The sequence below is a fragment of the Stutzerimonas stutzeri genome (assembly GCF_000952685.1).
Classification (GTDB): Bacteria; Pseudomonadota; Gammaproteobacteria; order Pseudomonadales; family Pseudomonadaceae; genus Stutzerimonas; species Stutzerimonas stutzeri_E.
Map to the genome: position 1 here is coordinate 111,501 of NZ_JYHV01000020.1, position 56,955 is coordinate 168,455.

Annotated in this window: 54 protein-coding genes and 2 tRNA genes; 35 read left to right on the plus strand and 21 right to left on the minus strand. The window is 60.5% G+C overall.

The genetic code is table 11. From position 1 onward, the window contains the following. Positions 1-9: 9 nt before the first annotated feature. Complete coding sequence (locus UF78_RS12325; RefSeq protein WP_045162506.1) at positions 10-456, minus strand: Hsp20 family protein; 447 nt, start codon at positions 454-456, stop codon at positions 10-12. Positions 457-571: 115 nt separating this feature from the next. On the opposite strand from UF78_RS12325, the gene UF78_RS12330 reads away from it, so the two are divergent. Beyond that, entirely contained in the window at positions 572-1,318 is a 747-nt protein-coding gene (locus UF78_RS12330; RefSeq protein WP_045162507.1) for an SDR family oxidoreductase, read from the plus strand. A gap of 21 nt (positions 1,319-1,339) precedes the next feature. On the opposite strand, the gene UF78_RS12335 is transcribed toward UF78_RS12330, so the two are convergent. The 3 genes from UF78_RS12335 to UF78_RS12345 all read right to left on the minus strand — a co-directional run bounded on the left by UF78_RS12335 (position 1,340) and on the right by UF78_RS12345 (position 3,042). Next, entirely contained in the window at positions 1,340-2,314 is a 975-nt protein-coding gene (locus UF78_RS12335) for a tRNA dihydrouridine synthase (protein ID WP_045162508.1), read from the minus strand. 84 nt (positions 2,315-2,398) lie between these two features. Further along, on the minus strand, positions 2,399-2,734 hold the full coding sequence (locus UF78_RS12340) for a hypothetical protein (protein ID WP_052679324.1): 336 nt from the start codon (positions 2,732-2,734) through the stop codon (positions 2,399-2,401). Then, on the minus strand, positions 2,731-3,042 hold the full coding sequence (locus UF78_RS12345) for a hypothetical protein (protein WP_045162509.1): 312 nt from the start codon (positions 3,040-3,042) through the stop codon (positions 2,731-2,733). Before UF78_RS12345 ends, UF78_RS12340 begins: the two co-directional genes overlap by 4 nt. A gap of 166 nt (positions 3,043-3,208) precedes the next feature. Here UF78_RS12345 and UF78_RS12350 point away from each other — a divergent pair, with 166 nt between their 5' ends. The 28 genes from UF78_RS12350 to UF78_RS12485 all read left to right on the plus strand — a co-directional run bounded on the left by UF78_RS12350 (position 3,209) and on the right by UF78_RS12485 (position 32,780). Further along, positions 3,209-3,394: a hypothetical protein gene (locus UF78_RS12350; protein WP_052679325.1), complete on the plus strand. Its 186-nt coding sequence runs from the start codon at positions 3,209-3,211 to the stop codon at positions 3,392-3,394. A gap of 69 nt (positions 3,395-3,463) precedes the next feature. Continuing rightward, positions 3,464-3,540 (plus strand) — tRNA-Met (locus UF78_RS12355). Positions 3,541-3,718: 178 nt separating this feature from the next. Then, positions 3,719-3,795 (plus strand) — tRNA-Met (locus tag UF78_RS12360). A gap of 842 nt (positions 3,796-4,637) precedes the next feature. Further along, positions 4,638-5,354 carry a hypothetical protein gene (locus tag UF78_RS12365; protein ID WP_045162575.1) on the plus strand — a complete coding sequence of 239 codons (717 nt, stop codon included), beginning with the start codon at positions 4,638-4,640 and terminating at the stop codon, positions 5,352-5,354. A gap of 68 nt (positions 5,355-5,422) precedes the next feature. Next, on the plus strand, positions 5,423-6,604 hold the full coding sequence (locus UF78_RS12370; RefSeq protein ID WP_045162510.1) for a DegT/DnrJ/EryC1/StrS family aminotransferase: 1,182 nt from the start codon (positions 5,423-5,425) through the stop codon (positions 6,602-6,604). 23 nt (positions 6,605-6,627) lie between these two features. Beyond that, positions 6,628-8,154, plus strand: a complete 1,527-nt coding sequence (locus UF78_RS12375) for a lipopolysaccharide biosynthesis protein (RefSeq protein ID WP_045162511.1) — start codon at positions 6,628-6,630, stop codon at positions 8,152-8,154. 6 nt (positions 8,155-8,160) lie between these two features. After that, positions 8,161-9,084 carry a glycosyltransferase family 2 protein gene (locus UF78_RS12380; RefSeq protein WP_045162576.1) on the plus strand — a complete coding sequence of 308 codons (924 nt, stop codon included), beginning with the start codon at positions 8,161-8,163 and terminating at the stop codon, positions 9,082-9,084. A gap of 56 nt (positions 9,085-9,140) precedes the next feature. Further along, a complete protein-coding gene (locus UF78_RS12385) occupies positions 9,141-11,351 on the plus strand; it encodes a polysaccharide biosynthesis tyrosine autokinase (RefSeq protein ID WP_045162512.1) in 2,211 nt (736 codons plus the stop codon). A gap of 19 nt (positions 11,352-11,370) precedes the next feature. After that, the gene (locus tag UF78_RS12390) at positions 11,371-12,111 is read left to right on the plus strand and encodes a WbqC family protein (RefSeq protein ID WP_155397640.1); all 741 of its coding nucleotides are present in this window, start codon (positions 11,371-11,373) and stop codon (positions 12,109-12,111) included. Positions 12,112-12,165: 54 nt separating this feature from the next. Then, entirely contained in the window at positions 12,166-12,690 is a 525-nt protein-coding gene (gene rfaH / locus UF78_RS12395) for a transcription/translation regulatory transformer protein RfaH (protein WP_045162514.1), read from the plus strand. Between the two features lie 16 nt (positions 12,691-12,706). Next, positions 12,707-13,963, plus strand: coding sequence for a glycosyltransferase family 4 protein (locus tag UF78_RS12400; protein WP_045162515.1), 1,257 nt, complete (start codon positions 12,707-12,709; stop codon positions 13,961-13,963). After that, positions 13,908-15,224, plus strand: a complete 1,317-nt coding sequence (locus UF78_RS12405; protein WP_045162516.1) for a hypothetical protein — start codon at positions 13,908-13,910, stop codon at positions 15,222-15,224. The genes UF78_RS12400 and UF78_RS12405 overlap by 56 nt, the downstream gene beginning before the upstream one ends. Next, entirely contained in the window at positions 15,221-16,543 is a 1,323-nt protein-coding gene (locus UF78_RS12410; protein WP_045162517.1) for a hypothetical protein, read from the plus strand. The genes UF78_RS12405 and UF78_RS12410 overlap by 4 nt, the downstream gene beginning before the upstream one ends. A 45-nt stretch (positions 16,544-16,588) precedes the next feature. After that, a complete protein-coding gene (locus tag UF78_RS12415) occupies positions 16,589-17,707 on the plus strand; it encodes a glycosyltransferase family 4 protein (protein ID WP_045162518.1) in 1,119 nt (372 codons plus the stop codon). Positions 17,708-17,807: 100 nt separating this feature from the next. Beyond that, positions 17,808-19,025, plus strand: coding sequence for a glycosyltransferase family 4 protein (locus tag UF78_RS12420; protein WP_045162519.1), 1,218 nt, complete (start codon positions 17,808-17,810; stop codon positions 19,023-19,025). Between the two features lie 33 nt (positions 19,026-19,058). Continuing rightward, positions 19,059-19,388, plus strand: a complete 330-nt coding sequence (locus tag UF78_RS12425; RefSeq protein WP_045162520.1) for a hypothetical protein — start codon at positions 19,059-19,061, stop codon at positions 19,386-19,388. 23 nt (positions 19,389-19,411) lie between these two features. After that, positions 19,412-19,624, plus strand: a complete 213-nt coding sequence (locus UF78_RS12430; protein WP_045162521.1) for a hypothetical protein — start codon at positions 19,412-19,414, stop codon at positions 19,622-19,624. Between the two features lie 108 nt (positions 19,625-19,732). Continuing rightward, on the plus strand, positions 19,733-20,731 hold the full coding sequence (locus tag UF78_RS12435; protein WP_045162522.1) for a glycosyltransferase: 999 nt from the start codon (positions 19,733-19,735) through the stop codon (positions 20,729-20,731). A 46-nt stretch (positions 20,732-20,777) separates the two neighbouring features. After that, positions 20,778-21,848, plus strand: coding sequence for an acyltransferase family protein (locus tag UF78_RS12440; RefSeq protein ID WP_045162523.1), 1,071 nt, complete (start codon positions 20,778-20,780; stop codon positions 21,846-21,848). A gap of 123 nt (positions 21,849-21,971) precedes the next feature. After that, positions 21,972-23,576: a sensor domain-containing diguanylate cyclase gene (locus tag UF78_RS12445; protein ID WP_045162524.1), complete on the plus strand. Its 1,605-nt coding sequence runs from the start codon at positions 21,972-21,974 to the stop codon at positions 23,574-23,576. A 131-nt stretch (positions 23,577-23,707) separates the two neighbouring features. Next, entirely contained in the window at positions 23,708-25,030 is a 1,323-nt protein-coding gene (gene rimO, locus UF78_RS12450) for a 30S ribosomal protein S12 methylthiotransferase RimO (RefSeq protein WP_045162525.1), read from the plus strand. A gap of 426 nt (positions 25,031-25,456) precedes the next feature. Then, positions 25,457-26,260, plus strand: coding sequence for an outer membrane protein OmpK (locus UF78_RS12455; RefSeq protein ID WP_045162526.1), 804 nt, complete (start codon positions 25,457-25,459; stop codon positions 26,258-26,260). 469 nt (positions 26,261-26,729) lie between these two features. Continuing rightward, positions 26,730-27,395 carry a TetR/AcrR family transcriptional regulator gene (locus tag UF78_RS12460; protein ID WP_045162527.1) on the plus strand — a complete coding sequence of 222 codons (666 nt, stop codon included), beginning with the start codon at positions 26,730-26,732 and terminating at the stop codon, positions 27,393-27,395. Between the two features lie 263 nt (positions 27,396-27,658). After that, positions 27,659-28,396, plus strand: a complete 738-nt coding sequence (locus UF78_RS12465; RefSeq protein WP_045162528.1) for an SDR family oxidoreductase — start codon at positions 27,659-27,661, stop codon at positions 28,394-28,396. Between the two features lie 10 nt (positions 28,397-28,406). Next, positions 28,407-28,862 carry a carboxymuconolactone decarboxylase family protein gene (locus tag UF78_RS12470; protein ID WP_045162529.1) on the plus strand — a complete coding sequence of 152 codons (456 nt, stop codon included), beginning with the start codon at positions 28,407-28,409 and terminating at the stop codon, positions 28,860-28,862. A 253-nt stretch (positions 28,863-29,115) separates the two neighbouring features. Continuing rightward, entirely contained in the window at positions 29,116-30,660 is a 1,545-nt protein-coding gene (locus tag UF78_RS12475) for an ABC transporter ATP-binding protein (RefSeq protein WP_045162577.1), read from the plus strand. Positions 30,661-30,670: 10 nt separating this feature from the next. Continuing rightward, positions 30,671-31,774: an ABC transporter permease gene (locus tag UF78_RS12480; protein WP_045162530.1), complete on the plus strand. Its 1,104-nt coding sequence runs from the start codon at positions 30,671-30,673 to the stop codon at positions 31,772-31,774. A 79-nt stretch (positions 31,775-31,853) separates the two neighbouring features. Beyond that, entirely contained in the window at positions 31,854-32,780 is a 927-nt protein-coding gene (locus UF78_RS12485) for an ABC transporter permease (protein ID WP_045162531.1), read from the plus strand. A 151-nt stretch (positions 32,781-32,931) separates the two neighbouring features. On the opposite strand, the gene UF78_RS12490 is transcribed toward UF78_RS12485, so the two are convergent. Together UF78_RS12490 and UF78_RS12495 are read right to left on the minus strand one after the other, a co-directional pair. After that, on the minus strand, positions 32,932-33,450 hold the full coding sequence (locus UF78_RS12490; RefSeq protein ID WP_045162532.1) for a nucleoside 2-deoxyribosyltransferase: 519 nt from the start codon (positions 33,448-33,450) through the stop codon (positions 32,932-32,934). Positions 33,451-33,474: 24 nt separating this feature from the next. Beyond that, on the minus strand, positions 33,475-34,563 hold the full coding sequence (locus UF78_RS12495; protein ID WP_045162533.1) for a calcium:proton antiporter: 1,089 nt from the start codon (positions 34,561-34,563) through the stop codon (positions 33,475-33,477). 217 nt (positions 34,564-34,780) lie between these two features. On the opposite strand from UF78_RS12495, the gene UF78_RS12500 reads away from it, so the two are divergent. Together UF78_RS12500 and UF78_RS12505 are read left to right on the plus strand one after the other, a co-directional pair. Beyond that, positions 34,781-35,863 carry a BMP family ABC transporter substrate-binding protein gene (locus UF78_RS12500; RefSeq protein ID WP_045162534.1) on the plus strand — a complete coding sequence of 361 codons (1,083 nt, stop codon included), beginning with the start codon at positions 34,781-34,783 and terminating at the stop codon, positions 35,861-35,863. 100 nt (positions 35,864-35,963) lie between these two features. After that, positions 35,964-36,929 (plus strand): 2-oxoglutarate and iron-dependent oxygenase domain-containing protein, encoded by a 966-nt coding sequence (locus UF78_RS12505; protein ID WP_045162535.1) that lies wholly within the window; start codon positions 35,964-35,966, stop codon positions 36,927-36,929. 124 nt (positions 36,930-37,053) lie between these two features. On the opposite strand, the gene betA is transcribed toward UF78_RS12505, so the two are convergent. The 3 genes from betA to betT form a co-directional block, all read right to left on the minus strand. Then, positions 37,054-38,730 (minus strand): choline dehydrogenase, encoded by a 1,677-nt coding sequence (gene betA, locus UF78_RS12510; RefSeq protein WP_045162536.1) that lies wholly within the window; start codon positions 38,728-38,730, stop codon positions 37,054-37,056. Between the two features lie 37 nt (positions 38,731-38,767). Then, positions 38,768-40,240: a betaine-aldehyde dehydrogenase gene (gene betB, locus UF78_RS12515; RefSeq protein ID WP_045162537.1), complete on the minus strand. Its 1,473-nt coding sequence runs from the start codon at positions 40,238-40,240 to the stop codon at positions 38,768-38,770. Positions 40,241-40,324: 84 nt separating this feature from the next. Beyond that, a complete protein-coding gene (gene betT / locus UF78_RS12520) occupies positions 40,325-42,394 on the minus strand; it encodes a choline BCCT transporter BetT (protein ID WP_045162538.1) in 2,070 nt (689 codons plus the stop codon). Positions 42,395-42,762: 368 nt separating this feature from the next. On the opposite strand from betT, the gene tsaA reads away from it, so the two are divergent. Next, positions 42,763-43,455: a tRNA (N6-threonylcarbamoyladenosine(37)-N6)-methyltransferase TrmO gene (tsaA, locus tag UF78_RS12525; RefSeq protein WP_045162539.1), complete on the plus strand. Its 693-nt coding sequence runs from the start codon at positions 42,763-42,765 to the stop codon at positions 43,453-43,455. A 17-nt stretch (positions 43,456-43,472) separates the two neighbouring features. Here tsaA and UF78_RS12530 read toward each other — a convergent pair whose 3' ends face one another. The 8 genes from UF78_RS12530 to UF78_RS12560 form a co-directional block, all read right to left on the minus strand. Continuing rightward, the gene (locus UF78_RS12530; protein ID WP_045162540.1) at positions 43,473-46,010 is read right to left on the minus strand and encodes a penicillin acylase family protein; all 2,538 of its coding nucleotides are present in this window, start codon (positions 46,008-46,010) and stop codon (positions 43,473-43,475) included. Positions 46,011-46,082: 72 nt separating this feature from the next. After that, positions 46,083-46,547, minus strand: a complete 465-nt coding sequence (locus UF78_RS12535) for a DUF2489 domain-containing protein (RefSeq protein ID WP_045162541.1) — start codon at positions 46,545-46,547, stop codon at positions 46,083-46,085. 7 nt (positions 46,548-46,554) lie between these two features. Beyond that, positions 46,555-46,746 (minus strand): SEC-C metal-binding domain-containing protein, encoded by a 192-nt coding sequence (locus tag UF78_RS22630; RefSeq protein ID WP_080890614.1) that lies wholly within the window; start codon positions 46,744-46,746, stop codon positions 46,555-46,557. A 9-nt stretch (positions 46,747-46,755) separates the two neighbouring features. Next, positions 46,756-47,253, minus strand: coding sequence for an LEA type 2 family protein (locus UF78_RS12540; protein WP_045162542.1), 498 nt, complete (start codon positions 47,251-47,253; stop codon positions 46,756-46,758). A gap of 193 nt (positions 47,254-47,446) precedes the next feature. Beyond that, the gene (locus UF78_RS12545) at positions 47,447-48,184 is read right to left on the minus strand and encodes an S-methyl-5'-thioinosine phosphorylase (RefSeq protein ID WP_045162543.1); all 738 of its coding nucleotides are present in this window, start codon (positions 48,182-48,184) and stop codon (positions 47,447-47,449) included. 14 nt (positions 48,185-48,198) lie between these two features. Further along, positions 48,199-49,197, minus strand: coding sequence for a beta-N-acetylhexosaminidase (gene nagZ / locus UF78_RS12550; protein WP_045162544.1), 999 nt, complete (start codon positions 49,195-49,197; stop codon positions 48,199-48,201). Between the two features lie 16 nt (positions 49,198-49,213). After that, on the minus strand, positions 49,214-49,738 hold the full coding sequence (locus UF78_RS12555; RefSeq protein WP_045162545.1) for a L,D-transpeptidase: 525 nt from the start codon (positions 49,736-49,738) through the stop codon (positions 49,214-49,216). A gap of 39 nt (positions 49,739-49,777) precedes the next feature. Next, positions 49,778-50,485 carry a TetR/AcrR family transcriptional regulator gene (locus tag UF78_RS12560; protein ID WP_045162546.1) on the minus strand — a complete coding sequence of 236 codons (708 nt, stop codon included), beginning with the start codon at positions 50,483-50,485 and terminating at the stop codon, positions 49,778-49,780. A gap of 194 nt (positions 50,486-50,679) precedes the next feature. Here UF78_RS12560 and lexA point away from each other — a divergent pair, with 194 nt between their 5' ends. Beyond that, the gene (gene lexA, locus UF78_RS12565) at positions 50,680-51,288 is read left to right on the plus strand and encodes a transcriptional repressor LexA (RefSeq protein ID WP_045162547.1); all 609 of its coding nucleotides are present in this window, start codon (positions 50,680-50,682) and stop codon (positions 51,286-51,288) included. Between the two features lie 11 nt (positions 51,289-51,299). Further along, a complete protein-coding gene (gene sulA, locus UF78_RS12570) occupies positions 51,300-51,782 on the plus strand; it encodes an SOS-induced cell division inhibitor SulA (protein ID WP_045162548.1) in 483 nt (160 codons plus the stop codon). Between the two features lie 71 nt (positions 51,783-51,853). Here sulA and UF78_RS12575 read toward each other — a convergent pair whose 3' ends face one another. Then, on the minus strand, positions 51,854-52,093 hold the full coding sequence (locus UF78_RS12575; protein WP_045162549.1) for a hypothetical protein: 240 nt from the start codon (positions 52,091-52,093) through the stop codon (positions 51,854-51,856). 205 nt (positions 52,094-52,298) lie between these two features. Here UF78_RS12575 and UF78_RS12580 point away from each other — a divergent pair, with 205 nt between their 5' ends. Further along, positions 52,299-53,138, plus strand: coding sequence for a DMT family transporter (locus tag UF78_RS12580; protein ID WP_045162550.1), 840 nt, complete (start codon positions 52,299-52,301; stop codon positions 53,136-53,138). Between the two features lie 38 nt (positions 53,139-53,176). On the opposite strand, the gene UF78_RS12585 is transcribed toward UF78_RS12580, so the two are convergent. From UF78_RS12585 to UF78_RS12595, 3 genes are all read right to left on the minus strand, one after another. Then, positions 53,177-53,695, minus strand: coding sequence for a DUF6586 family protein (locus UF78_RS12585; protein ID WP_045162578.1), 519 nt, complete (start codon positions 53,693-53,695; stop codon positions 53,177-53,179). Positions 53,696-53,766: 71 nt separating this feature from the next. Next, positions 53,767-56,379 (minus strand): type I DNA topoisomerase, encoded by a 2,613-nt coding sequence (topA, locus tag UF78_RS12590; RefSeq protein WP_045162551.1) that lies wholly within the window; start codon positions 56,377-56,379, stop codon positions 53,767-53,769. Positions 56,380-56,682: 303 nt separating this feature from the next. Beyond that, positions 56,683-56,910 carry a DUF1653 domain-containing protein gene (locus UF78_RS12595; protein WP_045162552.1) on the minus strand — a complete coding sequence of 76 codons (228 nt, stop codon included), beginning with the start codon at positions 56,908-56,910 and terminating at the stop codon, positions 56,683-56,685. Between the last annotated feature and the right edge of the window lie 45 nt (positions 56,911-56,955).

A 56,955-nucleotide genomic window follows, 5' to 3' on the forward strand; every position in this document is an offset into this window, starting at 1 on the left:
CTTTCGCGGTCAGGCCTCTTCCAGCGCCAGGCGTTCGCCGTTGATCGGGATGCGCTTGGGTTTGGCCTCTTCCGGTACGACGCGTTCGAGCTCGATGCTCAACAGCCCGTTGTTGAGCGCGGCGCCCTTGACCTCTATATGGTCGGCGAGGCGGAACGAGAGCTTGAACGCGCGCTGAGCAATGCCCTGGTGCAGGTAGGTAACATTGTCACCTCCGTTTTCGCGCTTGCCGCCACTGATGGTCAGCACGCCACGCTCAACCTGCAGGTCCAGATCGGATTCTTGGAATCCGGCGGCTGCTACGATGATGCGGTACTGATCATCGCCGTGCTTTTCCACGTTGTAAGGTGGAAACGAGCTGCTAGCGTCGTTACGCAATGCGGACTCGAACAGATCGTTGAAACGATCGAAGCCAATGGATTGGCGGAACAATGGAGCCATCGAAAAACTAGTCATTTTGCTATCTCCTGATATTCAGCGAGTGGTTACTACAGGACCCGAATTCGGCATCCTGTAATGCCCTAGATAGGAACCGCCCGTTGTTTTTCAAGACCGTTCGTCGGAGTTTTAAATGTCCAAAGTCATGTTGATCACGGGTGCCAGCCGAGGGATAGGTGCCGCTACTGCCAGGCTTGCAGCGAGCGAAGGTTACTCGCTGTGTCTGAATTTCCACCGCCGCCAGGACGCCGCACAGCAACTACTCGAAGAGCTTCAACGTAACGGCACGCGAGCCATCGCGATCGCCGCCGACGTGGCTGACGAGGCGCAGATCGCGAACCTGTTCGCCGCAATCGATGATGAGTTCGGCAGGCTCGACGTACTGGTCAACAACGCCGGCATGCTAGAGCGCCAGATGCGCCTGGATGAAATGGATGCGGCGCGACTGATGCGTGTGTTCTCGGTCAATGTGACCGGTAGTTTTCTCTGTGCGCGTGAGGCTGTGAAACGCATGTCCACCCGCTACGGTGGCAACGGCGGCGCCATCATCAATGTCTCGTCGATCGCAGCGAAGCTCGGCGCGCCAAACGAATACATTGATTATGCGGCAGCCAAGGGCGCAATCGACAGCATGACCCTTGGTCTGGCCAAGGAGGTGGCCGCCGAAGGCATTCGAGTCAACGCCGTGCGACCAGGCGTGATCAACACCGACATTCACGCCAGCGGTGGCGAGCCGGGACGCGTCGAGCGGGTCCGGTCCAGCGTGCCCATGGGCCGTGGTGGCGAGGCTGAAGAGGTGGCCGAAGCGATACTCTGGCTCGCCAGCGAAAAGGCCAGCTACGCCAGCGGTGCGCTGCTGGACATCAGCGGTGGGCGCTAGCCCCACCGCCGGAAGCCCAGTTCAGACGGCTACTTCGAAACCCGGCGCGGAGCTGTCGAGCCCCAACAGGGCGTCGAGTCGCTCGCAATCGTTCTCGCGCCGCAGCTGGGCGAACAGCGAAACCGCTTGTGGATAGCTGCGGGTGAGCATGGACAACCACTGTTTGAGCCGACCCGGTGCGTAGCGTGGAGAGATCTTGCGCCGTGCCTGCATCCAGAAGTCAGCGAGCAGCGGCTGAACGTCATCCCAGCTCATCGGCTCGACCGTCACACCCCGCTTCGCCGCGCTGATCTGACGCGCCAGATCCGGCCGACAGACCAGCCCGCGGCCCAACATGATGTCCTCGACGCCGCTGACTTCGCGACAGCGGCGCCAATCCTCCAACGACCAGATATCGCCGTTGGCAAACACTGGCACCGCGACCACATCCCGAACCCTGGCCACCCATTCCCAATGCGCCGGCGGCTTATAGCCGTCGACCTTGGTCCTCGCATGCACCACCAGTTGCTCTGCGCCGCCGTCGACCAGTGCCCGGGCGCAATCGAGCGCGCCATCCGGGCTATCGAAACCCAAACGCATCTTTGCAGTGACTGGAATATGTGCCGGAACCGCTTTGCGCACCTCAGACAGAATCGCATGTAGCAATTCGGGTTCCTTGAGCAGCACGGCACCGCCACGAGACTTGTTCACGGTCTTGGCCGGACAGCCGAAGTTGAGGTCGATGGCAGGCGCGCCGAGGGTACAGGCGAATGCGGCATTGTCGGCCAGGCAAAGCGGATCGGAGCCCAGCAATTGCACTCGCAGCGGTGTGCCGGTACGGGTTTTCGCATCGTTGTCGAGCTCAGGTGCAAGCTTGCGAAAACTGGATGGAGGTAGCAGACGATCGGACACTCGAATGAATTCGGTCACGCACCAGTCGACGCCGCCGATGCCGGTCAGCACATCGCGCAGGATTTCATCGACCAGGCCTTCCATCGGCGCCAAAGCAATTTGCATCAAAAACGGTCCGCTCTGAAAAGCACCGCATTGTACGGAGCCGGCGGGCACTTAGGAACGGTCCGGCTGACGCCGCCTGGCGTCCTATGGGTCCGTTTCGTCGTCGCGGTCTTCGATGGTATCGGTTCCTGTCGTTGCCCCCATACCACCAGTTGTGCCCGTGGCCCCGGTGCCCATCGTGCCTAATTCGGAGTCACTGTCCATCTCTCCGTCACGGTCGACCATACCGTCCCGCTGGTTCTGTGCAGGATCCCGGATCTCGGACGATGGCTGCTCCATCGCATCGGTCCCCGTGGTGGACGGATTGGACAGGTCGCCATCCGCGTCGGCCAGCGCGATGCCAGAGACGACCATCAAACCAGCACTCATCAACAGAACTTTATTCAGCATGCTCTTCTCCACTTTCGTCGGTTCGATCAATCGTCATCCTGATCGCCCAAGGTCCGGCGAGGGTGATGCTCCATATCGATATCGTTGTCGCCGTGACCTGATTCGCCGTGGGCCTTGCTTGGTGGGCCTTCACGTTCGTCGCGCCCGGCTTCGCGACGTTCGGGTAATCGCTCGATGCCCTCACCCAGCCCCATGGAACCGTTACCCAAGCTGCGATCAGCAGCGCCGGTGTTCTGTGCCAGCTCGATTGCAGCTGGGTCAACCTGCGCAGCGGCAACGCCTGTCATTGCAGCGAGCCCGGCCACGGATCCAAACGCGATTAGCAAGTAGGTCCGCATACCTCCCTCCTTCTACTGAGTCGCGACACTCTTTTTAGGCAATCCAAAAGACCAGCCGTGCGCTATCGGTCAGCGTCACCGACCAATGGCAAGCGGAACCGTTGAGCCGAACCTGGGGTCCGACCTATCGAGAGCCGTAGATCTCGGGTTAGAAAGGAATCCAACAATGATCGCACCCGCACTGGTAATCCTTTTGATGGTCGTCGGCTGGAGTGCCGCCGCACTGGCCATGCTCTGGGGGATGTTGCGAATCGCTCGCTACCATCACCGGCCCAGCCACGACGCGTCACAAGAGCGGCGAATTCGCGCCGTGACTGCGAAGTCCGGCATCAACGTTTCGCTAAATGCTTGAAGAAAATACGCTTTCGCCCAATTAAGCCGTGACAGCACCACTGAAAGCTGTAGAATGCCGCTCCACAGACGCGGGATGGAGCAGTCTGGTAGCTCGTCGGGCTCATAACCCGAAGGTCGTCGGTTCAAATCCGGCTCCCGCAACCAAAATACGAAAAAGGCCACTCTTGCGAGTGGCCTTTTTTCGTTTAGGCAGGTCCCGAGCAACGCAGCGCGATAAGCAGCCGTCATGCCAGCGAAACAGCTAAGCAACTGAATAAAAAAGCTTTCTTTTCAGCTTGAGGTTGACAGAGGCACCTTAGCCTGTAGAATGCCGCCTCACAGACGCGGGATGGAGCAGTCTGGTAGCTCGTCGGGCTCATAACCCGAAGGTCGTCGGTTCAAATCCGGCTCCCGCAACCAAATACGAAAAGGCCACTCTTGCGAGTGGCCTTTTTCGTTTCTGTCTGCCAGACGCGCTGCTTAGCTCTTACCCCCGCCTCTGCCCGCCTAGTCGTGCCACTCCGCTCGTTAAAAGCCGCTTAGGCAGCCTCTCGAATTGTGCCAACATTCCAACTAAACATTCATAGATCGTTCGGCTTAGTCCCAAAGATGTATGACTTTAAAAACTTTTATTTAGCGATTACCAGCGCGACTGTCATGTCATTTGTTATCAATGGATTACGACAGGCGGTCAGCTAATCCATAAAAAAATAAAGTTTCTGTCTTGACTGACGCCAGGTTCTGAATGATAACTAGATCACACAAACGAGACAGGACGTTTCCCGAGCCGCAAACCAGAAAAAAACCAGGTATTGCAGCCAAGAAGTGCGCAGGGATGGCATCCCCGTTACAGCTTATTCGCTGTTCTGCGCTAACAGTATTCGGTACCTTAAAGCTTCTCTCGAATCCCAGCCGAGTGCGGTAGCTTTGTCTAAAGCCCGCGCCGTATCTGGCGAGCACTGGGTTAGGGTACCGTTCAGGAAGTAATTTGAATGACGGCGTAACCCGGCAGTGGCGGTAGCTTTGCCCAATGAAAAAAAGAATTTACTGGGCAGCTTTCTATAGATCATTCGTTTAACCCGCCATTGCATTGATTATTAACCGTTCGCTATTTCCGCACACGTTTTCATTCCGTCCTGGGTATCTAACAAGCTCCTTCCTGGCAATCCCCCTAGACTCATCCGTATTTCAATTCGGAGTTCATTGTGAATATCCAGTTCCGCAGCCTCGACATCGAAGCGAAACAATTAATTGCCAAGGAAATGAACTTGAAAGGGAGCTCCTGCATTGCAAACTTCCTCACACCAGAACAACTATCGTCGTTACAGCAACATGTCAGGATCGATGCCGAAAAACATAATGGTAAATACTTCGCTCATCATGGTGGAGCTGCGATAGAAAGTTCTCTAATAGGCGAGCTAGGCGCTGCGCCGGAGTTTCGGGAGCTACTGGCGAGCCTCTACCAGACAGGCATTGGAAAAGCTGCCTACAGCGACGAGATTCTCAAAGTGCTGCGCTGTGTGCAGGGAAATTCAGGTCGTCGTGAATCCAATTGCTTTCATTACGATGCAAGTCTTGTGACGGTACTGTTGCCCATCGAGATTCCTCAGAACGGCGTCGATCGCGGTGATCTGATTATTTTTCCCAATCTTCGAGGCGTGCGCTCGAATGTGCTGTTCAACGTGTTTGAGAAAGCACTGTTGCAGAATGCAGTGACTCGAAAGCTGATAACCAAGGCAATCCGCCACCATCTACTGAAGCCGGAACGGCTGCAGCTGGTTCCCGGCAATCTGTATCTGTTCTGGGGCTACCGCACGCTGCATGCAAACGAGCCCTGCGACCCTGCCAGTCGCCGAGCAACCGCCATCTTGCACTATGGCGACCCTCATGCTGGCAGCTTTACGACCCGCCTGATTCTCAAGCTGAACCAACGCCGCGCCCGGCGCGCAACCGCCCTCGGTACACAACCAATCGCATGACCGAAGCAGGCCGACGCCGTTAGTTATCGCTTCCTGATCTCGATGTGACGACCGATAAGGACATCACGATGATCCATGTCACCAAATCGTATCTGGGTAACAAAGCCAAGTTTCTCGGCTATGTGGACAGCATTTATGCGTCCGGCTGGCTGACCAACCACGGGCCGCTGCTCACCGAGCTGGAAGATCGCCTGCGGGACTATCTGGGTGTCCGAAACATCATCCTCACGAACAACGGCACCCTGGCGCTGCAGATCGCCTATCGGGCATTGAACCTCTCAGGCAGCGCCATCACGACCCCATTCAGCTTCGTCGCCACCACCAGTTCGCTGCAGTGGGAAGGTATCCGACCGATATTCGCCGACATCGACAGGACCACCTGGAACATGGATCCACAGGCGATAGAAGCGAGGATCGACCGCGACACCTGCGCGATCGTCGCCACGCACGTGTTCGGCAACCCCTGTGATGTGGAAGGCATCGCGCAGATCGCCGAACGGCATCGCCTCAAGGTGATCTATGACGGCGCCCACGCGTTCAGTGTGCGCTACAAGGAGCGCTCGGTATTCAATTGGGGTGATATCAGCACGCTCAGTTTTCATGCAACCAAGCTTTTCCACACCATCGAAGGCGGGGCCATCGTCACCAATGACGATGCATTGGCCGCCAAGATTCGTTTGTTGTGCAATTTCGGCATTGTCGACACCGACATCATCGACGGCATCGGCATCAACGCCAAGCTCAACGAATTTGCCGCCGCCATGGGCCTGTGCATCCTCGACGACATGGCGATGATTCTCGAGCAACGGGAAGAGATCGCCAGGTTCTATGAAGAACGCCTGAGTGACCACTTCGATCTTCAGCAACAGCAACCACACTCCCTACGCAACCATAGCTATTTCCCGATTGCACTGGCCAACGAAGACCAGCTGCTACGTTGTCGCGTGGCGCTGAACGCCAAGGGCATCAACCCCAGGCGCTATTTCTATCCCTCTCTGGACACTCTCGGCTATCTGCAACCGCAACCGCCGCAGATCCAGTCGAGATCCTTAAGTCGCCGAGTGCTATGCCTGCCGATTTATCCCGGCTTGCCGCGGCATATCCAGAACACCGTGGTCCAGACGTTGCTACGCGACGCAACGGGGCGTGATCAGCGGCAAACCGAGCGTCTATGGCCACAAGTCAACGCAACTGGGTTGATGGAGCAGCGTTTCGGCTTGCCTGATTCCGAGCTCAAGAACATCTACTGATTCATTCTCGGCGGCCCGATTACATGTCCGATCGAAAGCTATCGATGATCCGCAACACCGGCTTGAGCTACGCCGGGCAGGCATATGCTCTGCTCATCGGCATTCTCATTCTGCCTTTCTATCTCGGACATCTGGGCGCGGAGGCCTACGGCCTGATCGGTTTCTTCGCGGTGCTACAAGCCTGGCTGCAGCTGCTGGACGCGGGTATGTCACCGTCGCTGGTGCGTCAGATCGCCCATTTTCGCGGAAGGCAGAACACTGCGGCACAGCGCTACGAACCGGGGCGGCTGCTGCGCTCGTTCGAAATCATTTTCCTGCCGCTGGCATCGCTGACGGTATTGGCCATCCATTTTTCGAGCGGCTGGATCGCTCATCAATGGCTGCAAGCGCAGGAGTTGAGCACGGCCACCATTGTCCATTGCATCAGCCTGATGGGGCTGATGATCGGGCTGAAGCTGTACGCCACCCTTTATAAAAGTGGCTTGCAGGGGCTCGAACTGCATGCATGGCTGAACGGCGCGAATATCCTGATCGCCACCTTGCGCTACTTTGGCGGCCTGTTTCTGGTGGCCAGCATCAGCCAGGACCCTCTGGACTTCTTTCTCTTCCAGACGGCGGTCGCGCTGATCGAGACGCTGTTGTTCGCGGCCAAGGCTTATACCTTGATGCCCAACCCCAGATTGCTGACCGGCTTCGACTGGGCTGTGGTCAAGCCGGTGCTGCCCTTCGCCGCCGGCATGTCGCTCACTTCGGTGCTATGGATCATTCTGACGCAGCTGGACAAGGTGCTGCTTTCCAACGTGCTGCTGCTCAAGGAGTACGGTTATTTCTCGCTGGTGGCGCTCATGTCGACCGGAATCATGACGCTCACCAACCCGTTGGTACAGACGTTGCTGCCGCGCATGACGATGCTCGTCGCCGAAGGTCGGATCGCCGACATGCAGGCGCTCTACCTGAATGCCACCCGGTTCGTCTGCAGCTTCCTGTTTCCGTTAGCGGGCGTCATCGCCTTCCACTCCGCTGAGCTGATCTTCGCCTGGACCGGCGATGAGGAGGCGGCGCAATGGAGCCGTCTGGTGCTGCCCTGGTACGTACTCGGCAGCGCGATCATGGCGGTCACCGCATTTCAGTTCTATCTGCAATACGCTCACGGACAGCTACGCCTCCACGTCTGGTTCAGCCTGATCAGCGCTACGCTCAGCATTCCGCTGGTGGTGTATGCCGCGCTCGAGCATGGCGTGTATGGCGCAGCGCTGGCCTGGTTCGGGCTGCGCATGCTGACCTTCCTGATCTGGCCGCCAATGGTGCACAAGCGCTTTGCCGCCGGCGTGCACCGCCAATGGTTACAGGATTTGCTACGCATCACCGCCATGACCGGCCTGGGTCTCGTGATCGGCGAACCCGTGTTCGCGGCGATAGCCAGCGAGAACCGCTTCGACATCTTCCTGGGATTGGCCGTCAGCGGTCTTATCTGCCTGACGCTAGTCGCTTTCACCTCCAAGCCCGTCGTGTTGCGGCTTTACGTACTGATGACAAAGTCGAGTGTCTGAATGGATATTCAACCAAAGCGTGAACAAGAGCTCATGGCCGCCTGGGGTAATAGGTTCGCCCCCCTGGTGAGCATCGTCTGCTTGGCCTACAACCATGCACCGTTCATACGGGAAACGCTGGACGGCTTCCTCCTGCAGGAGACGGATTTTCCCTTCGAAGTGATCGTCCATGACGACGCCTCGACCGACGCCACCGCCGCGATCATCCGTGAATACGCCGCGCGCTACCCGAGCCTGATCAAACCGATCTATCAGCTAGAAAACCAGTACCGCCAGGGGGTTACCGTCAGCACTCAGCTGTTCGCGCAGGCGCACGGCAGGTATATCGCCTATTGCGAAGGGGACGACTACTGGACCGATCCGCGCAAACTGCAGATCCAGGTCGACTTTCTCGAACGGCATCGCGACTACGTGATGACGTACCACGATGCCTTCATGTTCAACGCCCAGGGGGTGGTCCGCAGTCCCCACATGCAGGGCAAGTTCCGCCGGGATGCCACCGCTCGCCAGCTGATGCAGGCGCGACCGGTTTCCACCCTGACGGCATGCTTTCGCAATCTGCTGCAGGAACTGCCGCCGGAGCTGCGCGGTGTCGAGGTGCTGGACATCTGCTGGTGGTCCCTGCTCGGTGCCTATGGCAAGGGCAAGTTCATCGCTGAAATCAAGCCCGCCGGCTACCGCGTGCATGAGGGCGGGATCTTCTCCATGCGCAGCAGCAAGCAACGCATCCAGATGTCCATGCACGCCTATTACAGCCTCGCCCGCTATTACCAACGGATCGGCGATCAGTCGCTCTACGAATATTTCATGATCCAGGTCTTCTCCCAGGCACTGGCATCGATATCGCCGCTCAGCAAGCTTCAGGCGCTGGGCCAGATATTCCAGAACATCAGCATCAATCTGTTACGCAGACTGACGCCCGGTGCCTGACCGGCATGGCTGGCTTCTGTCGCACTGATAGCGCAACACTCAAGGAAGGATCCGCAATGACTGTCATGGCCCGCTCTTCGCTGGAATACGAGGGAGACAATCGCATCGACCTGGCGCGCATCCTGCGCGTGGCGTTCGATCACAAAGCACTGATTTTCACCATTACCGCCCTCTTCGCCCTGCTTGGCGTGGCCTATGCGATCGTCGCCACGCCCGTTTACCGGGCGAGCGCGATGATCCAGATCGAACCGAAGAAGGCCGGGATAACGGGCATTCCGGAAGCCATTCCCAGGCCCAACTCGGTTTCCCAGGCGGTGACTGAAATCGAGCTTATCAAGTCGCGCTCGGTCCTTGGACGCACGGTTAACGCTCTTAAGCTCTACATCACTGCCCGCCCCAAATATTTCCCGATCCTCGGCAGCTACATGGCGCGTCTGCACGATCCAGAAAAGGACGGCGAGCTCGCCACGCCACTGCTGGGCATGGACAGTTACGCCTGGGGCGGAGAGAAGCTGGTGGTGTTTCAGCTGGACGTACCCGAAGCCTATCTGGGGGAAAAGTTGACGCTGCGTGCCGGCAGTGCAGGTGCATTCAGCCTGTACGACGAGGACGACCAACTGCTGCTGAATGGCAAAATCAACCAAGCCGTGCGGCACGAGGGTTTCCGCGTCCAGATCGCCGAACTCAAGGCCCGCCCGGGGACAGAGTTCTTTGTGGTGCGTAGCCGCCCGCAGACCACGGCGCTGGACTACCAGAAGCGGTTGAAGGTGGGTGAAGCCGGCAAGGACTCGGGAATCATCTACCTCACTCTGGAAGACCCGGACGCGGACAAGGCCAACCATGTGCTCGATCAGATCAGTCGGCTCTATGTGCGCCAGAACATCGAACGCAGCTCCGCCGAAGCCGCGCAGCGCCTGGAGTTTCTGCGTTCGCAGGTACCGCTGGTCCGCAAGGAATTGGAAAAGGCCGAAGCCGCCCTCAATGCCTATCAGACCAGCGCCCAGTCGGTGGACATCAGCATCGAGACCAAGAGTGTGCTGGACCAGATCGTCGCGCTGGAGTCGCAGATCTCCGAGCACAATCTCAAGCGTACGGAGTACAACCAGCTCTTTACCCCGGAACACCCGACCTATCAGACGCTGATGACCAAGATCGCTCAGCTGCAAGCGCAGAAGAACGCGCTGATGAGCAAGATCGATACCTTGCCGATGACCCAGCAGGAACTGTTGCGCCTGAATCGCGACATGCAGGTCACGACTCGCACCTACACACTGCTGCTGGACAAGGCTCAGGAACAGGACATTCTGCGCGCGGGCACCATTGGCAATGTGCGCATCATCGACAGTGCCTACGCCGTGGTGGAGAAGCCGGCCAAGCCCATCAAGCCGCTGGTGGTGCTGATCGCCATCTTCGTCGGGCTGCTTGTGTCAGCGCTAGTGATTCTGATACGCCAGGTGTTCTATCGCGGCATCGAAAGCCCCGAGACGATCGAGCACCTGGGTATCCCGGTGTATGCCGCGCTGCCTTTCTCGGCGAAACAGGAGCACCTGTACCGCCTGAGGAAAATCCGCGATGGGCGAAGCAAGCTGCTAGGCGGAGCGGATCCGGCGGACCTGGCCATCGAGTCACTGCGCAGCCTGCGCACCAGCCTCAAGTTCGCCATGCTCGAGGCCCGCAATCGAACCCTGGTGATCACCAGCCCCACACCTTCGGTGGGCAAGTCTTTCGTTTCCAGCAACCTGGCGTCGGTTATCGCCCAGGCGGGCCAACGAGTGTTGCTGATCGATGCCGACATGCGTCGCGGCTATCTCGCGGGCGTGTTCGGTCAGGAGCCGCGCCACGGCCTGTCCGATGCGCTGGCCAGCGGACTGCGTCTCGCGGCGGTGACCAACAAGACCGACCAGGCCAACCTGCATTTCGTCGCCAGCGGCTTTTCCGCTCCAAACCCGTCCGAGCTGCTGATGCACGACAACTTCGCCAAGTTGCTCAAAGAGGCGGAGCGGGAATACGACTTCGTCATCATTGATACGCCCCCGGTATTGGCCGTTACCGATGCCGTGCTGGTCGCACAGCTGGCCGGCACCTGTCTGCTGGTCGCACGTTACGGGCTGAGCACAGCCAGCCAGGTCGAGACGTCCAAGCGACGTCTGGCACAGAACGGGGTATTGCTCAAAGGCGCCATTCTCAATGGTGTCAAGCGCAGGGCCTCGAGCACCGCCTATGAAACCGGCGCCTACGGTTATTACAGCTATTCTCAAAAAGCCTGACACATGCGAGGGAGACGCCGTGTTCGGAACCGCCGCGATGATGCAACCTTACCTGTTCCCCTACCTGGGCTATTTTCAGCTGATCGCCCGCAGCGATGTTTTCGTGTTGGGTGACGATCTCCAGTACGTCAAAGGTTCATGGATAAACCGTAACCGGATACTGGTGAACGGACAGCCGCAGCTGATCACCTTTCCCTTGCGCAAAGGCGGCGGGTTCGACCCGATCAACCAGCGTTGGCTGTGCGATGACTTCGCGCGCGAAGCCCAGAAACTGCTGAGGACACTGGAACTCGCCTATTCGCGCGCGCCGTACAAGGCTGAAGTGGTTCCGCTGATCCGCCAGATCCTGACGCATCCGGAACGCAATCTGGCCCGTTTTACCGAGCATTCGATCCGCTGCGTCTGTGCCTATCTGGACATCACGACGCCGATCCGTATCGGCTCCGAGCTGGGGCTGCCGGCTCGCATGGATAAGCAGGAGCGGGTCATCGGCATCGCGAAGAAGCTGGGTGCCGCGCTCTATATCAATCCAATCGGCGGTGTGGCGCTTTACTGTCCAGCCCTCTTCCGATCTCACGGCCTGTCGTTGCGATTTCTGCGCATGGACGACCTCAGCTATCCGCAGTTCAACCAGCCGTTCGTGCCTTCACTGTCAATCATCGACGTGTTGATGTTCAACAGCCAGAAAGATGCACAGGCCCTGCTCAAACGCTTTTCTCTGATCGAAGGGGTCGAGCAACAGACGGCACTGCAGGCATAAACGTCCTCGACAAAACGGACATCGGCAACCTCCCCTATGGAAGGCAGGTTTCACATGACAGCACTTGGCAGCAATCCGCACTGGTACCTGATTCAAACCAAACCCCGCCAGGAGGCCCGCGCCGAAGAGCATCTGGTGCGCCAGGCGTTCGAGTGTTACAGGCCGCAGAAGCCCAGCGGAAACGGCAAGACACCAGAAGCGCTGTTTCCGGGCTACCTGTTCATCCGCCTCGATCGTCAACTGGACAACTGGTATCCCATTCGCTCGACCCGTGGCGTCGCCCGGGTGGTGTCCTTCGGAGGCGAGCCGACGCCGGTCAGGGACGAACTTATCGAACAACTGCGTCAACGCCTCGCGGTGCCGGCCGAAAAGCCGCAGTTCCAACCCGGCGAGCGCGTGCAACTACATGGCGGCAGCTTTAGCGATCTCGAGGCGATCTTCGTCAGCGCCGATGGCCAGGAGCGTTCGGTGATCCTGCTGAAACTGTTGCAGCGTGAACAGAAAGTGCGCGTGCCAACGCGCTACCTCAGCGGTTGCGGCGTGTCTCACAGGGCCGCGCTTGGCTGCGGCGTCGATTGATTCGGGAACTGCAACCATGAAGATCTTGTTTCTGCACAGTCTCTATGAGCCCCATGTGGGCGGAGGCGCGGAGATCGTCGTACGCCAGCTGGCCGAAGGGCTGCAGGTTCGTGGCTATGATGTGGCGGTGCTGGTCACCGGACCGGAGCCCGGCGTTCAGAAGGAGACGTTAGACGGCGTACGGATCTATCGCGCCGGCCTGCACAACCTTTACTGGCATTTCACCCAAAACAGACCCAGCTCGTTGCGTCGCCTTGGCTGGCATTACCGGGATCGTTACAACCGCAGCATGCGCCAGCACGTTCGCGAAGTGATCGCATGCGAACAGCCGGACCTGGTGATGTGCCACAACCTGACGGGCTGGTCGATCTCGGCGTGGGACGAAATAAGTGCCGCCGGCGTGCCGATCGTTCAAGTGCTGCATGACCTCTATCTGCTGTGCCCCAAGGACACCATGTTCAATAAAGGCCGCAGCTGCGAGCGGCAGTGCACGCTCTGTTCGGCCTTTCGGCGGCATCACACCGTAGCGTCCGCTCAGGTCGACGCGGTGATCGGTGTCAGCCGTTTCGTTCTGGACCGACTTACCACCCAAGGCTATTTCGGCCGAGCCACCCGCCATGTGGTGCATAACAGCATCGTGCCGAGCGCCAGTGCGCCTCCTGAGCGCCACAGCCACAGCGGGCTGCTGCGTTTCGGCTATATCGGCACGCTGTCGGAAAACAAGGGCGTGGGTTGGCTGATCGAGCAGTTCCAGCAGCTTTCCATCGACGCCACCCTGGAAATCGCCGGGCGCGGCAAGTTGGACTACGAGGCACAGCTCAAGGCGAAGGCCGATCCGGCCAAGGTCCGTTTTGTCGGCTACCAGGATGCCAACGCCTTCATGCGCAACATCGATGTGCTGGTGGTGCCGTCCATATGGGCCGAGCCGTTCGGCCTGGTGGCGGTCGAGGCTTGCGCCCAGCACCTGCCCGTCATCGCGACGAGCATGGGCGGCCTAGGGGAAATCATCGAAGACAACCACAACGGCCTGCTCTGCACACCGGCCGATCCTGACTCGCTTGGCCGGGCGATGCTCAAACTCTACCTGGACAGCAGCCTGCGCCAGCGGTTGTCGCGGCAGGCGCGTACCAGCGTCGCGCCTTTTTTGAACATGGAGCGAATGCTCGATCAGTACCAGTCGATCCTGCATACCGCGCTACACGGCCGGAGAGCCCACGATGACCCCGAGTTCGCTGACCATCACGCGCCCCAGGTCGAGCCCGCTGGCGATTGACAAGCCAACCCTGCTGACCTTGATCGCGGCCTCGCTGCTGATCAGCGAAACCTTTGCCGGCGCGCTGCGCTATTACCTGGACATGGCTGGCATCTCCGCCCTGCTCTACGTGCCGAAGCTGGCGTGCCTGGCGGCGGTCGCGCTGGAACTGCCGCGTGCGCGAAACAAGCCCGGGGTGTGGCTGGTGTTGTTTGCCTTGGCAGTCTCGGGTTTGTTGGCGTTGCTGCACGGGGCCGCGCTGATGAACGTCGGCTTCAGCCTGTTCATCTACATTCCGCTGCTGTTCGGGTTGTTCTGCGGCGGCTACCTGGAAAGCAGAGCCACCCTGCTGGGATGGGTGGTCGGGCTGTGCCTGGTTGCCTCACTGTTCGGCATCGCGCTGGACATGTTCACCAATGTGCCATGGAAGGGCTATAGCTACATGATGGGTGACGTCGAGCTGACCGCGAACAAATCCTGGGCCTTTGGCAGTACCGACCGCCTAGCCGGCTTTGCCCGTATGTCGACCAACCTGGCGGTGATGATCGCGCTGTACAGCCTGTACCTGGCCGCGTTCCTGCATTCGCGGCTGCTGCGAATGCTGCTTTACCCGCTGGCCTTCGGCGCGATCTTCCTCACCACCAACAAGTCCACCGCGGCGGCTTACCTGTTGACCCTGATGATGCTGTTCCTCGCCGGCTACCGCATGCCCAGCGCTACGGCATTTTTCATCGCGGTGCTGACGGGGATGGCGTTGCCGATCGCCAGCCTGTTGCTGAACATTCCGCAGAGCGAAGCCTACAGCGCCAGTCTGCTTGCATCCTTCAACGACCGTCTGATCAACAGCTGGCCGAACTTCATCGACGTGATCACCAACGAAGGCTGGGGCTGGTGGGGCGCAGGGTTCGGTGCGGTCGGCAGCAGCGCAGCGGCCTTTCCGCTGGCCTGGCTGGAGCTGCTGAGCATCGCCGACAACACAGCGCTGTATCTCTGGGGAATGCTAGGGGTGTTCGGCGTCCTGCTATATCTGCTGCTGTTTCCGTTAATGCTGCGCCTGCACGACCGAGGCCCGCGCATCCGTCACGCCCTGCTGGGCATCGTTTTCTGTACCTGCCTGATCGGCTGGGCGACCGACGTCCTGGAGGTGACCACCTCCACCCTGTTCCTCGGAATGGCGATCGCCCATGCCCTGACGCCACGGGAAGTGCTGCACCGAGGGCCACACCACCCGATCGCTACCGCGCAACCGCATGCGCATAGACCCTGGGAAGCCCAGTCATGAGCACCCGCCTTCTTTTGTGCCGTTTGGTGTTTGTCTCAGCCGTGTCGGGCCTGGCACTGCAGGCTTCGGCAGTTGAGCCGGAAGAGCCCTTTATCGTCGGCGTCTGCTCGCATGACCTGCATCTTCGCGACAGCCGCAGCCAGGGCAACCAATTGTTACGGGACGCCGGTATCGAGTCGGTACGAACCGACGCGCATTGGGCGTTTCTTGAGCGTAACCGCGACCAGCTCAAGGTGGAGCCGCACTGGGATCGCTATCTCGCCGGTAACGAAGCGCAGGAGCTCGATAGCCTGTTCATTCTGGGGTACGGCAATCGTTTTCACGGCGGTGGAGAGAAGCCGCGCAGCGAACCGGTACGCGCCGCCTTCAATCGCTACGTCGCCTTCGTTGCCCAGCAGTTTCGGGGGCGGGTCAAGCACTACGAAGTCTGGAACGAGTGGGACGTCGAGGACCCGAGCGATCCTCAGTTCACTCAGGACTATGCCCGGCTGATCGCCGATGCGGCAGGCATCATTCGCCAGCACGATCCCGACGCCAAGGTGTTGGCCGGCGCGGTGACCACCAAGGGCATCGAGTCGGGTTTCGCCCTGCGCCTGATCGAAAATGGCGTAATGCAATCGATCGACGGCCTCTCGTTGCACCCGTACGTCCACTGTCGCGGCCGGGGAAAGAACACCCCGGAAGCCTGGATCGAGTGGCTTGCCGAGGTCGACCTGGAACTGTCCCGTGCGGCCGGTCAGCCGGTGCCCCTGTACCTGACGGAAATGAGCTGGCCGGCCTATCAGGGTTCCTGCGGCATCGATGAAGACCTGCAGGCTGCCTATCTGGCGCGCAGTTTCCTGCTCGTCAGGACGCTGCCGAACGTGCGGGGCATGTGGTGGTACGACTTCCGAAACGACGGGACCGACAAGCGCGAGCGAGAGCACAACTTCGGCTTGGTCCGTCAGGACTACAGCCTCAAGCCAGCCTACCGGGTGCTCGAGGCAGTCGGCCCGATCGTCCAGCACTACCAATTCCTTGGCCATCGCGAAAAAACCGGGAATAACACCGTTCTGATGCGTTTCGGCAACGCGGACGAGCAACTTCTGGCCGCCTGGAGCACCGACCAGGCCCGCGCTGTCAGCATCGAATCCACGGGCAAGGTCACCGGCCCTTTGGAACTGATCGATACCGCACACCCGGAAAACGGCCGAACCCTGGGCGACACGATGTGGACCTGTCCGGTCAACGCGAGCACCTGTACCGCCACTGTGGAGCTCAATGGGTTTCCAAAAATCATCAGCCTCGGCAAGTCCGCCGCGGCTCGTACCAGCCCCTAGCAGAAGATCTCGATTCGGAAACCGTTTTGAAAAGAGGAATTTCAGATGATTGTGATCAATGCTCGCTTTCTGACCCAGGAAATACGGGGAGTACAGCGCTTCGCAGAGCAGATCAGCCTGCAACTCAAAACCCTACGCGACGATCTGGTGTTCGTCGCCCCCCAGGATATCCGCCTGCACGGCAGTGCCGAGCAACTGCAGGTGCTTCGCATCGGCCGCCACCGCGGACATCTTTGGGAGCAGGTGGACCTCCCGCTGTGGCTGGTACGCAATGGCAGTCCGCCGCTGGTCTCATTTTGCAATACCGCCCCGCTGGTCTACGGCAACCAGATCGCGACCCACCATGACATCACCTATGTCAGGCATCCGGAAAGCTACTCGAGAGCATTCCGGGCCACCTATCGCAACCTGACCCCCCTCTTACTCAAACGAATCAAGGCCTTGATTACCGTGAGCGAATTTTCCCGGAAAGAAATAGCGCGTTTCTACGGCTATCCGGCGCGCCACATCTGGGTGGTGCCCAACGCAGTGGATGCACGCTTTCAGCCCTTCTGCGCAGAGCAATGTCCCCGGGCCTCGGCGCCTTACCTGCTGGCCGTGTCCTCTCATAGCGCGCACAAGAACTTCGCCAGGATGGTTGCCGCGTTCCTCCGAATGGAAGGGCTCGAGGACGTCGAGCTACGCATCATTGGCGACTCGAATCGAGTCTTCTCCGGCAGCCTCCACGACGTTGTCGGCAGCCGTCGAATCCGCATGCTCGGCCGGCTCACCGATGAAGAACTGGTGGAGGCCTACCAGGGCGCAACAGCCTTCGTGTTCCCGTCCGTTTACGAAGGTTTCGGCATCCCCCCGCTCGAGGCGCAGGCCTGCGGCTGCCCGGTCATCGCCGCACGTGCCGCCTCCATTCCGGAGGTACTGGGCGACAGCGCCCTGTACTTCGACCCGCTGAAGGTCAAGGACATCGCGGATTGCATGCAGCGGATCCTGCGCGACGAAGCCTTGCGCCAGGATTTGCGGCGGCGTGGCAAGGCGAACGTGGCACGGTACTGCTGGAATTCATCGGCCCGACAGGTTTCCAGGCTGATCGACCAGGCATTCACCAACGTACGCGACGGCAATAAGGCAGGCCTACAGCGACTCCCGTTCAGCCAGCCGAAGCATTGACCCCCTCGTCGACAGATGCCCATCGCCGCACTTCGATACCCCAGTCGCCGAACGCTCGACGATTGATCCCGCTGCCACCTCATCCCTGAAAGGCTATCGTATGAAAATCGCCATTGTTCATGACTGGCTGGTGACCTATGCCGGCGCCGAACGGGTGCTCGCCGGGCTGCTGGAGACCTGGCCGGAAGCAGACCTGTTCGCCGTGATCGACTTCCTCTCCGATGAAGATCGCAGCAGTCTCGGCGGCAAGCGCGCCACCACCACCTTCATTCAGCAGCTTCCCAAGGCCAAGACGCACTATCAGAAGTACCTGCCCCTGATGCCGCTGGCCATCGAACAGCTCGACATGTCGGCCTATGACCTGGTGATTTCCAGTAGTCACGCCGTGGCGAAGGGCGTACTCACCGGACCGAACCAGTTGCACATCAGCTACGTGCATTCGCCGATCCGCTACGCCTGGGACCTTCAGCATCAGTATCTGCACGAGGCCAGCCTGGACCATGGTTTCAAGGCCAAGCTGGCACGCATGCTTTTGCACTACATGCGTATGTGGGATCAGCGCACTGCGAGCGGCGTGGACGAGTTCATCGCCAACTCGCATTTCATCGGCCGGCGCATCAACAAGAGTTATCGGCGCGAATCAACCGTCATCTATCCACCCGTCGACACCCGTCAGTTCACGCTGTATGCGAACAAGGAAGACTTCTATCTGACGGCCTCACGGATGGTGCCCTACAAGCGCATTCCAATGATCGTCGAAGCGTTTTCCCGGATGCCTGACAAGAAGCTGATCGTCATCGGCGCAGGGCCCGAGATGGAAAAAGCGAAGGAGCTCGCAACGCCAAACGTGACGCTGATGGGTTATCAGAATTTCGCGGTGTTGCTGCACTACATGCAGCGCGCGCGCGCATTCGTTTTCGCCGCGGAGGAAGACTTCGGTATCGCGCCGATCGAAGCCCAGGCGTGCGGAACGCCCGTCATCGCCTACGGTCGAGGCGGAGTACTGGAAACCGTTCGGGGCATTGATCATCCGGAGCCGACCGGGGTGTTCTACCCCGAGCAGACGCCCGAGTCTCTGATCGCTGCGATCGCGGAATTCGAATCGGAAGCACATCACATCTTTCCTGATGCATGCCGAGCCAGCGCGGAGCGTTTTTCAACCGAACGATTCAGGCAGGAGATCAGGGCTTTCGTAGATACTAGGGTTCGAGAGGTTTCGTTGCTTCAAGGGCAGGACGCGCTATTGCACCGAACGACCGTAACTCCGGCAAGCGTTACGCCGGTTTACCCCGCCGCGGTTCCAATGAAGCAAGCCTGACCAAGACCTCATTACAATTGCGAGGTTTCAAGGATGAACACTGCAACCCAATGCATCCGCACCACGTGCGTACTGAGCATCGCCCTGCTGATCTGCGGGACGACCGTCGCCACTCAAATTTCCGAACGTGCCAAAGCAAAGCTGTATCCGCAGGGATACGACAGTCTTGCGCGGGACACGTATAGCTGCGCCAGCGGTGACCCCGCAGCAATCGCCTTCGATCATGGTGTTCGCCAGGGCGTTCCCTCCTGCGATGACAGCAGTCGCCGCGTAACGGTATCCCCGTCCCCCGTACGCCTGGCGAAACCGCTGTCCGATAACCATTACATCCGCTCTGGCGACAGCATCCGCTACTCGTTCTAACCCTGCGACCTTTTGGAGGCGCTATGGACAGTGAAGACCAAAACAGGCAATCGCTGATTTATGCCGACGGATATTCCTATACCGAAATATTCCAGGCACCCGAACTACCGGGAATGCCTGGCGGCAGTCGGTTGATCAGTGTGTTTCATGCTTTTTTTACCGCAGACCGAGACAACGACATTCTCGACGCCGATCCGACTGCGCTGATGAGGATGAAAATGACCAGCGACCTCTGAAATTCGAACCGCACGCGTCCCGCTGCTGTCCCTAAGCGCCTCGTCAGACGGCCCTTCCGCGCCCTCTGACGCGGCGATCGTTCCCCCCGATTCATGCAGAGCCCCCCAATGACTCCGAAAACCTCCGTGGTGACCGTGACCTATGGAGATCGGCTGGCTTATTTGCAGCAGCTGATCGAGCGCGCGCTGGCGTTCGTCGAGATTAACGAAGTGATCATCGTGAGCAACGCCGCGCTCGCACCGCTGGAACAATTGTCAGAACGCTGGCCGGGAAAGGTCCGATTGATTCAGCTGCAACACAATACCGGCTCGGCGAATGGCTATGCCGTGGCGCTCGAAGCCGCGCTGGCCGGCGGCGCCGATTACATCTGGATGATGGATGACGATAACGCCCCGACGGCCGCCGCAGTGTCGATCCTGCATCGGGAGGTCGCGCGTCTGGGCAGCCTGCTCGGCCCGGATCGGGTGGCAGTACTGGGCTACCGGGCAACACAGCAGGCCGACATCGCCCAAGGCGTACCGCCGCGCTATATCTTGCAGCCGCGCTCCAGCTATTTCGGCTTTCACATCGCCCAGTTACCTTTCAAGATCTGGCGTAGGCTTCCTTGGGCCAAACGGCCCGGCAAGCGGCTGGCGAGTATCAGTCTGCCCTTCGCTCCCTACGGCGGCATGCTCGCGCATTGCAGTCTGTACCAGCGCATCGGCCTGCCGTTGAAAGATTTGGTGCTATACGTCGACGACACTGAGTACACCCGGCGCATCACCGCAAGCGGGGGGCGATTGTTCCTGTTCACCGATGCGGTAATCGACGAGCTTGAGCAGTCTTGGAACATCAAGGCGCACACACGTAATATCTACGAAGCCTTTCTGCTCGGTGACTCGGACTTCCGCGCCTATTACACCGCACGCAATCAAGCCTGGTTCGACAAGAACGTCTGGGCCGCCTCCCCCCGGTTGCATCGCCTCAATCGGGCGATCTTTCTCACCCTGCTGCGCCTGATCGCCCGGCTGCGCAATACCCGTGAGCGCCTGGCGCTTATCGAACAAGCCATCCATGACGGCGAAAACGGCGTTCTGGGAATGAGCAAAACTTTCCCGTTGCGTTGAGCCCTGCCTGTAGCAGTGCTGGCGCCCGGATCACCAGGACTTGTCCATGGATATCGCTTCGACTCAGCGCGAGCAGAACAACTTCGACTTCTTGCGTTTTTTTGCCGCTTCGGCAGTGGTCCTTGGCCACTGCTATTGGCTGTCGGGGGCCGGCGAAGTCGAACCGGTACGGCTGTTTACCGGATCCATGGATACCGCTGACATTGCCGTGAACCTGTTCTTCGTCATGAGCGGATTTTTGATCGCCGCATCATGGATCAACAGTCGCAGTCCGCTGGACTTCGCCGCGAAACGCGCCCTGCGGATTTTCCCGGCGTTGGGCGTATCGGTACTTTTGACCGTGCTCATTGTCGGGCCGCTGGCGACCGAGCTGTCACTCGAGGAGTACTTTCTTAACCGCCAGACCTTGGGCTACCTCGGCAACATCGCGCTGATTACGCATTTCCATCTGCCCGAGGTGTTTACCGGCAATCCCTTTCCCGAAACCGTCAACGGCTCCGTCTGGACGTTGCCCTACGAAGTGCTGATGTACGTTTCCTTGCTGCTGATGGGATTGCTCCGTGTATTCGGCCGTATCGCAGTGCTGGTGGTACCTATCGCGTTGATACTGATCCATTTCCAGCTGGCACCGAGCCTGGGCCTGGAAAGCGACATTCTGCGCAAGTCGACCCGACTGGGCATGTTCTTCTTCCTGGGCTCGGCGTTGTACCTGTTTCGCCGCAGCGTGCCGTGGAACTGGAAGATCGCGCTGACGCTGCTGGCCGTATCGCTGCTCAGCGCGCAGACTGAATTGTGGCTATTCGTCCACGTCCTGACCTTGCCTTACCTGACTATCTATCTGGCGCACCTGCCCATCCCGCGATTGTCCCGGTTCGGCAAATATGGCGATTTTTCCTACGGTATCTACATTTTCAGCTTTCCGATCCAACAGCTGCTGATGCACGGGTTCAGTCCGCAGTTGCCACTGGGTGCGTTCATGGCGATCAGCCTGTCAGCGAGTATCGCTATCGCGGCGTTATCCTGGCATTTGATCGAGTCTCCAGCGCTGCGATTGAAACGCTATCTGCCCGGAGCGCGAGCGAGTATCAGCCGTACAGACCTCAGCCCAGCCCCCTGACCAATGCGTCTGCCTCGCTTGATAGGCCCCATCTCTCACAGATTTCGTTGCAAGTCTGGAGCCCTGTAGTCAAACGCCCTACCATGCATCACGATTCCTTCCTGCCTACCACAATCAGACCCCATGCCTTTTGCCCCACTGTTTCGCGTAGACCTGCGACGGCTGATCGTAATGCTGGCCATCCTCAGCGGGTTGATTACGCTGAGCATCAGCTTTTATGCGAGCTATCAGGTGCAGCGCGATTCACTCATCGACAGTACCCTCGAGGCCAACCGGGTCTACGCACTCAAGCTTGCAATCGGCACAGAAACCTTCTTCGATTCGGTACAGCAACAGCTCGCATACAGCGCGGGTATCCTCGGCGGGCAGTTCAACGATAACGGCAAGCTACTTAGCGAGGCCGAACGCCTACGATTGCAGACGAACAGCTTCAATACCGTGGTCGTCACCGATGCCTGGAGCGTAATACGCGCGACGTCGCGTAATGCCGAGCGGCTGATCGGTCAGCGGTTGGATTCGCCCGGTGCACGCGAAGCGCTTCGAGAGCGTAGAGCGCTGATCAGCAGCCCCTACATTTCAGCGATCGGTACGCTGGTGGTCCTGATCTCGCATCCGATCGTGGACAAGGAAGGCACTTACCTCGGCTATATCGGCGGAGTCATCAGTCTCAAGGAGCCGAACATACTCAACAGCATGCTTGGCGAGCACTACTACCAGGACGGCTCCTATCTCTACGCCGTTGATCAGAACCGGCGCTTGCTGTACCACCCAGACCCCAAACGGTTAGGCACCGTCGTGAAGGGAAACCCAGTCATCGATCGGGTAATCCACGGCGAGTCGGGCAGCCAGCGGGTCATCAACAGCCAGGGGCAGGACATGCTAGCCGGCTTTGCAGCGGTTCCAACCGCCCGCTGGGGCATCGTCGCGCAACGACCGACCGCGGTGACGCTGCACCCACTCGACAATCTGATGCTCGAGATCCTGCGGCAAACAGCGCCCCTCGCACTGCTGACGTTTATCGGCGTCTGGTGGTTGTCAGCGCTGATTTCACGCCCGCTCTGGCAGTTGGCGAGAAGCGCCGGCGAAATGGACGCCCCTACCAGCGCGGAAAGAATCCAACGTATCCGCTCCTGGTATTTCGAAGCCGCGCAGCTCAAGCGCGCCTTGAAGCTGGGCATCAGCCTGCTGCACCAACGCATCGGCAAGCTCAATCTCGATGCCCAGACCGACCCGCTGACCGGCCTGCACAACCGCCGCGGTCTTACCCTGGCTCTGGACGCGTTAAGCGCCGAAGGCCACTCGTTCGCCGTCATTGCTCTGGATATCGATCACTTCAAGCGCATCAATGACAACTACGGCCATGACGTTGGCGATCAGGTCATTCTTCATCTCGCTCAGCTGATGACCGCCTGCTCGCGTGGCGCCGACACGCTGTGCCGAAGTGGTGGCGAGGAGTTTCTGATGCTGCTGCCAAACACCAGCATCGAATCCGCACTACGGGTCGCCGAGCGCTTGCGCCAGTGTGTCGAGCAGGAGCAGATTGCACCGGTGGGGCACATCACCATTTCTCTGGGTATTGCCGTCTGGCCGGTACACGCCGACGGAATCGATCGCGTGCTCAAGCTGGCCGACGGGGCGCTGTACCGGGCCAAGCAGCAGGGCCGCAATCGATCAGAGGTCGCCGAACTGGATCGGGACCCAACGGAAGATTCCAACCGGGACGGCTAGCCGACAGGGGCACACCCTACTCGGCCGGCGTGGACTCACACCGGCCGAGCACGACGACCGACATGGCTAAAAAACATCCAGCTCTGTATACTCGCGCGCCTTTTTCATGCGCTGTTCCGAGGTCATTGTCGATGAGCAAAACGCCAACAGTCGGGTTCGTATCACTGGGCTGCCCCAAAGCCACGGTGGACTCCGAACGCATCCTGACTCAGCTGCGCATGGAGGGCTATCAGATCGTGCCCACCTACCAGGACGCCGACGTGGTGGTGGTCAACACCTGCGGCTTCATCGACAGCGCCAAGGCCGAATCGCTGGATGCCATCGGCGAGGCCATCGCCGAGAACGGCAAGGTGATCGTCACCGGCTGCATGGGCGTGGCTGAAGACAGCATCCGCAACGTGCATCCCAGTGTGCTGGCCGTCACCGGTCCGCAGCAGTACGAGCAGGTGGTCAATGCCGTGCATGAAGTGGTGCCGCCGAATATCGACCACGATCCCTTCATCGATCTGGTTCCGCCGCAGGGCATCAAGTTGACCCCGCGCCATTACGCCTATCTGAAGATTTCCGAAGGCTGCAACCACACCTGCAGCTTCTGCATCATCCCCTCCATGCGCGGCAAGCTGGTCAGCCGCCCGGTGGGCGATGTGCTGAGCGAAGCCGAGCGTCTGGTCAAGGCAGGCGTCAAGGAGATCCTGGTGATTTCCCAGGACACCAGCGCTTACGGCGTCGACATGAAATACAAGACCGACTTCTGGAACGGTCAGCCGGTCAAGACGCGCATGCTGGAGCTCTGCCAGGCGCTGTCGAGCATGGGCGTGTGGGTACGTCTGCATTACGTCTACCCGTACCCGAACGTCGACGACGTGATTCCACTGATGGCCGAGGGCAAACTGCTGCCCTACCTCGACATTCCCTTCCAGCACGCCAGCCCGAAAGTACTGAAAGCCATGAAGCGCCCGGCCTTCGAGGACAAGACCCTGGCTCGCATCAAGAAGTGGCGCGAGATCTGCCCGCAGCTGACCATTCGTTCGACCTTCATCGTCGGCTTCCCCGGCGAGACCGAGGAGGACTTTCAGTACCTGCTCGACTGGCTCACCGAAGCACAGTTGGACCGTGTCGGCTGCTTCCAGTACTCCCCGGTCGAGGGCGCACCGGCCGAGGCGCTGGGCCTGGAGCCGGTGCCGGATGAGATCAAGCAAGACCGCTGGGACCGTTTCATGGCCCACCAGCAGGCCATCAGCGCCGCGCGGCTGGAGCGCAAGGTCGGTCAGGAAATCGAAGTTTTGATCGACGAAGTCGATGAAGATGGTGCGATCGGTCGTTCCTACGCCGATGCCCCGGAGATCGACGGCATGGTCTACGTCGACAGCGAACATCCGCTGCAGGCCGGCGACAAGGTCTGGGTTCGTGTGACCAACGCCGACGAGTACGACCTGTGGGCCGAGACCATCTGATCAAAGTCGGCCAAAACCCCATAAAGACCTCGCCCCGGCGGGGCTCGAGGTGACAAATGAACCCCGCCAATCGGCGGGGTTTTTCGTTTCTCCGGTAGCGATCATCATCGGCCACCTTAAGGAGCAATGGTGGCGCCGCGGCAGCCCTGACGTCGCGCCACGTTGAGTTCGGCCCTGATGGCCAATTGCCCGCATCAAATTGGGGCACTGTCGGTACGGTCAGGTTTTTTATGGAGCGGCATTAGGTAAAGGCGCTTGCAGAAATCGATCAAGCGCCTCATGAACTAAACTATGTACTTGAAATAAAAAGATATTCAAAGAGCCCCCATCGTTAAATAATACTTGGCGCAGGTCTTGCTTAAGCAGCAACATCTGACCATCCGGCCAAGAAAAACAAGCCACATAACGCAATAGGAGCTCTCCTCTATGAAGTCCATTCTGACCATCGCCGCGCTCGCGGGCAGCCTGACGCTCGCAGGCCAGGCGGCCGCCGCGCCAATGCTGTGGCAAAACAACAGCCTGACCTATCTCTACGGCAAGAACTTCTCTGTAGACGGTGCCGGCGGCAAAGAAGGCGATATCCAGCAGACCATCACCTTCGAACATGCCAGCGGTTGGACTTGGGGGGATATGTTCCTGTTCGTCGATAACAAGTGGTACAACGGCATCTCCGGCAGCGACGGCCACACCTACTACGGTGAGTTCAGCCCGCGCCTGTCGCTGGGCAAGATCACCGGCGCCGATCTCTCCTTCGGCCCGGTCACGGACGTGCTGCTCTCGGCCACCTACGAACGCGGCGAAGGACGCAATCGCAACTATCTGCTCGGCCCAGCGGTGGATCTGGAAGTGCCCGGCTTCGACCGGCTCTCAATCAACACCTACTACCGCAAGCCTGACGGTATCACCGGCGCGCCGAGCGGCCAGTGGCAGATCACACCGACCTGGGCCATGACCTTCCCGGTGGGCAAGTCAGACATCCTGTTCGATGGCTTTATCGACTGGGTCGTCAACGACGCGGGCTCCAAGGCCAAGGGGGACTACCTGGCCAAAAACTTCCACTTCAACCCGCAGGTCAAGTACGACCTCGGCAAGGCGCTCGATTACACGCCAGGCAAGCTCTACGTCGGTATCGAATATGACTACTGGACGAACAAGTATGGAATCGAGGACAGCAGTGCCTTCAATACCGACAACAACGTCACCAACTTCATCGTCAAGGCTCATTTCTGATACGAACGGCCACGCGCTTCGCCCCTCGGCGTTCGGTTGGAAGTCGTATCTGACATAGCCTGAGACCATGGCGGTCGTTATCGGATGATGACTGCCATTGCTACGAGGCGGCACAAGCAGTTTCGGCCGGTCCGTTGCGAGCCGGCCTTGCCGACAGCGGAGACAGATGCGCTACAAAAGAGGGCAAGCCTCGCCCCATGATCCCATTTTGGTGCACGAATGCGGGTCGGACGCCCGTGCAGCCGGCAGACAAGGGAGTCAAAAGCGACGTGCCAGAGCCCTTCGGGTACACAACCCGAATCGCACCGGTAAACCTAAGCGGCTGGTCAGTTTCTTGCAGCCCCGACTCCTGAACGACTGCGACAAATCTGCTCGATCTGCTGCTGTCGCGAGGAAAATCAGCCGATGCCGCCTACGCTAGCATTAGGAAGCGCATCGGGCTGATACCGCCACCACAGGGAACGGACTTATGAATACTTTCGACGCAACGCTCACCCAGCCGTCTGTTGCCAGCAAACGCACCGGCCGGATTCGCCAGAAAAACGAAGAACTGATTCTCTCGGCGGCTGCGGAAGAATTCGCCCGCTATGGCTACAAGGGCACGAGCATGAACGCGATCGCTTTGCGTGCAGCGCTGCCCAAGGCCAATCTGCACTACTACTTCAACAACAAGCTGGGACTTTATGTCGAGGTGATGCGGCATATCCTCGAGCTTTGGGACAACGCTTTCGATAACCTCACCGTCGAGGATGATCCGGCCACCGCGCTGGCGCACTACATCCGCGCCAAGATGGAGTTTTCGCGTAGACAGCCTCAGGCCTCGAAAATCTTCGCCATGGAGGTCATCAGCGGCTGTGAATGCCTGTCGGAGCATTTCAACGAAGACTACCGCGAGTGGTTCCGCGGCCGCGCTGCGGTGTTCCAGGCCTGGAGCGACGCGGGCAAAATGGACCCGGTCGACCCCATGCATCTGATCTTCCTGATCTGGAGCAGCACCCAGCATTATGCGGACTTCTCCGACCAGATCCGCCGCATCACCGGCCAGCGCCGGGTGACCAAGGATGATTTCGAGCGCGGCACGGACACTCTGATCCGGGTCATCCTCAAAGGTTGTGGCCTGACACCGCCAGCCTGACGTTGCCGCGCAGTCCCGCCGTTGCAGGCTAAGCCGCTATGTCGCAATGACAGCCGTTCGCCGAGGCCGGCCTCCCAACGTCTGAATGATCGGCCATGGGCCGCAAGCGAAAGCGACTGGTCCGTACCAAGGCGTCCGATAGCGCACACACCAGCATCAGGCAAGCGCCCGGCAGGATCGACATAACGCAGCGAACGCCCTCCGCGACAAGATTCATTCGACGGCGCCACCGACGCCGGCACCTAATGAACCGCGGAGGACACATGTCGAACATCAACGGAAAAATCGTACTCATCACCGGCGCCAGCAGTGGTATCGGCGAAGCAACGGCGCGCCTGTTGGCCGCGCAGGGCGCCAGCGTCGTGCTGGGTGCTCGCCGCCTGGATCGCCTGGAACGGCTTGTAGCCGACATCAACGAGGCTGGCGGCGTGGCCGCATGCAAGGCGCTGGACGTCACCCGGCGCGAAGATGTGCAGACCTTCGTCGACTTCGCCGAACAGCGCTTCGGCCGCGTCGACGTGATCGTCAACAACGCCGGGGTCATGCCGCTGTCATCGCTCGATGCGCTAAAGGTCGAAGAATGGGACCGGATGATCGATGTGAACATCCGCGGCGTGCTGCATGGCATCGCCGCCGGTCTGCCACTGATGCAACGCCAGCGCTCAGGCCAGTTCATCAATATCGCTTCGATCGGCGCCTACACCGTCAGCCCCACCGCGGCGGTGTACTGCGCGACCAAATATGCGGTACGTGCCATCTCCGAAGGGTTGCGCCAGGAGGTCGGCGGCGACATCCGCGTCACCCTGGTCTCGCCGGGCGTGACCGAATCGGAACTGGCCGAGAGCATTTCGGACAACAACGCCCGGGCGGTCATGGACGATTTCCGGCGCATCGCCATTCCGGCCGAGGCCATCGCCCGCGCCATCGCCTATGCCGTCGATCAACCTGCCGACGTCGATGTCAGCGAACTGATTGTCCGCCCTACAGCCAGCCCTTACTGAGGTCGCTGCGATGAGGATTGCAAATAGCACGCTAATGTTTGCCACTTGGTTAGGCATCTTCGGCCCGCTCGCGCTCGCTTCACCAGAAACAGTTGGCAGCGAACGGCGCGAACGTGGCTTGCAAGTCATGGATCATCTGTCCGGCGGTGCCGGTCAGCCAGTACTCGAGGCGTTGCGACGGGATTATCCGTTTCTTGCCGAGGGCATCACCGATTACGCGTTGGGCGACGTATGGGGCCGTACGGCTCTGGACGCTCGCACCCGGCAACTGGCGGCCGTTGCCGCCTTTGCCGCCCAGGGCAACCTGCCGTACCTGAAAATCCACGCGGGCTATGCACTGCGCCACGGGGTCACGCGTGACGAGCTGAAGGAGGTGATCTACCTGACCACCGTCACGGCGGGCTTTCCTCGTGCCATTGACGCGGCCCAGGCGCTGCGTGAAGTACCGGACCCGGCCGAGCAGTAACACCAAGGCGCTACGCCTACAGGCGTAGCGCCTTCACCTCCGATTTGGCATCTGCCCAATGTCGTCCCGCCCAGAAACGGTGCGCGCACCACCGCACTCCGTACGAACAGGCACCAAAGCGAAGCACAGACTACCCTCGTCCTGTGGTTGCTTAATCACGCAGCCTGCTGATCCATGCTTCGCAGCATTTTCCTGACTACCTGGCCAGTTTTTTGCTAGTGCTCTGGTCATGAAGTATCCAGCGGACGCCTATATGCCCGAATCCCATACTGCACGCCTGCAACTGGCTGGCATCACCAAACGGTACCCTGGCTGCCTGGCCAACGACCGCATCGACCTGTCGATCCAAGCAGGCGAAATTCACGCGCTGCTGGGCGAGAACGGCGCTGGTAAAAGCACCCTGATGAAAATCATCTACGGCGTGACACAAGCGGACGCCGGCGAGGTTCGTTGGGAAGGGCAGCCGGTGACCATGCGGGACCCGGCACAGGCGCGCGCGTATGGCATCGGCATGGTGTTTCAGCACTTTTCATTGTTCGAAACCCTCAACGTCGCCGAAAACATTGCACTGGCGATGGGTGCCGAAGCCGGCACGCCGAAGCAGCTGGAGCCGAAGATCCGCGAGGTATCGCAACGCTACGGCATGCCGTTGGAGCCGCAGCGGCTGGTGCACAGCCTGTCGATCGGCGAACGCCAACGAGTGGAAATCGTTCGCTGCCTGATGCAGGACATCAAGCTGTTGATTCTCGATGAGCCGACATCGGTGCTCACGCCGCAAGAGGCCGACGATCTGTTCGTCGTGCTGCGCCGGCTCGCTGCCGAAGGCTGCAGCATCCTGTTCATCAGTCACAAGCTCAACGAGGTTCGCGCCCTTTGCGAGCGCGCAACGGTGCTGCGTGCCGGACGCGTATCGGGCGAGTGCGTACCAGCCGAGTGCACCGACATGGACCTGGCGCGCCTGATGGTCGGTGATGCCGAAGGGCTCGAAGCCGAATATCCCAAGGCCCGGGGCGGTGCGCCTTTCCTGCGGGTCGAGGGATTGTCTTGGCATAACGTCGACCCGTTCGGCGTATCGCTGGCGGATCTGATGCTGGAGGTACGCGCTGGCGAGATCGTCGGCATCGCGGGAGTCGCCGGCAACGGCCAAGACGAACTACTGGCGCTGCTCAGCGGCGAGCAGCGCCTGGCTCGCGGCCAGGGTGCGCGCATTCGCTTTCTCGATGCGCCGGTGGCGCACCTGCGTCCCGACGCGCGCCGTCGCCACGGTATGGCCTTCATCCCGGCCGAGCGCCTGGGGCATGGCGCCGTGCCTGACATGAGCCTGTCCGACAACGCCCTGCTCACTGCTTTCCAGCAGGACGATCTGATCGGCGGCGGGCTGATCCGTCATGACCGGGTCGAGGCCTTCGCTCGGCGCATCATCGAACGTTTCGCGGTGAAGACTCCCGGCACCCATACGCCGGCGCGCAGCCTGTCCGGCGGCAACTTGCAGAAGTTCATTCTTGGCCGAGAGATCCTGCAGCAACTGAAACTGCTGGTCGCGGCACACCCGACCTGGGGCGTGGACGTCGGCGCCGCCGCGGCGATTCATCGTGAGCTGATCGAGCTGCGCGACGCCGGTGCCGCCATTCTGGTGATTTCCGAAGACCTGGAAGAGCTGTTCCAGATCAGCGACCGCATCGCGGCATTGAGCCATGGCCGCCTGTCGGCGCTGCGTGCGACGGCCGAGACCACCACAACCGATGTCGGCCGCTGGATGGCCGGCCAGTTCGATCAACCCACGCCCACCGCCGCCTGAGAGCCTTCGCATGCTGTTATCCCTCGAACCACGTGGTCAGCAGTCGCGACCGATGCTCTGGCTTTCGCCGCTACTGGCCGCGTTGCTGACTCTGCTCAGCGGCGCGCTGCTGTTCGCCGCGCTCGGCCATCCGCCACTGGAAACCCTGCGCGTGCTACTGATCGATCCGGTCAGCGATCTCTACGGCGTCTCCGAACTGTTGGTCAAGGCGCTGCCGATCCTGCTTTGTGCGCTGGGCCTGGCGGTGGTCTACAACGCACGAATCTGGAACATCGGTGCCGAGGGGCAACTGCTCATCGGCGCGCTCGCCGGTAGCGCGCTGGCGGTACACATCATCGATTGGGATTCTCGCTGGGCACTGGTCCTGACGCTCGCCGTCGGCACGCTTGGCGGCGCCGTCTGGGCCGGCCTCTGCGCCTGGTTGCGCACGCAGTTCAATGCCAATGAAATCCTCACCAGCATCATGCTCAACTACATCGCCTTGAACCTGTTGCTGTTCGCCGTGCACGGGCCGTTGAAGGATCCGCAAGGCTTCAACTTTCCCGAGTCGGCGATGTTCGGCGACGCCACGCGCCTACCGCAACTGTTCGAGGAGCTGCGCGTGCACGCCGGTTTCTATTTCGCCCTGCTGGCGCTCGTAGTGGTGTGGGTTCTGCTGCAAAAGAGCTTTCTCGGCTTCCAGATCAAGGTGCTGGGACTGGACAAGCGCGCGGCCGGTTTCGTCGGTTTTCGCGAGAGGCGCCTGGTCTGGGTCGCCCTGCTGATCAGTGGCGCACTGGCTGGCCTGGCCGGCGTTGCCGAGGTGACCGGGCCGATCGGTCAACTGGTACCACAGGTTTCGCCTGGTTACGGCTATGCGGCCATCACCGTGGCGTTTCTCGGCCGGCTCAACCCACTCGGCATCGTCTTTGCCAGCCTGCTGATGGCACTGCTCTACCTCGGCGGCGAAAACGCACAGATGGCGGCCAACCTGCCGCAATCGATCACGCAGCTGTTTCAGGGCATGGTGCTGTTCTTCCTGCTGGCGTGCGATGTACTGATTTTCTATCGGCCGCGCCTCGGGCGAAACCTGAAGCCGAAAGCTGGCAGCCTGCAGCCAGCGGTGCAGCCATGAACGCCGCGACTCGCTCCGCCAATGCAGTTGCCGCTTTTACTTCCAGCTTCCCGCTTCTGGCTTCCCGCTAAGGAACACCATGGATATCGATCTACTGACCAATATCTTCTACGCCATGATCCGCACCGGTACACCGCTGCTGCTGGTGGCGCTCGGCGAGCTGGTCTGCGAAAAGACTGGCGTGCTCAATCTCGGTCAAGAAGGCATGATGCTGTTCGGCGCAGTGGCCGGTTTCATTGCCGCGTTCGCCACCGGCAACCTCTGGCTGGGTGTGGTCTTTGCCTGCCTGGGCGGGATGCTGCTTTCGCAACTGTTCGCCCTGGTGGCGCTGGGTTTCAACGCCAACCAGGTGGCGACCGGGCTGGCGCTGACCATCTTCGGTGTTGGCCTGTCGTCGTTCATCGGTGCCGGCTGGGTCGGCAAGCCGCTAGCGGGCTTCGAACCCATCGCCATTCCTTTCCTGAGCGACATCCCGCTGATCGGTCGCATGCTGTTTGCCCAGGATCTGCTGGTCTATCTGTCCTTCGCACTCTTCGCCCTGGTCGCCTGGGTGCTGCTGAAAAGCCGTATGGGTCTGATCATCCAGGCGGTCGGCGAGAATCCCAACGCCGCCAGCGCCATGGGCCTACCGGTGCTGCGCGTGCGGGTACTGGCGGTGCTGTTCGGCGGCGCTATGGCCGGGCTGGCCGGCGGCTACCTGTCGCTCGCCTATACGCCGATGTGGGCGGAGAACATGACCGCCGGGCGTGGTTGGATCGCCTTGGCGCTTGTTGTGTTCGCCAGCTGGCGAGTGGGTCGCGTACTGCTCGGCGCCTATCTGTTCGGCTTGGCCAGCATTCTGCACCTGGTCGCCCAAGGGCTCGGCCTGTCGATCCCCGGTAATCTGCTGGCGATGCTGCCGTACGTCGCAACGATCATGGTGCTGGTGCTGCTGTCGCGAGACGCGATCCGTACTCGCCTGTATGCACCGGTGTCATTGGGCCAGCCGTGGAAAGCAGGTCATTGACCGATGACCGCCCGGCACTCGCCCTGGTGGACTGAAGCCCACCCTCGCGCAGACTCGTCGGGCTGAAGCCCCTAGCCCGCTCCGCCCGGTGGGCGCGACGGTGTTCCGCGTTAGCCCGACGACTCGAGGCGCATTGGCAAACCGAGTGGGCCTAGGATCGCTCCGCCAGCTCGTCAGCCAGGCATAACAACGCCTCGCGAGCGCCGCCCGCAACCAACCGGGCCGGCACCGCCAGCATCAGATTCACCGGCAGATCGAAGGCTTCCAGTTGTAAGCCGTCGCAGTCCAAGCCTGGCTGTCCGCACAGATGCGGCAACTGGCGCTGCAGGCGCTGGGCATAGCTGCCCGCGCCGTCCAGATATCCCACCACTGGCTTGCCACGAGCCACGGCATAACCCACTTCGAAGCTGGTGCCGCTGTCGGGCTCACCGCCCCGGAAGAAGTTGAGGTCGGCGATCACCGCATCGGCCTGCTCCAACAGGTCCAGATTGGCCTGGTAGATCCAGGCAGCCTGCTCGCGCGCACCGACGATGTGGCGCGGCACCTGCTTGTCCAGCGGGTACAGCCCAATGAAGCCGAAGTCGGCGCAGAGCGCCTTGAGTCGCTCGCCATGCTCGAGTGCATCGGCGCGGAACACGCCGGGACCGGCGAGGTAGATATGTACGTCCATGAAAGTCCATCTGGCTGATGGGCGTCAGAGCCCTATCAGCGAAAGCATGATGAAGGTGGCGAACAACACGAAGTGGGTCATGCCCTCGATCGCGTTGGTCTCGCCGTCGTTCAGGTTGATCGCGGCCACGATCAGGGTGATGAAAATCATCACCGTCTGCACCGGCGACATCGCCATCTGAAACGGCTGTCCACTATACAACGCCAACGCTTCCATCACCGGCACCGTGAGAATGACCGTGGACAGCGAAGCGCCGAGCGCGATATTGACCACCGACTGCATACGATTAGCTAGCGCTGCTCGCAAGGCGGTGAGTATTTCCGGGCTGGCAGAAATGGCCGCGACCAGCAGCGCGGCCAGCATAGGCGGCGCGCCACTGCCTTCCAACCCGACATCGAGCGCCTGGGACATCACCTCGGCGAGCGCGCCGATGATTACGATGCCGGCGCATAGCAGACCGATCGAGCGGCCACGGCTGGTCGTCGCCTCAGACACCACTTCGCCTTTGCGCCGTCGCTTTTCCGGATAGCTGTAGCTGAAGAAGTAGCTGTGCGCACCGACCTGCATGCGCAAGAACAGGCCGTACAACAACAGCATGGCGCCAATGGTGAACACCGAGTACAGCCGCCAGTCTTCACGCGGAATGAACTCCGGCACCACCATCGACACACCCATGGCGGTAAGAATCATCACGCTGTAGGTACGCGCCGAATCGTCGTTGTACGGCTGCTCGCCGTGGCGAAGGCCACCCATCAATGCGGCAAGGCCCAGAATACCGTTGAGATCGAGCATCACCGCCGAGTAAATGGTGTCACGCACCAGCGTTGGTGACGGGTGGTGCGTCATCATGATGCCCAGGATGACCACCTCGACCAACACGGCGGAGAGCGTAAGGATCATCGTTCCGTAGGGATCTCCGACCTTTTCCGCGAGGATCTCGGCGTGGTGTGCGACCCGTATCGACGCCATCACGATCATCAACACGAGTGCGCCGACGGCGGTCAAAGCGACGACGCGTCCACCACTGAGCAAGCTGCCCTCAACCACGTAGGCGACGACGGCGGCCAACAGGGCCAGGAGCAGGAAGCGCTCTTCTCGCAATAGCGTCAGCATGAAAGATCTCCCGTGGTCTATCGTTCTGATGCACCAAACTGTGGCAGCAACGCTGCCTGTCGCACCTAGCCGGATCCACCATTGGCTCGGCCAGCAACTGCCGGAGAGGTGGATTGGGAACCTCAGCGGGTATCTGTCCAGTTGGTCAGTTTTTTGCAAACCAAACCGCAGCCTCACAGCGGACACGCAAAAAAATATGCAACCAGGAGCAACACCCATGCAGAAGAACACCCGGAAATCCCTGTTCCGCGGCCTCACCGCAGCGATTGGTTTGAGCACTGCCCTTTCCGCCGTTGCAGCCGATCCGCTCAAAGTCGGCTTCGTCTACGTGGGCCCGATCGGCGACCACGGCTGGACCTACCAGCACGAGATGGGTCGTCAGCATCTGGAAAAGGAGCTCGGCGATCAGGTTGAAACCACCTTCGTCGAGAACGTCGCCGAGGGCGCCGACGCCGAGCGAGTGATCCGCAACATGGCCAAGGGCGGCTACGACCTGATCTTCACCACGTCCTTCGGGTATATGAACCCGACGCTCAAGGTGGCGAAACAGTTCCCCAAGGTCACCTTCGAGCACGCCACCGGCTACAAGCAGGACAAGAACCTCGGCACTTACCTGTCTCGTTCCTATGAGGGCCGCTACGTGGGTGGGTTCCTTGCGGCGAAGATGACCAAGACCAAGAAGGTCGGCTATATCGCCTCGTTCCCGATTCCCGAAGTGATCCGCGACATCAATGCCATCCAGCTGGCGCTGGACAAGTACAACCCCGGCACCGAAATCAAGGTGGTGTGGGTGAGCTCCTGGTTCGATCCGGGCAAGGAAGCCGATGCCGCCAACGCGCTGATCGACCAAGGGGTCGACGTGGTTTTCCAGCACACCGATAGCCCGGCGCCGATCCAGGCTGCCGAACGTCGTGGCGTCTATTCGGTCGGCTATGCCTCGGACATGGCTCACTTCGGACCGAAGGCGGTACTGACTTCCATCGTCAACGACTGGGGACCGCACTACGTCAAGTCGGCACAAGCCGTGATCGATGGCAGTTGGAAGCCGCAGGACTTCTGGGGTGGACTGGCCGAAGACACCATCAGCCTGCCGATCAGCGACCTGGTGCCGGCGGAGGTGAAGACCGAAGCGGAACAGATCATCGCCGCTATCCGCAGCGGGGCGTTGCACCCCTTCACCGGTCCGATCAAGGATCAGTCAGGTACCGTGCGCATCGCCGATGGGGTGACCGCCAGCAATGGAGATCTGGCGTCGATGAACTACTACGTGCAAGGCATTACCGCTGAGTTGCCGAAGTAGCCGATAAGCAAGCTTGTCGCTTGAGGCCGGGCGCTAGATGCTGCGCGAAGTCGCGTGGGCTTCTAGCTTCTGGCCTCTGGCTGCGACCGAGAGATCCGAAATGAACCAACTGCCCGTCATCGATATCGCCCCGCTCTACGCCACAGACGAAAACGGCTGGAACGAGATCGCCCAACAGATCGACGCCGCCTGCCGTGACTGGGGCTTCTTCTACATTCGCAACCATCCGATCGATGCGGCGCGCATCTGTGAGCTGAAGGCACGTGCGCAATCCTTCTTCGCACTGCCGGAAGCCGAAAAGCTCGCCATCGACATCACTAAAAGCCGGCACCACCGCGGCTACGGAGCGATCGCCACCGAGCAGCTCGACCCGAGCAAGCCGAGCGATCTGAAAGAAACCTTCGACATGGGCTTCCACATGCCAGCCGATCACCCGGAGGTGCTCGCCGGCAAGCCGCTGCGCGGCCCCAATCGACATCCGACCATCGACGGCTGGGAATCCTTGTTCGAACAGCATTATCAGGACATGCATGCGCTGGCCTGCACGCTGTTGCGCGCAATCGCCACGGCGCTGGGTATCGACCGGGACTTTTTCGACCAGCGCTTCGTCGAGCCCATCAGCGTGTTCCGCATGATTCATTACCCACCACGGCAAACCGCGACCGCCCCCGAACAGCAGGGTGCAGGCGCCCACACCGACTACGGCTGCATCACCTTGCTCTACCAGGATCAGGCCGGCGGACTGCAGGTGCAGAACGTACACGGCGAGTGGATCGACGCACCGCCCATCGAGGGAACCTATGTCGTGAACATCGGCGACATGATGGCGCGCTGGAGCAACGACCGGTACAAGTCCACGCCGCACCGGGTGATCAGCCCACTGGGAGTGGACCGCTATTCGATGCCGTTCTTTGCCGAGCCGAATCCCGACACGGTCATCAGCTGCCTGCCCGGTTGCCAAGGGCCGGGCAACCCTCCTCGCTACCCGGACACCACCTGCAGTGCCTATATGCTCTCGCGCTTTGCCGAGACCTACGCCTATCGGCGCGAGCCATCACCGGCCTGAGCTGGCCGTCCGCTTACGGCGAGGACTCCGAAGTCCGGCATGCCACCGACGGTCGCAACGGGTCGGTTGGATCAATGCCGTTTTCGCCGCTGAAAACGGCGAACCAGGTGTTCTCGTTGCCGCCTCAGTTGCGCAGCGATGGCTGGCGCACCGGCGCGCCATTGGCGACGTAATAGGCGGCGGTGCTACGAGGCAACGGTTGTCGCCCGCGAATTCGATCGGCGATCTTTTCGGCGATCATGATGGTGGTGGCGTTGAGGTTGCCGGTGATGATCTGCGGCATGATCGATGCGTCGACGACCCGCAAGCCCTCCACGCCATGCACCCGGCCCTGCCCATCGACCACGGCCATCTCATCCGTGCCCATCTTGCAGGAGCAGGACGGGTGATAGGCCGTTTCGCCATGTTCACGAACGAAGGCGTCCAGCTCCGCGTCGCTCTGTGCTTGCGCACCGGGGCTCAGCTCCTTGCCACGATACGGGTCGAGCGCCGGCTGGGCGATGATCTCGCGGGTCAGGCGGATGCTGTCGCGAAACTCCTGCCAGTCCTGCTCGTGGGACATGTAGTTGAACAGAATGCTCGGATCGACCCGTGGATCGATCGAACGGATCTGAACGCGCCCGCGGCTGGGTGAGCGCATCGAGCCGACGTGCGCCTGGAAGCTGTGACCGTCATGGGCATTGCTGCCGTTGTAGTTGACCGCGACCGGCAGGAAGTGGAACTGGATATTCGGCCACTCGAACTCATCGCGGCTGCGAATGAAGCCACCGGCCTCGAATTGATTGCTGGCACCGATTCCTGAGCCGAGGAATAGCCACTCGGCACCGATCGCCGGTTGATTCCACCATTTCAGTGCCGGGTAAAGGGAGACCGGCTGCTTGCACTCGTACTGTAGATACATCTCCAGGTGGTCCTGCAGATTCTGGCCGACTCCAGGCAGGTCCTGGACGATCCCGATGTTCAGGTCGCGCAGCAGCGCCGCCGGCCCGACTCCGGAGCGCTGCAGTATTTGCGGCGAGGCGATGGCGCCGCCACAGAGCAGCACCTCGCGGCGGGCGCGAACAATGGTCGGCTGTTCCCGCCCGCGCAGGTATTTCACACCAACCGCCCGCGTGTTCTCGAACAGCACCCGGTCGGTTACGGCATGGGTGACGATGGTCAGGTTCGGTCGCTCCTTGGCCTGGTCGAGATAGCCGCGCGCAGTACTGGCGCGACGGCCATTGGGCGTGACCGTGCGATCCATGGGGCCGAAGCCCTCTTGCTGATAGCCGTTCAGATCGTCGGTCTTCGGGTAGCCAGCCTGCACGCCGGCCTCGACCATGGCATGGAACAACACGTTGTTGCCGGGTTTGGGCGTGGTGACGCTGACGGGGCCGTCACCGCCGTGGTAATCGTTGGGGCCGATATCGCGGCTTTCGGCCTTGCGGAAGTATGGCAGGCAGTCGTGGTAGGTCCAATCCTCGAGCCCTGGCATACGAGCCCAGTTGTCGTAATCCAGCGCATTGCCGCGGATGTAGCACATGCCGTTGATCAGTGATGATCCACCCAGCCCCTTGCCACGGCCGCAATCCATACGACGGTTGTTCATGTGCGGTTCGGGATCGGTCCTGTATGCCCAGTTGTAACGGGTCCCCTGCAGCGGATAGGCCAGCGCGGCGGGCATCTGGGTGCGGAAGTCGAAACGGTAATCGGGGCCACCGGCCTCCAGCAGCAGCACGCCGACGTCAGCGTCCTCGGTCAGACGCGCCGCCAGTGCATTCCCGGCGGAGCCGGCGCCGATGATGATGTAGTCGTATTCCATGAATCCTCCTTCATACAGACCGGCGCGTTCGTGCGGCTCAGAACACCGAGGCGAAATCGCCCAGCTCCACTTGCACCGACTTCAGCCGGGTGTAATGCGCCAGGGAAGAAATGCCGTTCTCGCGGCCGATGCCGGATTGCTTGTAGCCGCCAACCGGCATCTGCGCGGCCGACTCGCCCCAGGTATTGATCCAGCAGATACCGGCTTCCATCTGGTGAATGATGCGGTGGGCGCGCGCCAGATCGCGCGTCACCACACCAGCAGCCAGGCCGTAGTCGCTGTCGTTGGCGCGACACACCGCCTCTTCTTCGTCGTCATAGGCCAGCAGGCTCAGCACCGGGCCGAAGATCTCTTCACGGGCGATAATCATGTCGTCGGTGCAGTCGCTGAAGATGGTCGGTTCTATGTAGGCGCCGCGGCCGAACTCACCGTGGGTCACCCGCTCGCCACCGCATAGCAGCCGGGCCCCCTGCGCCTTGCCCTTGGCGATGTAGCCCAGCACGCTCTGCATATGGCCGAAGCTGACCATGGGGCCGAAGGTGGTCTGCTCGTCCTGCGGATCGCCCATGCGGATCCGCTGGACCCGCTCCAGCAGCTTGGCTTCGAACTCGGCCAGCTGCTTACGCGGTACGAAGACCCGAGTGCCATTGGTGCAGACCTGGCCAGCGCTGAAGAAATTAGCCATTACGGCGATATCCGCCGCCCGGTCGAGGTCGGCATCGTCACAAACGATCAGCGGCGACTTACCGCCCAGTTCCATGGTCACGTCCTTGAGCGAGGAGCTGGCAGCGCTGGCCATGACCTTCTTGCCGGTCGCCACGCCGCCCGTGAAGGACACCTTGGCGATGCGCGGATGCTCGGTGAGCATGGCGCCGATTGCGGCACCGGCGCCGGTCAGCACGTTGAACACGCCGGCCGGCAGGCCCGCCTCGGTAAAGATTTCGGCCAGTTTGAGCGCGCTCAGCGAGGTCACCTCACTGGGTTTGAAGATCATCGCGTTACCGGCCGCCAACGCGGGCGCGGCCTTCCACAGGGCGATCTGGATCGGGTAGTTCCAGGCGCCGATCCCAGCCACCACGCCGAGGGGCTCGCGTCGGGTATAGACGAAGCTGGTTTCGCGCAGGGGAATCTGTTCGCCCTCGATGGCTGGCGCGAGACCGGCGTAATACTCGAGCACGTCGGCACCGGTAACGATATCGACGCTGCGGGTTTCCATCAGAGGCTTGCCGGTGTCCAGGGTCTCCAGCAGGGCCAGCTCGTCGTTGCGCTCGCGCAGCAGATCGACCGTCTTGCGCAGAATGCGCGAACGTTCCATGCCGGTCAGCGCCGCCCAGAGCTTCTGTCCTTTCTCGGCGCTGGTCACCGCACGTTCGAGATCGCTGCGGGTCGCCTGAGCGACTTCAGCGAGCACTTCGCCGTTGGCAGGGTTGATGCTCTCGAACACCTCGCCGCCGCTGGGATCGACATAGTTTCCGTCGATGTAGAGTCGTTGCCGTGGATAACAAGCCATATTCACCTCTCTCGAATCCGTTTGGGGCGACCGAGTCGCCCGTGTCGGCGAGCCACGGCGAACCTGCCGTTCGCCGCGCCGTGATCAGCTGGCGCCTGGGGCGGTGCCCGGTTCGGATGCGCTGTCGGCCAGCGTGCCTTTCTCGCGCTGCAGATGCAGAAACTGCATGTGATGCTCGTAGTGGTCGAGGATGTCCTCGATCAGTTGCCGTTTGGAGTAACCCATCAGGTCATAGCCGAGACTCCCCTGCCGCAGGTGCACCTCGAGACGGTAGTAGTGCGCCCGGCTACTCTGGGTCCGTACGGCGAACGACGGCATCGCGCTGCGTACCGGCCAGATCTGGTAGGTGAAGTCCAATTCACTGCCCAGGTTGACGTTGAGAATCAGATGCTCGTTGCCCCTCTCGCCCTCGATGATGTCCACCGGCACGCCCTTCTCACCCAGCGCCTGACGTATCTCCTCCATCGCCGGCTTGCCCACTTCCCTCAGATAGCGGCGGATCTGCGACTGGCTGGGAAAGCTCATCGCGCGCGAAAGGCGCTGGCTCCAGTTCAGGTTCGCATGCTCCAGCGTCGCCCGACCGGACAGCTGGCCGGAAAGGCTCTTCTGGTAACTGTCCGCCATCACACCTTCGACATGCAGGGCCTTGAACAATCCCACCATCATGAACAGAAGGACGATGGAGAACGGCAGCCCCATGATCACCACGGTCCCCTGCAACGCCGTCAGCCCACCGGCGATCAGCAGCGCCAGGGTCAACACACCGATGATGGCTGCCCACAGAACGCGCATCCATACCGGTGCGTCGCTGTTCACGTCCTTGAGAATCGAGGTGAAATTGGACAGCACCAGCGAACCCGAATCGCCCGAAGTGACGAAGAAGACGATCGCCAGAATGGTCGCTACCGCGGTGGTCAGGCCGGCCCAGGGCATGCTCTGGAGAAACAGATAGATCGACGAACCCGGATTGCTGACCGCCTGCGCGCCGAACTCGACAGCGCCATGCATGACCATGTCGATGGCGCTGTTCCCCATGATCGACATCCAGGCCATCATGAAAGCCAGCGGCAACAGCAAGGTGCCAACGACGAACTCGCGAATGGTCCGGCCACGCGAGATGCGCGCCAGAAACAGACCGACGAAGGGGCCCCACGCGATCCACCAGGCCCAGAAGAACACGGTCCAGGCATTCAGCCAGTCGGTGGGCTGATCGTAGGCGTAGGTATCGAACGACAAGCTGATGAAATTGGAAAAGTAGTCGCCAATGTTCATCACCAGCGCGTTGAGCAGAAAGGTCGTCTTGCCGGCGAACAGCACGAACAACAACAGCAGGACCGCCAGCAGCATATTGAACTCGGACAGTCGGCGGATCCCGCGCTCCACCCCCGTGGCGGCCGAGATCGCCGAGAACACCACGATCAGCACCACCAGCACCGCCTGGGTGAAGGTGCCCTCCGGTACGCCGAAAATGTAGTTCAGGCCGAAGTTCAGCTGAATGATGCCAATGCCGAGGCTGGTGGCGATGCCGAACACCGTTCCCAGCACCGCTGCTGTGTCCACGGTGTGTCCGATGGGGCCGTATATGCCTTTGCCAAAAATCGGATAGAGCGACGAGCGAATCGATAGCGGCAGGCCTTGGCGAAAGCTGAAATAGGCCAGGGACATGCCCACCAACGTATAGACGCCCCACCCGGACAGCCCCCAGTGAAGGAAGGTCAGCTCCAGCGCATGGCGCGCTGCCTGTACGGTGCTGCCCTCGCCCACCGGTGGTTCGAGGAACTGAGTGATGGGTTCGGCGATGCAAAAGAACAGCAGGTCTATGCCGATGCCCGCCGAGAACAGCATTGCCGCCCAGGTGATCACGTTGAACTCAGGCTTTGAATGATCGGGCCCTAGCCGGATCTTGCCATAACGGGTGGTGGCGATGACTACCACGAAGAGGAGATAGACCAGCACGGCAAGAAAATAGAACCAGCCGAAGGTGTTGGATATCCAGCCTAGAACGGCGTTTATGACTGAAAGGGATGACGTCTTGAAGAACATCGCCCAGATGGCGAACAGCACAATGGCGATTGCCGAGCTGTAGAAAACCACGGGATTGATGCGGTCGTGAGATGCGTTGGTGTTTCCGGGTGAGAGCTCAGCCTCGTTCATCAGTTCTGTCTCCTGAACTTGTTCTGGCTTTTATGACATCGCAACGCGATGAATGGCGTCAGGCTGGGCGCATAGTTGCAAGGGAACGTCATGATCGCCTGATAAAGACGCAATGCTGAGCGGGACGTCAGCGTCTGCGAGGCACAGGGGCGCCCCATGATGGATGGGAAGGACAGCGACACCTTAAAAATAGTCTATGTCCGAAAAACGGCTGACCATAGATCCCGCCACGCGCTGCAAACGCGCGCCGCTGGCGACACCGAGCGGCTATTCACAGACGTCCAAGGCTGAATACGGCCTCGATGGCCGGTGCACCGACACGGGAGCAGGTAAGATGGCGGCCCACGTTTTCACATCACAGCCTCGACATGCCCTATACCGTCACGCCCATCGGTGTCGTCCGTTCCTGTTTCAAGGAGAAATTCGCCATCCCGCGGCAGCCACAGCTGGCACCGGCGGCCCGAGGCATACTGGAACTGCATCCACCGTTCGATCAGGCGCACGCGCTGGAAGGGCTTGAGCAGGTCAGTCATGTCTGGCTGCTGTTTCTGTTCCACCAGGCGCTCGAGGCCGAGCCCCGTCTACGGGTCCGCCCGCCGCGCCTAGGCGGCAACCGCATGGTCGGTGTGTTTGCGACCCGCTCGACGCACCGCCCCAACGGCATCGGCCAGTCTGTGGTCAGGCTCGAGCGGATCGAACCCGGCCGCCTTCATCTGTCGGGGATCGACCTGCTCGATGGCACGCCAGTGCTGGATATCAAGCCTTACGTTCCTTACGCCGATGCCGTCGACGACGCGCACAATGGCCTGGCCAACGATGCCCCGGAACTCATCCCCGTGCGCTGGACGGAGACGAGCCTGGAACAAGCCCGTTGCGAAGCGCTTCGGCTCGGCGAACCCCTGCAGGCACTGATCGAACAGTGTCTGGCGCAAGATCCGCGACCGGCCTATCAAACGCCGACACCGGAGCGCCGCTACGGGACGCGGCTATGGGATGTCGAGGTGCGCTGGCATTACCCGGACCCGGCGTCCATCACGGTAGTGGAAGTGCTGCGGGTGTAACGCTAGGCGCCGCGAGGCTACTGGCGTGCCGGGGTCAGTAGCAACCGTTCGGTGCCGTAGACCTTGTCCAGATTCTCGGACTTGAACGGGAAGCTCATATAGCCGCCCTTCAACCAGGCGTCGATACCGTCGGCGTAGTGCGGGCTGGCCGGATTGCCGGATTGACCGGAGCTGTTGAGCCCGATCATCGGCTCGTCGCGCCCGAAATCGACGATGATGCGCATCGCCGGGATTAGCCAGGTATCGAAGTTATCGCCCCAGCGGTAGGCCGATACGTTCAAGGTGCTGTGGTCGCCGCCCGCCGCGTATGGCCCGCGGTCCAGATAGCCGCTGATCGCATTGATGCCGGTGCGCTGGCTGGACGGCAGGTAAGGTGCCAGCTGCGTGCTGCCGGTGCGCCAAGTATAGGTGTGCAGTTTTCCCCAACGCCAGGCATCGCGATCAGCCCCCTGCGCGGCTTCCATGCGGCTGAACGCGGCGGCGAGTGAACGCGCCAGGATTGCGGGTTTGTCTTCCCGGCGTGGCGTGTTCCGGTCATCCCAGAACGGACTGTCATCGCGGCCCAGCAGATGATCAGCCTGCGCGGAGTATGAGGCGTTTGCGGTTTCCACCAGCGCGTTCCATGGAGCACTGCTTTCCGGCCCCAGCTCGTCCAGAAACGTCTGTCGCGCCGATTCCATCAGAAAGCTTTCATAAAGGGCCGCATCGGCAGAGTCCGCGGCGAGCTTGCCATCGAAGCTCAGCAATCGCGAGAGCGCTACGCGCGCCCTGCCCCGCTCCGGTTCGGCGAGCGCATCGATGGCGGCTTTCAGCGGCTCCGCCATCCCTGGCGCCTGAAACATGGCCTGCAGCTTGGCGGCGAAGGTTGTTGTCTGATCGTACTGCATCGCCATCACGCTGCGGCTGTCCTGCTTGCCCTGCGCAAGCAGCTCGGCCACGCGCTCGGCACGCTCCGGGTAATACCAGGAGTTGGACAGCTGCATACCGTAGCCCTTGGGCACGGTGCGCTGATTGGCCGTCGCCAGCCAGCCTTGCGGCGGGTCCTGGTCATAGGGATGCAACATGGGATCGGCGAAGCCATCCCAGTCGTAACGCCCATCCCAACCCGGCGATGGCAACAATCCCAGGCCTTCGCGGCGATTCGGGTAGCGACCGGTCACTTGCCAGCCCGTGCTCTGCTCGTCGGCAAACACGATATTGAGCGCGGCCGCGCGGATCTCGCGGGTTGCTTCGAAAGCCTGATCCACCGACTGCGCGCGGGTCAGGTCAAAAAACGCATCCAGCGACTGGTCAGCCTCGAACTGCGTCGTTTTCAGCGCCAACCCGTAGCCACTGCTCAGTTGCAGCGGTTGCAACGGGTGCTTGCGCTCGCCGAGTACGCTGTTCAGCAGCGGGCCGTTGCGGGTTTCGTAGATCGTTTCACGGATCGGTCTCCCACCCTTGATGAAGAAGGTCTCGTGGCGCTCGCGCGCCGGGATCCATCGGCCATCGGCGAGGTACAGCAATCGCCCGCCTTCGCGGCGCACCTGTTCCAGAAACAGGTCTTGGGTATCGCCCATGACCATGGTCATGCCCCAGCCCAGCTTGCCGTTGAAGCCCGCGATCACCGCAGGCACGCCTGCGATCGTTACCCCGGCGGCCTGGAATTTCGGCGAGCGGATCTGCACGAAATTCCAGTACGAGGGCATCGACAGCGGCAAGTGTGTGTCGTTGGCCATCAGCGGCTTGCCGCTGCGGGTGTTGCTGCCGGATATCGCCCAGTTGTTGGAAGCGGCGACCCCCAACATGTTCAACGAAGCAACCCCGGAGGCCGCGCTGTCGAGCGCGGCGAGCCCTGGTATCTCGCCGCCTAGCTTCAACCCCTTCAGCTTGTCGGCTTCATCGAAGGGTAGCGGCTCGTCGGGATAGGTCGGTAGCAGCCAAGCGACCTTATCGCTGCCTACCTGCTGAGCCATGACCAACGACGCGATCTCTTCCTGCAGATTGACCGCCAGTCCGAAGTTCAACAGGCAGAAGATCAGCACCGAATCTTCAGGCTTCCAGTATTCCGGGGTGTAGTCGGCGGCAGCCAGATCCATTGGCAGCTTTTCGCGATGGCGGAACAGATAGGCATTGACGCCGCGAGCATAGACCTCGAAAAACCGCTTCATCCGCGGCGAGCTTTCTCGATACAGCACGGTAGCGCTTTGCCGAAGATTCACCGCCCGCATGAAACGGTCGATCTCCAGCACACCAGGCCCAGCCATCTCCGCCAAACGTCCCTCGGCCATGAGCCGCAAGTTAACCATCTGACTCAGACGGTCCGTCGCATGCACGTATCCGAGACCGAACAGCGCATCGTGGAATGTCGCCGTCTCGATCAAGGGCATGCCCAACGTATTGCGCCTGATGCTTACGCTCTTGTCCAAACCAGTGATGGCCTGGACGCCATGCGCGGGTGGCAGGCTATCGCTGTAGCGGCTGTCCAGATAAGACTGACAGCCAATGAGGCCGCCAGCTACCAATGCAACGCCCAAGGTCAGGCGAACCAGAACGAACGGCAGACGCAAAGACATCGACGGCTCCTTACAGACAGGGCACTACGGAACAGAAGGATAGATGGGTGTGGATGCGCGATGCCGTCGCGCTCAGGCAGCTTCGCGGTTCTTCGGCAACACTTCGTCGAGCAACCAGCGGGCGGACCGGCGAGCCTCAGCCTTGTGTTGTAATTCGAGCGCACTGAAGTTGGCTTCGTGGCGGCGCCGTTCGGCTTTGTCCAGCGCCTTCCAGGCAGCGTGTGTCGGCACCTTTTCAGTCGCCTCGAACAGCACTTGGAAAACCTGGCAGCGCGGATCCTGGCCAAGATTCGAGTCGTAATTATCCAATAGCACCTTGATCCGGATCGCGCCTTCGATCAGCGGTACCTGCTCGTCGAGCAGGCTGCCGGCAAGCACACGCAGATCCGCCGCAAGCGCGGCATGCTGCTGCGCTTGCATATCGGCCAGCTGCCGCTCTCTTCGCCAAACCCGGCGCCATAGATGCAAGGCGTATCCAGCCAATGCCGCGATCAGCAGCAGAGCGGCAACCAGCAACGTTATGGCGAGCGGCGTCATGAGCGGATCAGGCTCCGTGGCACTTCTTGAATTTCTTCTGGCTTCCGCACGGGCACGGGTCGTTGCGGCCGACATCCTTCAGCGGATTTCGAACCGGGTCGTGGCTATGGTTGCAATGCGGTCCATGGACATGGGGGGCATGGTCGTGATCGTGATCGTGGCTGCAATCGGGGCCGTGCACATGGGCGTCTTGGTTCATCGGTGTTGCTCACTCCGGGATAAAGTTGCCGGGGATTATCTCGCCATTGGTTGCAATGTGCACGCGTCGACCGAGCATCAGGCCCGTTTTCAGCTCGCCCTCCAGACGATAGGCAATCGGACGGTCCGGTTTTTCCAGCAATCGCACGATGTACTTCATATGCCGCCACAGGTTGGTATAGATCGGCACTTCGTAGTACTCGAAGCCATGCGCGGGGACGGTTGTCCAGCCACTGGACTCACCGCTCGCCAGCTCGATGTCGTTGAGGTGGACGGTGTAGACGAGGCCGCGCACAGGCAAACTCTGCTCATTGGGGTTGTCGATGCGGAAACGCAGCATGAACTGCTGCTCGAGGAGCCTCGCCTTGATGATCTCGACATCGGTGAGCTGGACACCTGGGTCTTGGAAATCACTGCTGAACCAGGTCGAACAACCGGCAAGGCCTGACAGCAAACCCAGCAAAACCACTGCTCTCGATATTCTTCTTATAGGTGCGTGGCAAAGCATTCCGGTACTCCAAAGGACGGCCAAGTGTAGCAAGCGGCAGATTGCCTGCAATGGGGTTGTTTGGCGAATTTATCGCGTCCCTGCTACGCCTTTGCGACCGCTCTCATTGCGGTACTGGAAGACCGCTAGCCCCCTTCCCATCGCTGCGGCCTTCCGGTGCTGCAAGCGCTGCGCACCTCGTGTCGGTACCTTTTTAGCCTGCCAGCGCGCGCGCCAGCACGGCACGGGTTTTGACGATTCCCTCCGCCAGCGCAGCCTCGATATCCGCCATGGTGATGATGCCTGACGTTTTTCCGGCGGCCGGATTGACTACCAAGGCCAGGCAGGCATACGGCAGCTCTAGCTCGCGGGCTAGAACCGCTTCGGGCATACCGGTCATTCCGACGATATCGCAGCCATCGCGCTCCATCCTGGCAATTTCGGCAACGGTCTCCAGCCTCGGCCCCTGAGTGCAGCCATAAACGCCATGGCTGCTGAACAAAAAGCCCTCGGCTGCCAGACCGGCGATCAGACGCTGGCGCAATGACTCATCGTAGGGGTAGCTAAAGTCGACATGGGTGACATGCTCGATGTCGCCTTCGAAGAAGGTGTGTTCGCGGCCATAGGTGTAATCGATCAGTTGATGCGGTACGCACAGGTGGCCTGCACCCATCGTCGAATGAATGCCACCAACCGCATTCACCGCAATGATCGCCTGTGCCCCGGCGCGTTTCAGGGCCCACAGATTGGCGCGATAGTTCACCTGATGCGGCGGGATACGGTGTGGATGGCCGTGGCGAGCCAGAAACAGCACCTCTCGCCCCGCATATGTGCCACGAAGAAGGTCGGCCGACGGTGAGCCGTAGGGTGTTTCCATGGGCACCGCTTCATCCAGGGTGAGCCCGGGCAGCTCCGTGAGGCCGGTGCCGCCGATAATGGCGTGGACAGTCATGATTGTTTCCTTGGTCAAGCGATCAGTTCCGCTGCTTTGAGCGTGGCGATGGACGCATGCCAACGCGGATCCTGCTTATATTCCAGCGAGCCCGCCGCGCGGCGGCGCATCGTCGCCAACGCCGGTGATGGCTGCACGCCGAGACGCTGCAGCGCCGATAGTGCCAACTCGGCCGCTCCCCTGTCGTTGCATACCAGGCCCATATCGCAGCCTGCCGTCAACGCCGCCTCGATCCGGCTCGCCGCATCGCCGGCGACATGGGCACCGGCCATCGACAGGTCATCGCTGAAGATCACCCCGCGAAAGGCCAGCTCCGTACGCAAGATGCTCTGCAGCCATCGCTGGGAGAAACCGGCCGGCTTGTCATCCACCTGCGGGTAGATCACGTGCGCGGGCATCACCGCATCGAGCTGGCTCGCCAGCCGCTGGAACGGGACCAGGTCATGCTCGCGAAGCGCTTGCAGCCCCCGTTCATCGACGGGGATCGCCACGTGGGAATCGGCCTCAGCCCATCCATGGCCCGGGAAGTGCTTGCCGGTTGCGGCCATTCCGGCGCGATGCATCCCCTGGATGAACGCCCCGGCGAGCTCGGTGGCTCGCTGTGGATCACCTTCGAACGCACGGGTACCCACCACGGCGCTGCGCTGGTGATCGAGATCGAGCACCGGCGCGAAACTGAAATCCAGTCCAACCGCCAGCACTTCCGTGGCCATTACCCAACCGCAGATGTCTGCTAGGACCTTCGCATCACCACGCGACGCGAATTCGCGCATCGCTGGCAGACGAATGAAGTCGCGCCGCAACCGCTGAACGCGCCCGCCCTCCTGATCGACGGCCAGCAAGATATCGGGCCGTACCGCTCGAATTGCCCGACAAAGCTCCTGCACCTGACGAGGATGTTCGATATTGCGGGCAAACAGAATCAGCCCGCCTACTTCCGGCTGACGCAGCAACTGGCGATCCTCTGCGGTCAGCCAGATGCCGGCGATGTCCAGCATCAATGAACCTTGCATGATAGTGAGCAGATCCTTAATTCAATGTTGCGCTCGACCAATCCGGACAGGCCGTTTCGCCTATCTGTACGGCACAGCCAACCGGCACCCGAGGGAAAAGATCGAGCAAGTCGGCATTACGCAGCCTGATACAGCCATGGGAAAGCGGTACGCCCATGGGCTCCGAATCAGGCGTGCCATGCAAATAGATATAACGACGGAAGGTGTCGACCGCACCCATACGGTTGAATCCGGGCTCGCACCCGCTGAGCCAGAGGATTCGGCTCAAGATCCAGTCGCGTCCAGGAAAGCGGTCGTGTAGTTGCTGATTCCAAACTTCCCCGGTCCAGCGGCGGCCACGCAGAACGGCCCCGCACGGCAATCCCTCGCCGATACGCGCGCGTACCCGGTGCAGGCCACGCGGCGTGCAGCCGGACCCGTTGCGCTCACCGGCACCGTTACGCGCTGTAGAGATGGGCAGCCGAACACACAGCCTGCCACTGGAAAACCCGTAGAGCAGCTGGTCGGCAATGGAAATATGAAGAAAATCGAGATCGGGCATAGACGGCAAGCTTAGCCGATCCCCCCTTGAGCATGCACGTTAACCCTTCGCGGGCATCGCCAACGCGTTACGCCGGGCGATCGGATGCGCCTGTACCAGGCTTGGATCCTCCACGCCCGAATCGGCCCGCATACCGGCCGCGAGAAACGGGACCATCATGCGCATGACCTGCTCGATGGAAGTTTTGGCGCCGAAATCGTTCTCGGCGATGGCTCGCAGCGCCTTGATTCCCGACATGCTGAACGCTGCGGCGCCGAGCATGAAATGCACGCGCCAAAACAGTTCGATCGGCGGAATCGAAGGTGCGGCCTCATGCACGCGCAACATATAACGACGAAACACCTTGCCGTACATATCTTCAAGATAACGACGCAGGTGGCCCTGGCTCTGACTGAAGGAGAGGCCCAACAGCCGCATGAAGATCGACAGGTCGTCACCGCTACGTGGCGTTACGGCGAGCGCCTGTTCAACCAGAATCTCCAGCAGTTCCTCGAGATTTTCCTTTCGGTCAGACTCGGCTTCACGTCTATCCAGTTCACGCTCGAGGCTTATGCAGAAGGGTCCGAGGAAACGCGAGAAGACCGCCTGGATAAGGGCCTTTTTCGAACCGAAGTGATAGTTCACCGCCGCCAGATTCACCCCGGCCTTGCTGGTGATCAGGCGCAACGAAGTCTCGGCGAAGCCTTTCTCAGCGAACAGTTGTTCCGCTGCATCAAGAATACGCTCCACTGTTTCAGACTGCGCCATGCCCCCTCCCCTGACAAACAATCGTTTGAAACTTACGTTTCAAGCTGTTCCAAGTCAACCAAGAAAGCGCCTGAACACTCTTTTGGCCGCCAAAGCTTGCACCAAGCCGGCCCAGCCCTCAACCAAACAAAGATTGCCAAGCATCAAGCACTGTATATAATCCCAGTCACTGTATAAAAGAACAGAGACCGCTCATGATCAAGCTGACCCCACGCCAGTCGGAAATTCTCGCCTTCATCAAGCGCTGCCTGGAAGACAACGGCTATCCGCCGACACGTGCGGAGATCGCTCAGGAGCTGGGTTTCAAATCACCCAATGCCGCTGAAGAACATCTCAAGGCTTTGTCTCGCAAAGGCGCTATCGAAATGACGCCGGGCGCTTCGCGCGGAATACGTATTCCCGGCTTCGAACCAACTACTGAAGAGAGCGGGTTACCCGTCATTGGCCGGGTTGCCGCCGGTGCACCAATTCTTGCGCAACAACACGTTGAAGAATCCTGTCAGATCAATCCTTCATTTTTCCATCCCAAGGCCGATTACCTACTGCGTGTACACGGAATGAGCATGAAGGATATCGGCATATTCGATGGCGACCTGCTTGCGGTTCATACCACACGGGAAGCACGCAACGGTCAGGTCGTCGTGGCTCGGATCGATGATGAAGTCACGGTGAAGCGCTTCAAGCGCGAGGGTGACAAGGTCTGGTTATTAGCCGAAAACCCGGAATTCGCGCCCATCGAAGTGGATCTCGAACAGCAGGAACTGGTTATTGAAGGTTTAAGCGTCGGCGTGATTCGCCGCTAAAGGAGAGGCTCATGCAGTACCACCCTCAACTCAGCACAAGCAAACCACCACAACTGACCTTGTTCGAGGGGCTGATCGCACATCGTCTGACGCCATTCGAAGATGTCGCTACCGCGCCCAAGGACCCTGCCGATGATTGTCTGAGCGAAATGACTCTGAGCGGAAGCGGCGATCACTGTCGCCTGTTGCTTTCCCCGATCCTGCGCGAACTCAGCGGGGCAGCCGATATACGATGGCTGACACTGATCGCACCTCCTGCGTCGCTTTCGCAAAGCTGGCTTCGAGAAACCGGTCTTAATCGCGATCGCATCTTGCTGCTGCAGGCCCGCGAAACCCAGGGTTCTCTTGAGTTGGCGTGCAAGGCGCTCTCGTCCGGCTGCAGCCATACGGTCATTACCTGGTTCCCGCGCCTCGACAAGGCCAGCCGACTGAAACTACGCGTAGCGGCCACTCAGGGCAACGCGCAAAGCCTGAACATTCGCTTGGGTCATTGACACCCGAATCGTCGAGCACACGGACGTGCCGAAATCTGCCTAGCCGCAAAGGCTACCAGGCAATCCAATCCTTAATGCAGGACGCGCGGCCCCTCTTCGTCGTCTCGTTCGAGCTCTCCTTCCGATACTCGCCCCGCCATCTGCACGCCGACGTTGAACATCGCCTTGGCAATTTCGACATGCTGACCTTGCAGAAAAACCTTGGCATCGTCAGAGAAGTCCAACGTAACCAGTACGCCTTCGTCTTCAGCGCGACGCAGCACAATGCTCCCGTCGGGTAGCTCGACGATTTCCAGAAAAGACGTTGGCATGAATCTGCTCCCCGTGAAACGGCGCATTGTAACAGCCGACCGACCTGTAGACAGCACTGGTCGTTCTCCGTTTGGACATACGCCGCATAGCGTCAGGCTGGTATTCGGCGAAGAAGGTGCGTCATTACGCAACGGCACAGTAGGATAATGCCTTACCAAGCCATGCCAGCGGTCAGGGCATCCCACTGGCTCCAAGGAATTCAGGATGACCTTCAGAACCCTTCTGCTGACAGCACTGGCCATGCTCGCCTTTGCCGGCAACTCGTTACTTTGCCGCGCGGCACTACGCGACAGCCAGATCGATCCAGCCAGTTTTACCGCGCTGCGCCTGTTTGCCGGAGCGCTGGTGCTGTGGCTGTTGCTGTGGCTGCGCAAAGGCCCGTCGAGGGTGGCCGGCAATTGGTACGGCGCCCTGGCGCTCTTCACTTATGCCGCTGCGTTTTCCTATGCCTATCTGCACCTCGATGCCGGTGCCGGCGCGCTGCTGCTGTTCGGCGCGGTTCAGCTGAGCATGATCGTCTGGGGGCTGCTCAAAGGAGAGCGACTGCATCGTTTGCAAACGGTCGGGATAGTGTTGGCTGCGGGCGGACTGGTCGCGCTTCTGCTTCCTGGTACGAGCACACCGTCGTTGTCAGCTTCGCTGTTGATGGCCCTGGCAGGGGTCGCCTGGGGGGCGTACTCGCTGTTGGGAAAAGGAACGCCTGATCCACTGGCGGCCACCGCCGGAAACTTTATTCGCAGCCTTCCGATCATGGCCGTACTGGGCCTGCTGGCGCTCAATGGGCTCGAGTGGAACAGCGCCGGGGTAGTCTATGCGCTGTTATCCGGCGGGCTTACGTCGGGTATCGGCTACGCCATCTGGTATGCCGCCCTGCCGGGCCTGGCGGCCATCCAGGCGGCCAGTGTGCAACTGAGCGTGCCGCTTCTCACCGCTTTGGCGGGAAGCCTGCTTCTGGGGGAATCCCTAACGGGCAGATTGGTGGCTGCGGGCCTTGCCATTCTGGGTGGGATCGCCCTCGTATTGCGATTCAAGCACCGAGCGTGAGGTGACACCTGAGACACGAGGATCGCTCGCCTGCCCGCTTACCATTCGGTAAGCGATTCGCGAAAACGCAAGGCCAGGTCCTTCAGACTGCGTCGCCAGGACTCCACCTCTTCACGCGTCAGCGCTGGAATTTCTTCGCCTACGCTGACGGCCTCGATCAACGGCATGGTCGGGTCGGTCTTGGGCTTGGCCGGCGCGCGTGGCGGCGCGAACAACGCCGCATGGGCGTTCAACAACTGCGCAAGCCAAGTCCCGGAGTGGTCAGCCAGCTCGATCAGTTCAGCCAGTTCGGGGCTCGGCGAAGAATCCTGCGAGGGACGTGACAGCAGCAATTCCGCACGCGGCGCACTGGCATCTGGCAAACGATAGTAGCCTGCAACCTCGTGACAAAGGCCAAGCACCGCGCCGTACAGATGGAACAGGCTGGCCTCTCGCTCCGCCTGGATCAGCCCCGGAGCGTTCATCGCGCCTTTTTCTTCGGCCCGTCGCCAACTCTCGAGGGCGAGGCCGGCAAAGTAGATTTTTTGATTGGTACGGGTATACAGCTCGTGAGCCATGGCGACGGCCTCCCAACAGTTGAAACGCTGCACGTTGAGACCGGGTACCCGGCTCAACGTGGCGCTGTCGCTTATTTACCGGTGCTCTTGTCTTCTACCTTCCACTTGTTGCCATCGTAGAATGCCTTCCAGCCAGTCGGTTTACCGTTGACTTCGGTCTGCACGTATTGCTCCTTGGTCTTTCGGCTGAAGCGGATCACGGCTGGACGGCCTTCGGGGTCCTTCTGCGGTGCACTCAATAGGAAGTGATACTTTGGATCGATCTCATCTTTGTGCGGAATCAGCTCCACCACCAGCGGGGCACGAGTCTCCCGATTCTTTGGGAACTGACTGGCGGCGAGGAACAACCCGGACGCACCGTCACGCAGAACGTAGGTATCGTCGACTTTTTCGCACCTGAGTTCTGGCATCTTCACCGCGTCCATCTTTGGCGGCGCCGCCTCGCCGCTTCTCAGCAGCTTGCGCGTGTTCTTGCACTCAGCGTTGGTACAGCCGAAGAACTTGCCAAAACGGCCTGTCTTGAGTTGCATTTCGCTGCCGCACTTGTCGCACTCCAGGCTCGGTCCCTCGTAGCCCTTGATGCGGTACTGACCTTCCTCGATCTCATAGCCGCTGCAATCCGGGTTGTTGCCGCAGATGTGCAGTTTATGGGTCTCATCGAGGAGATAGGCGTCCATGGCCGTAGTGCAGATCGGGCAGCGATGCTTGCCAAGTAGCACACGGGACTCTGACTCGCCCTCATCGTCGGCGGCGATTTCATCGCCAGGGATCAGGTTGACGGTGGACTTGCAACGCTCTTTCGGCGGCAGGCTGTAGCCGGAGCAGCCGAGGAACACGCCGGTGGAGGCGGTGCGAATCATCATCGGCCGGCCGCAGACCTTGCATGGAATATCGGTCAGAGTCGGCAGATTGGCGCGCATGCCATTGTCGCTGGCTTCGGCCACATCGAGCTTCTTGCGGAAATCACCGTAGAACTCGTCAAGCACATGCTTCCACTCGCGCTCACCCTGAGCGACGTCGTCGAGGTTTTCCTCCATACCGGCGGTGAAGCCATAGTCCATCAAATTATTGAAACTCTCCGAAAGGCGTTCGGTGACGATGTCGCCCATCTTCTCCGAGTAGAACCGCCGATTGTGCAGCGAGACGTAGCCACGGTCCTGGATGGTCGAAATGATGGCGGCGTAGGTGGACGGCCGACCGATACCGCGCTTTTCCATTTCCTTGACCAAGCTGGCTTCGGAGTAGCGTGCCGGCGGCTTGGTGAAGTGCTGGCTCGGATCGAGCTTGATCAGCTTCATCCCGTCGCCCTTGTTCATTTCGGGCAGCACGTCATCCTCACCGCTCTTGCTCTGCTGCGGCATGACCTTGGTGTAGCCGTCAAACTTGAGAATCCGGCCCTTGGCGCGCAACTCGAAGTTGCCCGCAGTGACGGTCACGCTGGTAGACAGGTACTGCGCAGGTGGCATCTGGCACGCCACGAACTGACGCCAGATAAGGTCGTAGAGGCGCTCGGCATCGCGCTCCATGCCCGATAACTGGGCCGGGCGCAGATTGACGTCGGACGGGCGGATCGCCTCGTGGGCTTCCTGCGCACCTTCCTTGCTGGAGTAGAAATTCGGTTTCTCCGGCAGGTATTTGTTGCCGAATTCATCCTCGATGAAGCTGCGCACCATGCTCAGGGCATCCGCCGAGAGGTTGGTCGAGTCGGTACGCATGTAGGTGATGTATCCCGCCTCGTAGAGCCGCTGGGCCATCATCATGGTTTTCTTCACGCCAAAGCCAAGGCGATTGCTCGCCGCCTGCTGCAACGTGGAAGTGATGAATGGCGCCGAGGGTTTGCTGCTGGTCGGTTTGTCTTCACGTTTGGCGACGCTGTAGCTGGCGTCCTTGAGCTGTTCCAGCGCGGCCATGGCATGGCTTTCGTTCAGCGGCTTGAACGCCTCGCCGTTCTCGCGAGCGACCTCGAACCGCACCTTCGCCTGCTCGGCGGTCGCCAGGTCGGCATGCACTTCCCAATACTCTTCCGGAACGAAGGCGCGGATCTCGCGCTCGCGCTCGACCACCAGCTTTACCGCAACCGACTGCACACGGCCAGCGGAGAGCCCGCGGGCGATCTTCTGCCACAGCAGCGGCGAGACCATGTAGCCCACGACACGATCGAGGAAGCGTCGAGCCTGTTGCGCGTTGACCCGGTTGATATCCAGGTCGCCCGGTTTCGAAAACGCCTCCTGGATCGCCTTCTTAGTGATCTCGTTGAAAACTACCCGCTTGTAGCGACTGTCGTCGCCACCGATGGATTCACGCAGGTGCCAGGCAATGGCCTCCCCCTCTCTATCCAAGTCGGTCGCGAGATAGATGGTGTCGGCTTCCTTGGCCAGCCGGCGCAGTTCCTCGATGACCTTTTCCTTGCCTGGCAGGATTTCGTACTTGGCCTTCCAGCCGTGCTCGGGGTCGATCCCCATGCGGGCGAACAGCTGACGCTTGGCTTTCTCCTTCGGCGACAGCGCAGGGGCTTCGGCAGTCGCCGCCTTGCCGCGCTTGACGGGCTCCTTGTTGGCAGAGCCGCTGGTGGGAAGGTCGCGGATGTGGCCGATACTCGACTTCACCACGTACTGGTTGCCCAAATACTTGTTGATTGTCTTGGCCTTGGCCGGTGATTCCACGATGACCAGCGATTTACCCATGGAGAGGAGAGTTCCTGAATCGAAAGATGAACTGAGAAATAATGAACCGGCAGTAGCCGAACGCTGCAAATGACGCTCAGTCTGCCAGAGAGAAGCGAAGCAGTCCTTTTACGGGACTGCAAAGAGCATTCAATTGCTCCGGAAAACTTTCATGTTCACGCAGCAAGCGGCTTGCTCGGCGCAGGCTTTATCGGCCAAAAACTGAGTGAAATCGCTTTCACGCGGTCCGAAAGCACCGCTATATATAGTGGCGACAGAGTCGAGGTCAAGCGCAAGGGTTAAGCCCGCCCACCGAGATAGCATTCAAAAACGGCTGGGTTCGGCCTCGATCAAGGCGAAACGGGGAAGCGTTTCGCCGTCGACCTCCACCGTTTCGGTAAACATCGAGAGCGGACGCACCCAAAGGCCGAAATCCCCATATAACGCCTGATAGAACACCACCGACTCTTCTGTTTCGGAATGGCGGGCAACTGCGTATACCCGATATTCGGGGCCTTTGTAGTGACGATAACGGCCTGGCGTGACCTGCATCTCGGCTGCCTCTGAAAAAATGCGTACCCATCAAAATGAAAACCG

Excerpts from the sequence above, each read along its gene's own strand:
- UF78_RS12325 (WP_045162506.1), bottom strand. The coding sequence starts at position 456 with ATGACTAGTTTTTCGATGGCTCCATTGTTCCGCCAATCCATTGGCTTC.
- UF78_RS12330 (WP_045162507.1), top strand. The coding sequence starts at position 572 with ATGTCCAAAGTCATGTTGATCACGGGTGCCAGCCGAGGGATAGGTGCC.
- UF78_RS12335 (WP_045162508.1), bottom strand. The coding sequence starts at position 2,314 with ATGCAAATTGCTTTGGCGCCGATGGAAGGCCTGGTCGATGAAATCCTG.
- UF78_RS12345 (WP_045162509.1), bottom strand. The coding sequence starts at position 3,042 with ATGCGGACCTACTTGCTAATCGCGTTTGGATCCGTGGCCGGGCTCGCT.
- UF78_RS12350 (WP_052679325.1), top strand. The coding sequence starts at position 3,209 with ATGATCGCACCCGCACTGGTAATCCTTTTGATGGTCGTCGGCTGGAGT.
- UF78_RS12365 (WP_045162575.1), top strand. The coding sequence starts at position 4,638 with ATGAACTTGAAAGGGAGCTCCTGCATTGCAAACTTCCTCACACCAGAA.
- UF78_RS12370 (WP_045162510.1), top strand. The coding sequence starts at position 5,423 with ATGATCCATGTCACCAAATCGTATCTGGGTAACAAAGCCAAGTTTCTC.
- UF78_RS12375 (WP_045162511.1), top strand. The coding sequence starts at position 6,628 with ATGTCCGATCGAAAGCTATCGATGATCCGCAACACCGGCTTGAGCTAC.
- UF78_RS12385 (WP_045162512.1), top strand. The coding sequence starts at position 9,141 with ATGACTGTCATGGCCCGCTCTTCGCTGGAATACGAGGGAGACAATCGC.
- rfaH (WP_045162514.1), top strand. The coding sequence starts at position 12,166 with ATGACAGCACTTGGCAGCAATCCGCACTGGTACCTGATTCAAACCAAA.
- UF78_RS12400 (WP_045162515.1), top strand. The coding sequence starts at position 12,707 with ATGAAGATCTTGTTTCTGCACAGTCTCTATGAGCCCCATGTGGGCGGA.
- UF78_RS12405 (WP_045162516.1), top strand. The coding sequence starts at position 13,908 with ATGACCCCGAGTTCGCTGACCATCACGCGCCCCAGGTCGAGCCCGCTG.
- UF78_RS12410 (WP_045162517.1), top strand. The coding sequence starts at position 15,221 with ATGAGCACCCGCCTTCTTTTGTGCCGTTTGGTGTTTGTCTCAGCCGTG.
- UF78_RS12415 (WP_045162518.1), top strand. The coding sequence starts at position 16,589 with ATGATTGTGATCAATGCTCGCTTTCTGACCCAGGAAATACGGGGAGTA.
- UF78_RS12420 (WP_045162519.1), top strand. The coding sequence starts at position 17,808 with ATGAAAATCGCCATTGTTCATGACTGGCTGGTGACCTATGCCGGCGCC.
- UF78_RS12425 (WP_045162520.1), top strand. The coding sequence starts at position 19,059 with ATGAACACTGCAACCCAATGCATCCGCACCACGTGCGTACTGAGCATC.
- UF78_RS12430 (WP_045162521.1), top strand. The coding sequence starts at position 19,412 with ATGGACAGTGAAGACCAAAACAGGCAATCGCTGATTTATGCCGACGGA.
- UF78_RS12435 (WP_045162522.1), top strand. The coding sequence starts at position 19,733 with ATGACTCCGAAAACCTCCGTGGTGACCGTGACCTATGGAGATCGGCTG.
- UF78_RS12440 (WP_045162523.1), top strand. The coding sequence starts at position 20,778 with ATGGATATCGCTTCGACTCAGCGCGAGCAGAACAACTTCGACTTCTTG.
- UF78_RS12445 (WP_045162524.1), top strand. The coding sequence starts at position 21,972 with ATGCCTTTTGCCCCACTGTTTCGCGTAGACCTGCGACGGCTGATCGTA.
- rimO (WP_045162525.1), top strand. The coding sequence starts at position 23,708 with ATGAGCAAAACGCCAACAGTCGGGTTCGTATCACTGGGCTGCCCCAAA.
- UF78_RS12455 (WP_045162526.1), top strand. The coding sequence starts at position 25,457 with ATGAAGTCCATTCTGACCATCGCCGCGCTCGCGGGCAGCCTGACGCTC.
- UF78_RS12460 (WP_045162527.1), top strand. The coding sequence starts at position 26,730 with ATGAATACTTTCGACGCAACGCTCACCCAGCCGTCTGTTGCCAGCAAA.
- UF78_RS12465 (WP_045162528.1), top strand. The coding sequence starts at position 27,659 with ATGTCGAACATCAACGGAAAAATCGTACTCATCACCGGCGCCAGCAGT.
- UF78_RS12470 (WP_045162529.1), top strand. The coding sequence starts at position 28,407 with ATGAGGATTGCAAATAGCACGCTAATGTTTGCCACTTGGTTAGGCATC.
- UF78_RS12475 (WP_045162577.1), top strand. The coding sequence starts at position 29,116 with ATGCCCGAATCCCATACTGCACGCCTGCAACTGGCTGGCATCACCAAA.
- UF78_RS12480 (WP_045162530.1), top strand. The coding sequence starts at position 30,671 with ATGCTGTTATCCCTCGAACCACGTGGTCAGCAGTCGCGACCGATGCTC.
- UF78_RS12485 (WP_045162531.1), top strand. The coding sequence starts at position 31,854 with ATGGATATCGATCTACTGACCAATATCTTCTACGCCATGATCCGCACC.
- UF78_RS12490 (WP_045162532.1), bottom strand. The coding sequence starts at position 33,450 with ATGGACGTACATATCTACCTCGCCGGTCCCGGCGTGTTCCGCGCCGAT.
- UF78_RS12495 (WP_045162533.1), bottom strand. The coding sequence starts at position 34,563 with ATGCTGACGCTATTGCGAGAAGAGCGCTTCCTGCTCCTGGCCCTGTTG.
- UF78_RS12500 (WP_045162534.1), top strand. The coding sequence starts at position 34,781 with ATGCAGAAGAACACCCGGAAATCCCTGTTCCGCGGCCTCACCGCAGCG.
- UF78_RS12505 (WP_045162535.1), top strand. The coding sequence starts at position 35,964 with ATGAACCAACTGCCCGTCATCGATATCGCCCCGCTCTACGCCACAGAC.
- betA (WP_045162536.1), bottom strand. The coding sequence starts at position 38,730 with ATGGAATACGACTACATCATCATCGGCGCCGGCTCCGCCGGGAATGCA.
- betB (WP_045162537.1), bottom strand. The coding sequence starts at position 40,240 with ATGGCTTGTTATCCACGGCAACGACTCTACATCGACGGAAACTATGTC.
- betT (WP_045162538.1), bottom strand. The coding sequence starts at position 42,394 with ATGAACGAGGCTGAGCTCTCACCCGGAAACACCAACGCATCTCACGAC.
- tsaA (WP_045162539.1), top strand. The coding sequence starts at position 42,763 with ATGCCCTATACCGTCACGCCCATCGGTGTCGTCCGTTCCTGTTTCAAG.
- UF78_RS12530 (WP_045162540.1), bottom strand. The coding sequence starts at position 46,010 with ATGTCTTTGCGTCTGCCGTTCGTTCTGGTTCGCCTGACCTTGGGCGTT.
- UF78_RS12535 (WP_045162541.1), bottom strand. The coding sequence starts at position 46,547 with ATGACGCCGCTCGCCATAACGTTGCTGGTTGCCGCTCTGCTGCTGATC.
- UF78_RS22630 (WP_080890614.1), bottom strand. The coding sequence starts at position 46,746 with ATGAACCAAGACGCCCATGTGCACGGCCCCGATTGCAGCCACGATCAC.
- UF78_RS12540 (WP_045162542.1), bottom strand. The coding sequence starts at position 47,253 with ATGCTTTGCCACGCACCTATAAGAAGAATATCGAGAGCAGTGGTTTTG.
- UF78_RS12545 (WP_045162543.1), bottom strand. The coding sequence starts at position 48,184 with ATGACTGTCCACGCCATTATCGGCGGCACCGGCCTCACGGAGCTGCCC.
- nagZ (WP_045162544.1), bottom strand. The coding sequence starts at position 49,197 with ATGCAAGGTTCATTGATGCTGGACATCGCCGGCATCTGGCTGACCGCA.
- UF78_RS12555 (WP_045162545.1), bottom strand. The coding sequence starts at position 49,738 with ATGCCCGATCTCGATTTTCTTCATATTTCCATTGCCGACCAGCTGCTC.
- UF78_RS12560 (WP_045162546.1), bottom strand. The coding sequence starts at position 50,485 with ATGGCGCAGTCTGAAACAGTGGAGCGTATTCTTGATGCAGCGGAACAA.
- lexA (WP_045162547.1), top strand. The coding sequence starts at position 50,680 with ATGATCAAGCTGACCCCACGCCAGTCGGAAATTCTCGCCTTCATCAAG.
- sulA (WP_045162548.1), top strand. The coding sequence starts at position 51,300 with ATGCAGTACCACCCTCAACTCAGCACAAGCAAACCACCACAACTGACC.
- UF78_RS12575 (WP_045162549.1), bottom strand. The coding sequence starts at position 52,093 with ATGCCAACGTCTTTTCTGGAAATCGTCGAGCTACCCGACGGGAGCATT.
- UF78_RS12580 (WP_045162550.1), top strand. The coding sequence starts at position 52,299 with ATGACCTTCAGAACCCTTCTGCTGACAGCACTGGCCATGCTCGCCTTT.
- UF78_RS12585 (WP_045162578.1), bottom strand. The coding sequence starts at position 53,695 with ATGGCTCACGAGCTGTATACCCGTACCAATCAAAAAATCTACTTTGCC.
- topA (WP_045162551.1), bottom strand. The coding sequence starts at position 56,379 with ATGGGTAAATCGCTGGTCATCGTGGAATCACCGGCCAAGGCCAAGACA.
- UF78_RS12595 (WP_045162552.1), bottom strand. The coding sequence starts at position 56,910 with ATGCAGGTCACGCCAGGCCGTTATCGTCACTACAAAGGCCCCGAATAT.